Source organism: Alloalcanivorax sp., assembly GCF_964221125.1.
In the GTDB taxonomy this organism is placed as follows: domain Bacteria; phylum Pseudomonadota; class Gammaproteobacteria; order Pseudomonadales; family Alcanivoracaceae; genus Alloalcanivorax; species Alloalcanivorax venustensis.
The window spans coordinates 57,672-112,752 of sequence record NZ_CAXPXK010000100.1; the positions used below are offsets into that span (position 1 = coordinate 57,672).

55 protein-coding genes and 1 tRNA gene (2 of these 56 only partly in view) are annotated in these 55,081 nt (G+C 67.3%); 24 read left to right on the forward strand and 32 right to left on the reverse strand.

Annotated features, from left to right (window positions below):
* The 4 genes in view from tgt to secF are tightly spaced (at most 29 nt apart) and all read left to right on the forward strand, a layout consistent with a single transcriptional unit that may run on beyond the window.
* A protein-coding gene (gene tgt / locus ACEQZD_RS12530; RefSeq protein ID WP_228547867.1) for a tRNA guanosine(34) transglycosylase Tgt crosses the window boundary here: on the forward strand, positions 1-154 show its 3' portion. The gene continues 977 nt to the left of window position 1, outside the view; 154 of the gene's 1,131 nt are visible here — the last part of the coding sequence; the start codon falls outside the window, past its left edge; the stop codon is at positions 152-154.
* 23 nt (positions 155-177) lie between these two features.
* Positions 178-507 (forward strand): preprotein translocase subunit YajC, encoded by a 330-nt coding sequence (gene yajC / locus ACEQZD_RS12535; protein WP_142948983.1) that lies wholly within the window; start codon positions 178-180, stop codon positions 505-507.
* A gap of 29 nt (positions 508-536) precedes the next feature.
* On the forward strand, positions 537-2,417 hold the full coding sequence (secD, locus tag ACEQZD_RS12540; protein ID WP_142948981.1) for a protein translocase subunit SecD: 1,881 nt from the start codon (positions 537-539) through the stop codon (positions 2,415-2,417).
* A gap of 7 nt (positions 2,418-2,424) precedes the next feature.
* Positions 2,425-3,351 carry a protein translocase subunit SecF gene (secF, locus tag ACEQZD_RS12545; RefSeq protein WP_142948980.1) on the forward strand — a complete coding sequence of 309 codons (927 nt, stop codon included), beginning with the start codon at positions 2,425-2,427 and terminating at the stop codon, positions 3,349-3,351.
* 173 nt (positions 3,352-3,524) lie between these two features.
* Here the strand turns inward: secF and ACEQZD_RS12550 are convergent, their stop codons facing one another.
* From ACEQZD_RS12550 to suhB, 7 genes are all read right to left on the reverse strand, one after another.
* Positions 3,525-4,727 (reverse strand): pyridoxal phosphate-dependent aminotransferase, encoded by a 1,203-nt coding sequence (locus tag ACEQZD_RS12550; RefSeq protein WP_370185923.1) that lies wholly within the window; start codon positions 4,725-4,727, stop codon positions 3,525-3,527.
* 26 nt (positions 4,728-4,753) lie between these two features.
* Positions 4,754-6,172: an amidase gene (locus ACEQZD_RS12555; protein ID WP_214012224.1), complete on the reverse strand. Its 1,419-nt coding sequence runs from the start codon at positions 6,170-6,172 to the stop codon at positions 4,754-4,756.
* Positions 6,173-6,196: 24 nt separating this feature from the next.
* Entirely contained in the window at positions 6,197-7,180 is a 984-nt protein-coding gene (locus tag ACEQZD_RS12560) for a D-2-hydroxyacid dehydrogenase (protein WP_370185925.1), read from the reverse strand.
* Between the two features lie 17 nt (positions 7,181-7,197).
* Complete coding sequence (locus tag ACEQZD_RS12565) at positions 7,198-8,448, reverse strand: aspartate aminotransferase family protein (protein ID WP_142948976.1); 1,251 nt, start codon at positions 8,446-8,448, stop codon at positions 7,198-7,200.
* 68 nt (positions 8,449-8,516) lie between these two features.
* Complete coding sequence (locus ACEQZD_RS12570) at positions 8,517-9,674, reverse strand: isocitrate/isopropylmalate dehydrogenase family protein (RefSeq protein WP_142948974.1); 1,158 nt, start codon at positions 9,672-9,674, stop codon at positions 8,517-8,519.
* A 27-nt stretch (positions 9,675-9,701) separates the two neighbouring features.
* Entirely contained in the window at positions 9,702-11,156 is a 1,455-nt protein-coding gene (locus ACEQZD_RS12575) for an NAD-dependent succinate-semialdehyde dehydrogenase (protein WP_370185927.1), read from the reverse strand.
* A gap of 155 nt (positions 11,157-11,311) precedes the next feature.
* Entirely contained in the window at positions 11,312-12,133 is an 822-nt protein-coding gene (suhB, locus tag ACEQZD_RS12580) for an inositol-1-monophosphatase (protein WP_142948971.1), read from the reverse strand.
* A gap of 153 nt (positions 12,134-12,286) precedes the next feature.
* Between suhB and ACEQZD_RS12585 the strand changes: the two genes are divergently transcribed.
* Genes ACEQZD_RS12585 through ACEQZD_RS12600 form a run of 4 tightly spaced genes read left to right on the forward strand, consistent with a single transcriptional unit; the run spans position 12,287 to position 15,555 of the window.
* Positions 12,287-13,096 (forward strand): RNA methyltransferase, encoded by an 810-nt coding sequence (locus ACEQZD_RS12585; protein ID WP_142948970.1) that lies wholly within the window; start codon positions 12,287-12,289, stop codon positions 13,094-13,096.
* 2 nt (positions 13,097-13,098) lie between these two features.
* Positions 13,099-13,869: a serine O-acetyltransferase gene (cysE, locus tag ACEQZD_RS12590; protein WP_142948969.1), complete on the forward strand. Its 771-nt coding sequence runs from the start codon at positions 13,099-13,101 to the stop codon at positions 13,867-13,869.
* A 10-nt stretch (positions 13,870-13,879) separates the two neighbouring features.
* Positions 13,880-14,788 (forward strand): bile acid:sodium symporter family protein, encoded by a 909-nt coding sequence (locus tag ACEQZD_RS12595; protein ID WP_370185930.1) that lies wholly within the window; start codon positions 13,880-13,882, stop codon positions 14,786-14,788.
* Positions 14,789-14,841: 53 nt separating this feature from the next.
* The gene (locus tag ACEQZD_RS12600; protein ID WP_335629017.1) at positions 14,842-15,555 is read left to right on the forward strand and encodes an extensin family protein; all 714 of its coding nucleotides are present in this window, start codon (positions 14,842-14,844) and stop codon (positions 15,553-15,555) included.
* Here the strand turns inward: ACEQZD_RS12600 and ACEQZD_RS12605 are convergent.
* Together ACEQZD_RS12605 and ychF are read right to left on the reverse strand one after the other, a co-directional pair.
* Positions 15,552-16,406 (reverse strand): DMT family transporter, encoded by an 855-nt coding sequence (locus ACEQZD_RS12605; protein ID WP_370185932.1) that lies wholly within the window; start codon positions 16,404-16,406, stop codon positions 15,552-15,554. The genes ACEQZD_RS12600 and ACEQZD_RS12605 overlap by 4 nt on opposite strands.
* A gap of 25 nt (positions 16,407-16,431) precedes the next feature.
* Positions 16,432-17,523: a redox-regulated ATPase YchF gene (ychF, locus tag ACEQZD_RS12610; RefSeq protein ID WP_300526085.1), complete on the reverse strand. Its 1,092-nt coding sequence runs from the start codon at positions 17,521-17,523 to the stop codon at positions 16,432-16,434.
* 165 nt (positions 17,524-17,688) lie between these two features.
* On the opposite strand from ychF, the gene ACEQZD_RS12615 reads away from it, so the two are divergent.
* Positions 17,689-18,429 (forward strand): glutathione S-transferase family protein, encoded by a 741-nt coding sequence (locus ACEQZD_RS12615; RefSeq protein WP_335629019.1) that lies wholly within the window; start codon positions 17,689-17,691, stop codon positions 18,427-18,429.
* A gap of 144 nt (positions 18,430-18,573) precedes the next feature.
* Here the strand turns inward: ACEQZD_RS12615 and pth are convergent, their stop codons facing one another.
* The 7 genes from pth to ACEQZD_RS12650 all read right to left on the reverse strand — a co-directional run bounded on the left by pth (position 18,574) and on the right by ACEQZD_RS12650 (position 24,285).
* Complete coding sequence (pth, locus tag ACEQZD_RS12620) at positions 18,574-19,164, reverse strand: aminoacyl-tRNA hydrolase (RefSeq protein WP_335629164.1); 591 nt, start codon at positions 19,162-19,164, stop codon at positions 18,574-18,576.
* Between the two features lie 8 nt (positions 19,165-19,172).
* Positions 19,173-19,850: a 50S ribosomal protein L25/general stress protein Ctc gene (locus tag ACEQZD_RS12625; RefSeq protein ID WP_335629020.1), complete on the reverse strand. Its 678-nt coding sequence runs from the start codon at positions 19,848-19,850 to the stop codon at positions 19,173-19,175.
* Between the two features lie 121 nt (positions 19,851-19,971).
* Complete coding sequence (locus ACEQZD_RS12630; RefSeq protein WP_067610391.1) at positions 19,972-20,931, reverse strand: ribose-phosphate pyrophosphokinase; 960 nt, start codon at positions 20,929-20,931, stop codon at positions 19,972-19,974.
* A 55-nt stretch (positions 20,932-20,986) separates the two neighbouring features.
* Positions 20,987-21,062 (reverse strand) — tRNA-Gln (locus ACEQZD_RS12635).
* A gap of 24 nt (positions 21,063-21,086) precedes the next feature.
* Positions 21,087-21,980: a 4-(cytidine 5'-diphospho)-2-C-methyl-D-erythritol kinase gene (gene ispE / locus ACEQZD_RS12640; RefSeq protein WP_370185935.1), complete on the reverse strand. Its 894-nt coding sequence runs from the start codon at positions 21,978-21,980 to the stop codon at positions 21,087-21,089.
* Between the two features lie 2 nt (positions 21,981-21,982).
* Positions 21,983-22,564, reverse strand: coding sequence for a lipoprotein insertase outer membrane protein LolB (gene lolB / locus ACEQZD_RS12645; protein WP_335629022.1), 582 nt, complete (start codon positions 22,562-22,564; stop codon positions 21,983-21,985).
* The gene (locus ACEQZD_RS12650) at positions 22,561-24,285 is read right to left on the reverse strand and encodes a tetratricopeptide repeat protein (protein ID WP_370185938.1); all 1,725 of its coding nucleotides are present in this window, start codon (positions 24,283-24,285) and stop codon (positions 22,561-22,563) included. The genes lolB and ACEQZD_RS12650 overlap by 4 nt, the downstream gene beginning before the upstream one ends.
* A 135-nt stretch (positions 24,286-24,420) precedes the next feature.
* Here ACEQZD_RS12650 and hemA point away from each other — a divergent pair, with 135 nt between their 5' ends.
* The 4 genes from hemA to ACEQZD_RS12670 are packed head-to-tail and all read left to right on the forward strand — an operon-like array spanning position 24,421 to position 28,403.
* Positions 24,421-25,713: a glutamyl-tRNA reductase gene (hemA, locus tag ACEQZD_RS12655; RefSeq protein ID WP_142948954.1), complete on the forward strand. Its 1,293-nt coding sequence runs from the start codon at positions 24,421-24,423 to the stop codon at positions 25,711-25,713.
* 10 nt (positions 25,714-25,723) lie between these two features.
* The gene (prfA, locus tag ACEQZD_RS12660) at positions 25,724-26,815 is read left to right on the forward strand and encodes a peptide chain release factor 1 (RefSeq protein WP_194855044.1); all 1,092 of its coding nucleotides are present in this window, start codon (positions 25,724-25,726) and stop codon (positions 26,813-26,815) included.
* A gap of 9 nt (positions 26,816-26,824) precedes the next feature.
* A complete protein-coding gene (gene prmC / locus ACEQZD_RS12665; RefSeq protein WP_370185940.1) occupies positions 26,825-27,646 on the forward strand; it encodes a peptide chain release factor N(5)-glutamine methyltransferase in 822 nt (273 codons plus the stop codon).
* Entirely contained in the window at positions 27,639-28,403 is a 765-nt protein-coding gene (locus tag ACEQZD_RS12670) for a ThiF family adenylyltransferase (protein ID WP_370185942.1), read from the forward strand. Before prmC ends, ACEQZD_RS12670 begins: the two co-directional genes overlap by 8 nt.
* On the opposite strand, the gene ACEQZD_RS12675 is transcribed toward ACEQZD_RS12670, so the two are convergent.
* The 8 genes from ACEQZD_RS12675 to gatC all read right to left on the reverse strand — a co-directional run bounded on the left by ACEQZD_RS12675 (position 28,400) and on the right by gatC (position 36,096).
* On the reverse strand, positions 28,400-29,134 hold the full coding sequence (locus ACEQZD_RS12675; protein WP_370185944.1) for a cysteine hydrolase family protein: 735 nt from the start codon (positions 29,132-29,134) through the stop codon (positions 28,400-28,402). The genes ACEQZD_RS12670 and ACEQZD_RS12675 overlap by 4 nt on opposite strands.
* Positions 29,131-30,207, reverse strand: coding sequence for a putative urea ABC transporter substrate-binding protein (locus tag ACEQZD_RS12680; RefSeq protein ID WP_194855046.1), 1,077 nt, complete (start codon positions 30,205-30,207; stop codon positions 29,131-29,133). Before ACEQZD_RS12680 ends, ACEQZD_RS12675 begins: the two co-directional genes overlap by 4 nt.
* Before the next feature lie 77 nt (positions 30,208-30,284).
* A complete protein-coding gene (locus ACEQZD_RS12685) occupies positions 30,285-31,187 on the reverse strand; it encodes a LysR family transcriptional regulator (protein ID WP_142948946.1) in 903 nt (300 codons plus the stop codon).
* Entirely contained in the window at positions 31,184-31,972 is a 789-nt protein-coding gene (locus ACEQZD_RS12690) for a cyclic nucleotide-binding domain-containing protein (protein ID WP_335629028.1), read from the reverse strand. Before ACEQZD_RS12690 ends, ACEQZD_RS12685 begins: the two co-directional genes overlap by 4 nt.
* Before the next feature lie 97 nt (positions 31,973-32,069).
* A complete protein-coding gene (locus ACEQZD_RS12695) occupies positions 32,070-32,894 on the reverse strand; it encodes a crotonase/enoyl-CoA hydratase family protein (RefSeq protein WP_370185947.1) in 825 nt (274 codons plus the stop codon).
* Between the two features lie 10 nt (positions 32,895-32,904).
* Positions 32,905-34,353 carry an Asp-tRNA(Asn)/Glu-tRNA(Gln) amidotransferase subunit GatB gene (gene gatB, locus ACEQZD_RS12700; protein WP_370185949.1) on the reverse strand — a complete coding sequence of 483 codons (1,449 nt, stop codon included), beginning with the start codon at positions 34,351-34,353 and terminating at the stop codon, positions 32,905-32,907.
* Positions 34,350-35,804 (reverse strand): Asp-tRNA(Asn)/Glu-tRNA(Gln) amidotransferase subunit GatA, encoded by a 1,455-nt coding sequence (gene gatA / locus ACEQZD_RS12705; protein WP_370185951.1) that lies wholly within the window; start codon positions 35,802-35,804, stop codon positions 34,350-34,352. Before gatA ends, gatB begins: the two co-directional genes overlap by 4 nt.
* Positions 35,805-35,808: 4 nt before the next feature.
* Positions 35,809-36,096, reverse strand: coding sequence for an Asp-tRNA(Asn)/Glu-tRNA(Gln) amidotransferase subunit GatC (gene gatC / locus ACEQZD_RS12710; RefSeq protein ID WP_067604856.1), 288 nt, complete (start codon positions 36,094-36,096; stop codon positions 35,809-35,811).
* A gap of 206 nt (positions 36,097-36,302) precedes the next feature.
* Here gatC and ACEQZD_RS12715 point away from each other — a divergent pair, with 206 nt between their 5' ends.
* The 8 genes from ACEQZD_RS12715 to ACEQZD_RS12750 are packed head-to-tail and all read left to right on the forward strand — an operon-like array spanning position 36,303 to position 45,978.
* A complete protein-coding gene (locus ACEQZD_RS12715) occupies positions 36,303-37,340 on the forward strand; it encodes a rod shape-determining protein (RefSeq protein WP_067604874.1) in 1,038 nt (345 codons plus the stop codon).
* A gap of 21 nt (positions 37,341-37,361) precedes the next feature.
* Positions 37,362-38,243: a rod shape-determining protein MreC gene (gene mreC, locus ACEQZD_RS12720; RefSeq protein ID WP_335629032.1), complete on the forward strand. Its 882-nt coding sequence runs from the start codon at positions 37,362-37,364 to the stop codon at positions 38,241-38,243.
* The gene (gene mreD / locus ACEQZD_RS12725; protein WP_228547871.1) at positions 38,233-38,727 is read left to right on the forward strand and encodes a rod shape-determining protein MreD; all 495 of its coding nucleotides are present in this window, start codon (positions 38,233-38,235) and stop codon (positions 38,725-38,727) included. The genes mreC and mreD overlap by 11 nt, the downstream gene beginning before the upstream one ends.
* A gap of 41 nt (positions 38,728-38,768) precedes the next feature.
* A complete protein-coding gene (locus tag ACEQZD_RS12730; RefSeq protein ID WP_142948937.1) occupies positions 38,769-39,347 on the forward strand; it encodes a nucleoside triphosphate pyrophosphatase in 579 nt (192 codons plus the stop codon).
* Between the two features lie 15 nt (positions 39,348-39,362).
* Complete coding sequence (locus tag ACEQZD_RS12735) at positions 39,363-43,193, forward strand: YhdP family protein (RefSeq protein WP_370185954.1); 3,831 nt, start codon at positions 39,363-39,365, stop codon at positions 43,191-43,193.
* A complete protein-coding gene (locus tag ACEQZD_RS12740) occupies positions 43,186-44,061 on the forward strand; it encodes a carbon-nitrogen hydrolase family protein (protein WP_370185956.1) in 876 nt (291 codons plus the stop codon). The genes ACEQZD_RS12735 and ACEQZD_RS12740 overlap by 8 nt, the downstream gene beginning before the upstream one ends.
* Positions 44,051-45,514 carry a metalloprotease TldD gene (gene tldD / locus ACEQZD_RS12745; RefSeq protein WP_214012209.1) on the forward strand — a complete coding sequence of 488 codons (1,464 nt, stop codon included), beginning with the start codon at positions 44,051-44,053 and terminating at the stop codon, positions 45,512-45,514. Before ACEQZD_RS12740 ends, tldD begins: the two co-directional genes overlap by 11 nt.
* A complete protein-coding gene (locus tag ACEQZD_RS12750; protein ID WP_194855053.1) occupies positions 45,514-45,978 on the forward strand; it encodes a cyclic nucleotide-binding domain-containing protein in 465 nt (154 codons plus the stop codon). Before tldD ends, ACEQZD_RS12750 begins: the two co-directional genes overlap by 1 nt.
* 151 nt (positions 45,979-46,129) lie before the next feature.
* Here the strand turns inward: ACEQZD_RS12750 and yjgA are convergent, their stop codons facing one another.
* The gene (gene yjgA, locus ACEQZD_RS12755; protein ID WP_214012208.1) at positions 46,130-46,666 is read right to left on the reverse strand and encodes a ribosome biogenesis factor YjgA; all 537 of its coding nucleotides are present in this window, start codon (positions 46,664-46,666) and stop codon (positions 46,130-46,132) included.
* 52 nt (positions 46,667-46,718) lie between these two features.
* Between yjgA and pmbA the strand changes: the two genes are divergently transcribed.
* The 3 genes from pmbA to ACEQZD_RS12770 all read left to right on the forward strand — a co-directional run bounded on the left by pmbA (position 46,719) and on the right by ACEQZD_RS12770 (position 49,882).
* Complete coding sequence (pmbA, locus tag ACEQZD_RS12760) at positions 46,719-48,074, forward strand: metalloprotease PmbA (protein WP_214012207.1); 1,356 nt, start codon at positions 46,719-46,721, stop codon at positions 48,072-48,074.
* 70 nt (positions 48,075-48,144) lie between these two features.
* The gene (locus ACEQZD_RS12765) at positions 48,145-48,957 is read left to right on the forward strand and encodes a BPSS1780 family membrane protein (protein WP_370185959.1); all 813 of its coding nucleotides are present in this window, start codon (positions 48,145-48,147) and stop codon (positions 48,955-48,957) included.
* A complete protein-coding gene (locus ACEQZD_RS12770; RefSeq protein ID WP_370185961.1) occupies positions 48,944-49,882 on the forward strand; it encodes a BPSS1780 family membrane protein in 939 nt (312 codons plus the stop codon). The genes ACEQZD_RS12765 and ACEQZD_RS12770 overlap by 14 nt, the downstream gene beginning before the upstream one ends.
* Here ACEQZD_RS12770 and mgtE read toward each other — a convergent pair.
* The 7 genes from mgtE to lptB form a co-directional block, all read right to left on the reverse strand.
* A complete protein-coding gene (mgtE, locus tag ACEQZD_RS12775) occupies positions 49,879-51,243 on the reverse strand; it encodes a magnesium transporter (protein WP_194855057.1) in 1,365 nt (454 codons plus the stop codon). The genes ACEQZD_RS12770 and mgtE overlap by 4 nt on opposite strands.
* Positions 51,244-51,314: 71 nt before the next feature.
* On the reverse strand, positions 51,315-51,584 hold the full coding sequence (locus ACEQZD_RS12780) for an HPr family phosphocarrier protein (protein WP_067610995.1): 270 nt from the start codon (positions 51,582-51,584) through the stop codon (positions 51,315-51,317).
* Positions 51,581-52,435 carry an RNase adapter RapZ gene (rapZ, locus tag ACEQZD_RS12785; protein WP_142948924.1) on the reverse strand — a complete coding sequence of 285 codons (855 nt, stop codon included), beginning with the start codon at positions 52,433-52,435 and terminating at the stop codon, positions 51,581-51,583. The genes ACEQZD_RS12780 and rapZ overlap by 4 nt, the downstream gene beginning before the upstream one ends.
* Positions 52,436-52,455: 20 nt before the next feature.
* Positions 52,456-52,929, reverse strand: coding sequence for a PTS IIA-like nitrogen regulatory protein PtsN (gene ptsN / locus ACEQZD_RS12790; protein ID WP_142948922.1), 474 nt, complete (start codon positions 52,927-52,929; stop codon positions 52,456-52,458).
* Positions 52,930-52,933: 4 nt separating this feature from the next.
* Positions 52,934-53,233, reverse strand: a complete 300-nt coding sequence (gene hpf, locus ACEQZD_RS12795; protein ID WP_142948920.1) for a ribosome hibernation-promoting factor, HPF/YfiA family — start codon at positions 53,231-53,233, stop codon at positions 52,934-52,936.
* A 41-nt stretch (positions 53,234-53,274) separates the two neighbouring features.
* Positions 53,275-54,723, reverse strand: a complete 1,449-nt coding sequence (locus ACEQZD_RS12800; protein WP_335629039.1) for an RNA polymerase factor sigma-54 — start codon at positions 54,721-54,723, stop codon at positions 53,275-53,277.
* Between the two features lie 192 nt (positions 54,724-54,915).
* A protein-coding gene (lptB, locus tag ACEQZD_RS12805; RefSeq protein WP_142948916.1) for an LPS export ABC transporter ATP-binding protein crosses the window boundary here: on the reverse strand, positions 54,916-55,081 show its final stretch. 560 nt of this gene lie beyond the right edge of the window; 166 of the gene's 726 nt are visible here — the last part of the coding sequence; its start codon lies off the right edge, out of view; the stop codon is at positions 54,916-54,918.

The following is a 55,081-nucleotide window of genomic DNA, read 5'->3' on the forward strand; positions in this document are numbered from 1 at the left end:
CGAGATGCTCGGCGCGCAACTCAATACCATCCACAATCTGCGCCATTACCAGCGGCTGATGGCCGGATTGCGGGGGGCTATCGAAGCGGGTACATTGAGCGCCTTTATTAGCGACTTCTACGCGGCTTTGGGCCGTCCCGTACCCGCGATTTAACGACGATAACGTGGAGTAACGTCATGAACTGGTTGATTTCACCCGCGCACGCTCAAACCGGTGGGGCCGCTCCTGGCGGCGGCGGTATCGAGCTGATCATGCTGGTGGTAATGGTAGCGGTGTTCTACTTCTTCCTGATCCGTCCGCAGCAAAAGCGCGCCAAGGAACACAAGAATCTGGTCCAGAGCCTGAACAAAGGCGACGAAGTGATCACCAGCGGCGGCATTCTCGGCCGGGTGACCAAGGTCACCGACGATTTCGTGGTACTGGAAATCAGCGGCAACCTCGAGATCAAACTGCAGAAACAGAGTGTCCAGGCCACGTTGCCCAAAGGCACCATTAAATCCATATAAGTCCTCGCCGGCCGAACCGGAAGACCATTATGACCCGCTATCCGCGCTGGAAATTTTTCCTGCTCCTGGCCGTGCTATTGGGGTGCGGCCTCTATGCGCTGCCCAATCTTTATCCGGACGTTCCGGCCATTCAGATCAGTGCCAACGACGCCGGCGGCCAGGTGCCGGTGCCGGTTCGTGACCGGGTGCTGGGCGCCCTCGACGACGCCGGCATCGAACACGGCGAAGGCGAAACCATCAACAATTCCTGGATGGTGCGCCTGGAGAGCACGGACGCGCAGCTGCGGGCCCGCGAGCGTATTTCCAGCCTGCTCGGCGAAGAGTACGTGGTGGCGCTTAATCTGGCCCCCACCACGCCGGACTGGCTGCGCGCGGTGGGCGCCTCGCCCATGAACCTGGGCCTGGACCTGCGCGGCGGGGTGCACTTCCTGCTGCAGGTGGACATGGCCACGGTGATCGAGCAGCGCATGGACGCCTGGTCCGGCCAGGCCAAGCTGACGCTGCGTAACGAGGGCATCCGCTACCGCAGCGTGGACATCGAAGGTCAGAAGCTGGTCATCACCCTGGACGACCAGATCGCCGCCGACGCGGCGCGGGCGCCGCTGCGCACCGCGCTGCCGGAGTTCACCCTGGACCAGTCCGAGGAACGGCCCCGGCTGACCCTGACGCTGAACCAGAGCACGCTGGATGAGCTGCAGGATTACGCCGTCGACCAGAACCGCACCGCGCTGAACAACCGGGTCAACGAGCTGGGCGTGGGCAACGCGGTGGTGCAGCGCCAGGGCGCCGACCGCATCGTGGTGCAGCTGCCCGGTGTGCAGGACGCCTCCCAGGCGCGCCGTATTCTCGGCCGCACCGCGACCCTGGAATTCCGTCTGGTCGCCGACCAGTACTCCTCCAGCCGGGCCAGCACCGGCATCGCGCCGCCGGGCACCGAGATTTTCCCGTTCAAATCCCAGAACGACCGGCCGGTGATTCTGGAGAAATCCAAGATCGCCACCGGTGATCAGGTCACCAACGCGCAGATGGGCTTCGACCAGCAAAGCGGCACGCCCCAGGTGAACGTGGAGCTGGACTCCACCGGCGCGCGCAGCATGCAGCGCGTGACCAGCAAGAACGTGGGCAACCCCATGTCGGTGCTGTTCATCGAGACCAAGACGGTGATGAAAACCGTCGAGGGCGAGGACGGCGAGCGCCGTCAGGTGCCGGAAAGCACCACCGACCAGTACGTGATCAACGTGGCCACCATCCAGGACACCCTGGGCAGCCGCTTCCGGATCACCGGTCTGGACAGCCCGGCGGAAGCCTCGGAGCTGGCCCTGCTGCTGCGCGCCGGTTCCCTGGCGGCGCCGGTGACCATCGTTGAAGAGCGCACCATCGGCCCCAGCCTGGGCCAGGAAAATATCGAGGCCGGCCTCAAGTCGATGGCGCTGGGCATGGCCCTGGTGCTGCTGTTCATGGTGATCTGGTACAAGGTGTTCGGCCTGTTCGCCAATGTGGCGCTGCTCGGCAACCTGGTGATCATCGTCGGCGTGATGTCGTTGATCCCCGGCGCCACGCTCACCCTGCCGGGCATCGCCGGTATCGTGTTGACCGTGGGCATGGCGGTGGACGCCAACGTGCTGATCTACGAGCGTATCCGCGAGGAGCTGCGTAACGGCCGGCGTCCGCGCGAGGCGATCGAAGAGGGCTACGGCCGCGCCTTCACCACCATTCTGGACGCCAACATCACCACCATGATCGTGGCGGTGATCCTGTTCTCCGCGGGCACCGGCTCCGTGCAGGGCTTCGCGGTGACGCTGTTCATCGGCATTCTGTCCTCCATGTTCACGGCCATCATCGGTACCCGCGCGCTGGTGGAAATGACCTACGGCCGGGGCGCCCGCGCGCCGGCCAAACTGAGTATCTGAGGCGGTTATGAGTAAGGCTCCCGCGAAGCACATCAACTTCATGGCGCCGCGCAAGGTGCTCGGCATACTGTCGATCGCCCTGGTGGTGATCTCCATCGCGCTGCTCGCCACCCGCGGCCTGAACCTGGGCCTGGACTTCACCGGCGGCACCTCGGTGGTGGTGAAGAGCGAGCAGGATCTGGACCTCGACCAGGTGCGCGGCGCCGTCGCCGAGCGCGGCTTCAGCGACGCCATTGTTCAGCAGTACGGCTCCGCCCGGGAAGTCAGCATCCGCGTGGCGCCCACCGAAGGCGTGGAAGCCGACCAGGTGGGCGGCATGGTGTTCGAGGCGGTGAACGCCGAGATCGACAACCTGGAGCTGCTCAAGGTGGAGTTCGTCGGCCCCCAGGTGGGCGACGAGCTGCGTGACCAGTCCGGCCTCGCCATGCTGATGGCGCTGGGCCTGATGCTGGTCTATGTGTGGTTCCGGTTCACCAACAAGTTCGGGGTCGCCACCGTGGCCGCGCTGCTGCACGACGTGATCATCGTGCTGGGCCTGTTCTCCCTGCTGCAGTGGCACTTCGATCTGACCGTGCTGGCGGCGATCCTGGCCCTGATCGGCTACTCGCTGAACGACTCCATCGTGGTCGCCGACCGGATACGCGAGAACTTCCGCAACACCCGGGAAACCGACCCGGAAAAAATCGTCAACGACGCCATCAACGAAATGCTCAACCGCACCATCAACACCTCGTTGACCACCGCCCTGGTGCTGCTGGCGCTGTTCTTCTTCGGCGGCGAAGTAATGCGCTCGTTCTCGGAAGCGCTGCTGGTGGGCATCGTTGTGGGTACCTACTCGTCCATCTACGTGGTCGCCAACCTGATCTTCACCCTCAACGTCACCAAGGAAGACTTCCTGGTCGTCGAAAAAGAAGAAATCGATGAAATGCCCTAAAAGCAGTTAATAGTTAACAGTGAACAGTTAATAGTTGGCCGGCATAGCCGGCCCTGGGGAAAACAGAAAGGCCGTGCCAGCGTTCATTCGCGGGCACGGCCTTTTTGTTTATGGCGACGCTCGTCGCGTCTTTTAGCTGTTAACTATTCACTGTTAACTATTAACTGCCCTCCTCACCAATCTTGTTTTTCCATCCAGGGGATGATGCGTTCGAAGGCGGCTTCGATCTGGTCCAGGGAGGTGGAGTAGCTGATGCGCAGGGCGTTGCTGCAGCTGTCGCCGAAGGTTTCCCCGGCGACCGTGCAGACGCCGGTCTCGCGCAGCAGTTTGAGCGCCACGTTGCCGCCGTTGACGCCCTCCGGCAGCGACGGGAACAGGTAGAAGGCGCCGTCCGGTCGGTAACCGGTAAGGTGCGGTGTGGCCTTCACCAGGTCCACCAGCCGGTCGCGGCGGCGCTGGTATTCCACCAGCATGTTGTCGATGAAGGTGCGCTCGCCGCGCAGTGCCGCCACCCCGGCCCATTGGCAGGGGGTGTTGGCCACGGTGGTGGTGAACATGTGGTAGCGGCGCAATTTCTTGATCGCGCCCTGGCTGGCCATCAACCAGCCGATGCGCATGCCCGCCATGCTGAAGGTTTTCGAGAAGCTGGAGATCACCATCACATGGTCCAGGTCCGAGCAGCAGGACAGCACGCTCGGGTACTCCTTGCCGTCGTACACCAGGTGGTCGTAGACCTCATCGCTGATCACGTACACGCCCCGGTAGGCCGCTTCCTGCACGATCGCTTCCACGGTGTCGCGGGGATAGATGGTGCCGGTGGGGTTGCTCGGTGAGTTGAGCACGATGGCGTAGGTGTTCGGGCCGATGGCGTCGATCACTTCCTGCGGGTCCAGCTGGTGCTGGTTCTCCGCGTGCGTGGGGATCGATTTCACCACGCCGCCGTTCATGCGGATCAGCGGCGCGTAGAGCATGAACGAGGGCTCCGGCACGATGAACTCCCGGCCCGGCGCCGAGGTGGCGGTGAGCGCCAGGTACAGCGCCTCGGTGGCGCCGGTGGTGATCATGATGTTTTCCGGCACCAGGGTGCGGTTGTAGCGTTCTCCGTAGTATTCCGCCAGGGCTTCCAGCAGCTCGGGCAGGCCGGCGTCCATGGTGTAGCCGGTCTGGCCCGCGTGCAGGGCGTCCACCGCCGCTTCCACCACATGCTCCGGCGGCTTCAGGTCCGGCTGCCCGATGGACAAATGGATCACGTCCTCCATGGTCGACGCCAGGTTCACCATGCGGCGGATGCCCGGCACCGGGATGGTCAGCAGGGCCGGGTTCCAGATCGGGTCTTCGGTTTCGTAGAAGTCCGTGTCCAGGTTGATGCTGCTCATATCACCGCTCCCTTGTTAAAGACGGTTCATGCGGTCGCGCCGGCCAGGGCCAGCGATGGACGGTCGGTGAAAGGACGGAGCTGTTCGAACAAATGCCCGGCTTTGAGCACCTGTTCGTCCGCGAAGCGGCGGCCGACGATCTGCAGCCCCATGGGCAGGCCGTCGCCGGCCAGTCCCAGCGGCACGGACAGCGCCGGCTGGCCGGTCATGTTGAAAGGGTAGGTGAACGGCGTCCAGGTGGGCCAGCGGGTGTTGGGCCAGTCCGGCGGCACCTCCCGGTTGGTCTCGAAGGCGGTGATCGGCAGGGTCGGGGTGATCAGCAGATCGTACTTCTGATGGAACACCGCCATCCGCTCCGAGAGCGCCATGCGTTCGTTCACCGCCGCCAGGTAGTCGAGCATGGACAGGCGCTCGGCCTTGGCCACCACCTGCATCAGGCCCGGGTCCATCTGTTCGCGCTGGCGCGGCGTCAGGTCGCGGCAGGCGTTGGCGGCGCCGCCGTAGAACAGGTGGCCGAAGGCGGCCAGCGGGTTGCTGAAGCCCGGGTCCACTTCCACCACGGTGGCGCCCAGGTCGCGGAACACCTCCACGGCGGCGGCGCAGGCCCGTTCGATGTCCGGGTCCACGTCCACGTAACCCAGGTTATTGCTGTAGGCGATGCGCAGCCCGGACAGGTCGCCCTCCAGGGCGCCCAGATAATCGGTGCCGCGCCGTGGCGCCGCCTGGGAATCGCGCGGGTCGGTTTCGCTGAGCACCTGCATCATCAGGGCGGCGTCCGCCACCGTGCGGGTCATGGGCCCGGCATGGGCAAGGCTGCCGAACGGGCTGGCCGGCCAGTGCGGCACTTCACCGAAGGTGGGTTTGTGGCCGACGATGCCGCAGAACCCGGCCGGAATACGGATCGAGCCACCGGCGTCGGTGCCCAGGGCCAGGGGCGCCATGCAGGCGGACACCGCCGCGGCGGACCCGCCGCTGGAGCCGCCGGCGGTTTTGGAAGGGTCCCAGGGGTTGTTGGTGGGGCCGCACAACGGGCTGTCGGTGACCCCCTTCCAGCCGAACTCCGGGGTGGTGGTTTTGCCCAGCGGCACATAGCCGTGGCGCTCCAAAGCGGCGGTGGCCGGCGAGCGCTTGTTCAGCGTGCTGGCGCCGTCGATGGTGCGCGAGCCTTTCAGGGTGGGCCACATGGGCGTGAGAAACACATCCTTGACCGCCACCGGGATGCCGTCCAGCAACCCCTGAGCCTCGCCTTTCAGATAGCGTTGCTCGGAGGCCTTGGCGATCTCCAGCGTGGTCTCGCGGTCGATCAGGCACCAGGCGTTCAGGGCATGGTCGTGATGCTGCACATGATCGAGCAGATCCGCCGCCACCTCCACCGGTGACAGCTCCCGGCGTTCGAACGCCTTCTTCAGTTCCAGCGCACTCAGGGTCCGCAGTTCCTCACTCATGGACGTGCCTCCTCTCTCAGCCTCTCAGCGGCGACCGTAGCCGCGTGCCTTATCCACCGGGTTGGCCAGCGGCTGCCCGCGCCGCCAGCGTTGAAAGTTGTCGACGAACTGGTCGCCCAGGGCCCGCCGCCAGCCGACGAAATCGCCGGCCATGTGCGCGGACAGCATCACGTTGGGGTAGCGCCACAGCGGGTGCTCCGGCGGCAGCGGTTCTTCCTCGAACACATCCAGGGCGGCGCCGGCCAGCCGGCCGCTGTCCAGCGCCCCGAGCAGGGCGCCGGTGCGGACCACGGCGCCGCGGCCCACGTTGATGAACACCGCGTCGGGTTTCATCAGGCGGAAATGGCGGTCGTCGAACAGACCACGGGTGTCGTCGGTGAGCGGCGCCGCCACGATCACGTAATCCGCGTCGCCGAGCAGGGCCGGCAGGTCTTCCTGACGGTGTACCCGGGCGAAGGCCGAATCCTGGCGGGCCCGGCGCGCGGTGCCGACCACCTCCATGCCCAGGCCGCCCAGCACGGTGGCGATTTCCCGGCCGATGGAACCGGCCCCCACCACCAGGGCCCGGGCACCACGGATCATGGCGGTTTCCCGGTGCTGCCAGCGCCGTTCCCGTTGCAGCGCCAGATTGGTGAGGGTGTCCTTGGCGAACAGCAGCACCGCGCCGAGCACGTATTCGGCGATGCCCCGGTCGAAAATGCCCGAGGCGTTGGTGACCGGGAAATCGCCGTTTTTGATCGGTGGAATCATCAGGGCGTCCACGCCCGCGCTGGTAGCGTGCACCCAGCGTATCGGGCAGGGGTCGGGCCAGGCGGCTTCCAGGGCCTCGACGCGGAAATCGGTGACCACCAGGATGTCCGTTTCCGCCAACGCCTCGGCGAGACCGTTGTCGCCCCGCACCTCGCGGAGGGTGATGTCCCCGCGCAGCCGGTCCAGGCCGGGCAGGGCGGGTTCGTCCTCCGCCAACAGGACGGTGACCCGGGGTTCATGCAATGCGCCTGCGCTCATGGCGTCTCCTTCTCAAATCAGCGTGTTTCTTCGAGCGCGTCCTGGAACAGGTTCACCGCTTGATCGATCTCCTGCCGGCTGGCGGTGAGCGGCGGCAGCCAGCGCACCACCTGGCCGTGGATGCCGCAGCGCAGCAGCAGCAGGCCGCTTTGTTCGCAGGCCTTGAGCAGGGCGGCGGCGCGCTCGCCATCGGGCTGGCCCGGCGCCTTGACGATTTCCATGCCCAGCATCAGGCCCATGCCGCGCACCTCGTCGATGCAATCGTGACTGTCCCGCAGCGTGCGCAGACGTTCGAACAGGTAGGCACCCTCGGTGGCCGCGTGGCTGACCAGCTCCTCCTGTTCCATCACGTCCAGGGTGGCCAGGGCGGCGGCGCAGGCCACCGCGTTGGCGCCGTAGGTGCCGCCCTGGGAACCCGGCGCGCCGCTGGACATCAGGGCCCGGCTGGCGGCCACGGCGGACAGCGGGTAGCCGCTGGCCAGCCCCTTGGCGGTGATCAGCATGTCCGGCTGAACGTCGAAATGCTCGTGGCTCCAGAACCGCCCGGTGCGCCCGTAGCCGGCCTGGATTTCATCGGCGATCAGCAGGATGCCGTGCTTGTCGCAGCGCTCGCGCAGGCCCTGCATGAAGCGCTTGGTGGCGGGGTAGTAGCCGTATTCCCCCTGCACCGGCTCGATGATCATGGCGGCGGTGTCCGAGGGCGCGGACTGGGTCATCAGCACGTGGTCCAGCTCGCGCAGGCAGAAGTCCACGGTGTCGTCCTCGCTCCAGCCGTAGCGGTAGCTGTGCGGGAAGGGGCTGAAGCTGACGCCGGCCATCAGCGGCTGCCAGCCGGTGCGCACCTTGGTGGTGGAGGTGGTCATCGAGGCCGCCGCCAGGGTGCGGCCGTGAAAGCCGCCGGTGAAGGCGATGATATTGGGCCGGCCGGTCGCCTGGCGGGCCAGACGCAGGGCGGTCTCCACCGCTTCGCTGCCGGAGTTGGAGAACGCCACCGCGTCGAGGTGCCGGGGCAGATGCTCGTAGAGCCGGTCGGTGAGACGCAGCATATTGGGGTGAGTGACGGTGGCGTACTGGGCGTGCACCAGCTTGCCGACCTGATCGCGGGCGGCTTCCACCACCTTGGGGTGGCAGTGGCCGGTGGCGGTAACGCCGATGCCCGATGTGAAATCCAGCCAGCGACGGCCTTCGCCGTCAAACAACCAGCTTCCTTCGCCCCGTTCCGCGCAGATCCCGCTGGACTGCACCAAAAGTGGAGACAGATGATTCATGGCTTGCTCCTCCATACCCGATTCCCGGGGGAGGTACGCGCTGGACCCGCCTTGTGATCAAGACCGGTTCAGCGGCCCCCGCCCAGGGCGCCTTGAATCCGCGCACCGATTTGGTCGGTGCCGCACGCCGGGTGCCCGGCGGCGAGGTCCGACACCAGCGTCTCATGCAAATGCCGGGCCGCGCCATAAAAAATCGGCTCTTTTTCGCCGAGCCAGTCGAGCATCAACGCCAGGCTGAAAAGGGTCGCGCGCGGGTCGGCGATACCCTGGCCGGCGATGTCCGGCGCGGAACCGTGGGTGGGCTCGAACAGGGCCGGCTGGGACGGGTCCGCCGGGTTCAGGTTGGCGGACGGTGCCACCCCGAGCCCGCCGGCCAGTACCGCCGCCAGGTCGGTGAGAATGTCGCCGTGCAGGTTGCTGGCCACCACCACGTCGAAGCGCCACGGCGCCTGCACGAACTTCATCGCCGCCGCGTCCACCAGCTCGTGATGGGTGGCCACGTCCGGGTAGTCGGCGGCCACTTCCTCGAACACCCGGTCGTAGAGGGTGCCCCAGAACGCCTGGGCGTTGCGTTTGGTGATCAGGCATACCTGCGATTCACGGGGCTCGCCGTCGGCGCCGTCGAAGCGGCGCGGGCTGTTTGAGTCGGCCCGTTCAGCCGCCCGTTGCCGGGCGCGTTCGAAGGCGTGGCGTATCAGCCGCTCGGTGGCGGTGTAGGTGAACACCTCCAGCTGCGTGGCGATTTCCTCACGGGTGTCCGCGCGCAGCCGGCCGCCCTGGCCGACGTACTCGCCTTCGCTGTTTTCGCGGATCACCAGCATGTCCAGATCGCGGGCGCGGTCGTCGGCCAGGTACTGAACGGTGCCGGGGTAGAAGCGGGCGGGCCGTTCGCAGGCCCACAGGTCCAGACCCTTGCGCAGGGTCAGTAGCGGCGCCAGGGAGACGCCGTCGGGGAGACAGTAACGTTGCGGGTCGCTGAGCGGCCCCGGGTCGCCCAGGGCGCCCAGCAGCAGGGCCTGGTACTCACGCAGCCGTGGCAGCGCGTCCTCCGGCATCATGGCGCCGTGGCGCCGGTGCCAGTCGGTGGCCGGCCACGGCAGCACGTCGTACGCCAGGGGCAGGTCGTGGCCGTGGATCAGCGTCTTGAGCACCGCCTCGGCCACGGCCATCACCTCCGGGCCGATGCCGTCGCCGGGTAGCAGCGCAACGCGCGCGGAAGTCGCCATAACGGCTCCTGTCGGATGAAGGGGGTATCAGCCCATGCAGAGGTACTTCACCTCCATGTACTCTTCCATGCCCTGGTGGGAGCCTTCGCGGCCCAGGCCGGACTCCTTGACGCCGCCGAACGGTGCCGCCGCGTTGGAAATCAGGCCTTCGTTTATGCCCACCATGCCGGCTTCCAGCGCTTCGGCCACGCGCCACACGCGGTGGATGTTCTCGCTGTAGAAATAGGAGGCCAGACCGAACGGCGTGTCGTTGGCGATGCGGATGCCTTCCTGCTCGTCCTGGAAACGGATCACCGCCGCCAGCGGGCCGAAGGTTTCCTCGTGGCAGAATTCCATGTCGGCGGTGGCACCGGTGATCAGTGTGGGCTGAACGAAGTTGCCGCCGCGCTCATGGGCGCCGCCGCCGAGCACCACCTTGGCGCCCTTGGATTTGGCGTCCTCGATATGCTCAAGCACTTTCTTGGCGGCGCCGGCGTTGATCAGCGGCGCCTGGGTGACGCCCTCTTCAAAGCCGTCGCCGACTTTCAGTTTCTCCATCGCCGCCTTGAGTTTTTCCACGAACGCATCGTGCACGCCGTCCTGCACCAGGAAACGGTTCACGCACACGCAGGTCTGGCCGGTGTTGCGGAACTTGCTGGCGATGGCGCCTTCCACGGCCTTGTCCAGATCGGCGTCGTCGAACACCAGGAAGGGCGCGTTGCCGCCCAGTTCCAGGGATACCTTCTGGATGTGCTCGGCGCAGTTGGCCATCAGCTGGCTGCCCACCTCGGTGGAGCCGGTGAAGCTCACCTTGCGCACCACCGGCGAGCTGGTGATGGTGTCGGCGATGGCCGCCGCGGAGCCGGTAATGATGTTGATCACACCGGCGGGGATGCCGGCGCGTTGGGCCAGCTCGGCCAGCGCGAAGGCGGAATAGGGCGTGGCGCTGGCGGGTTTGACCACCATGGTGCAGCCCGCCGCCAGGGCGGCGCCGGCCTTGCGGGTGATCATCGACGCCGGGAAGTTCCACGGCGTGATCGCGGCGGTCACACCGATGGCCTGCTTGATCACGATGATGTGCTGGCCGGGCTTGGCGCCGGGGATGGTGTCGCCGTAGGCGCGGCGGGCTTCCTCGGCGAACCATTTGATGAACGACGCAGCGTAGGCGATCTCGCCCTTGGATTCCGCCAGCGGCTTGCCCTGTTCCAGGGTCATCAGCGCGCCCAGGTCGTCCTGGTGCTCCATCATCAGGTTGTACCAGGCGTACAGCAGGTCGGCCCGCTCGCCGGCGGTCTTGGCGCGCCAGGCCGGCAGCGCGTTGTCGGCGGCGGCGATCGCTTGCAGGGTGTCCGCTTCCTTCATGCGCGGCACGGTGCCGATGATCTCACCGTTGGAGGGATTGTCCACGTCGATGGTGGCGCCGTCCTCGGCGTCGCACCACTGGCCGTTGATAAAGCACTGCTGGCGGAAAAGGGACGGATCCTTGAGGTTGAACTGGGTCATCGGGAGCTCTCCTGAAAGCGTTCTTAGCGCAAAAGAAATCAATGCTTCAACGCTAGCAGAGCTCGGCGCCCAGGCCTATCCCTTATGGATGGGTTTTACGCATGACGGTGAGAGGAAGAAACAGCCGCGAGCGTTCGCCCGCGGCCGTGGCGCTGTCAGCCGCGCTTAAGACTGTCGGTCAGGTGGGGTTTGATCTTCTGCAGCAGGCCTTTGAACACTTTCGGGGTGCCGGCCACGATGTTGCCGCGCTGCAGGTGGCTGTGGCCGCCGGCCACGTCGCCCACCAGGCCGCCGGCCTCGGTGATCAGCAGCGTGCCCGCCGCCATGTCCCATTCCTGCAGGCCCAGCTCGAAGAAGCCGTCCAGGCGGCCGGCGGCCACCCAGGCCAGGTCCAGCGCCGCGGCGCCGGGCCGGCGCAGGCCGGCGGTGGATTCCGCCACCGCCCGGAACATGCCCATGTAGGCGTCCATGTAGGCCATCTGGTCGTTGCGGAACGGGAAACCGGTGCCGATCAGGGCGCCATCCAGGCCGGCCCGGTTGGTGACGCGCAGGCGGCGGCCGTTGAGGGCCGCGCCACGGCCCCGGCTGGCGGTGAATTCTTCCTCGCGCAGCGGATCGTAGACCACCGCGTGCTCCACCTTGCCTTTGACTTTCAAGGCGATGGATACCGCGTACTGCGGCAGGCCGTGGATAAAGTTGGTGGTGCCGTCCAGCGGATCGATCACCCACAGGTAATCGGCGCCGGCGCCGGTGCCCGGCTGCTCGCCGCTTTCCTCGGCGAGAATGCCGTGCTCGGGGTAGGCTTTGCGGATGGCGTCGATGATGCGTGCTTCCGCGGCCCGGTCCACCTGGGTGACGAAGTCGTTGGCCGCCTTCCGGTCCACGGACAGGGGGTCGTTGTTCTCCGCCGCGCGGCGGATCAGGTTGCCGGCCTGGCGGGCGGCTCGCAGGGCAATGTTCACTTGCGGCGCGTGCATGCAATCATCCTGTCGGGTTCAAAGAGCGCGATCACCCGCTGCGGCGGGGCCGGCGGGCGTTTTGGGAGGCGGATTGTAACAGAGCCGGAGGGAGGAGGGCAGATCAGAATCTGCTAGACTAACGCGCTCTCCATTCCCGGATTCGGATACCTCATGTTAGAGAACGTGCGCGTGGTGATGGTGGAAACCACGCACCCCGGCAATATCGGCGCCGCCGCCCGAGCCATGAAGACCATGGGGCTGGCGGACCTGCGTCTGGTCAGCCCGGCGGTCTATCCCAGCGCCGAGGCCACCGCCCGCGCCTCCGGCGCCGGCGATGTGCTCAGCGCCGCGCGGGTCTGCGCCGACCTGGACGAAGCCCTCGAAGGCGCCACCCTGGTGATCGGCACCAGCGCGCGCCAGCGGCGCATTCCCTGGCCCTGCCTGACGCCGCGCCAACTGAGCGCCCAGCTGCAGCGCGAGCCGGAAAGCACCCGCATCGCGGTGCTGTTCGGGCGCGAGGACCGCGGCCTGACCAACGACGAACTGCGCCGCTGCAACCTGCACGTGACGGTGCCCGCCAACCCGGACTACGGCGTGCTCAACGTGGCGTCGGCGGTGCAGCTGATCGCCTATGAACTGCGGCTGGCGCTGGTCGGCGAGGACGCCGACCTGCCCGAGGCCCGCGCCCGCCGCGAGGCCATGCCGCTGCCGGAAATGTTCTGGGATGAGCCGCCGGCCAGTAACCAGGCGGTGGCCGGCTTTCTGGATCACCTGGAACAGGTGATGACCGAGAGCGGCTTCCTGAACCCGGAGCAGCCCGGTCAGGTGATGACGCGCATGCGGCGATTGTTCCTGCGCGCTCGTCCGGACAAAATGGAAATCAGCATCCTGCGCGGTACGCTGGTGGCGATACAGAAGCACGCCGCTCGCCAGGCGGCGGACACGCCCCGCGACGACGAGCCGGGGACCAGGCAGAGGTAATTATGTTCAAGCAAGTGAAAGAGGACATCGCATCGGTTTTCAGCCGCGACCCGGCGGCGCGCAACACCCTAGAAGTGCTGCTCAACTATCCGGGCCTGCACGCGGTGCTGTTCCACCGTCTGGCGCACTGGCTGTGGCACCACAACCTCAAACAGCTGGCCCGGGTCCTGTCCACCTTCAGCCGCTGGCTCACCGGCATCGAGATTCACCCCGGCGCCAAGATCGGCCGGCGCTTTTTCATCGACCACGGCATGGGCGTGGTGATCGGTGAAACCGCGGAAATCGGCGACGATGTCACCCTCTACCACGGCGTTACCCTGGGCGGCACCAGCTGGGACAAGGGCAAGCGCCACCCGACCCTGGAAGACGGTGTGGTGGTCGGCGCCGGTGCCAAGGTGCTGGGCCCGTTCACCGTGCACAAGAACGCCAAGATCGGCTCCAACTCCGTGGTCACCAAGGAGGTGCCGGAAGGCGCCACCGTGGTCGGCATCCCCGGCCGCGTGATCGGCCGGCCGGTCAGCGAGCAGGAGAAGAACCGCCAGGAAATGGCCGAGAAGATCGGCTTCCAGGCCTACGGCGTCAGCAACGACATGCCCGACCCGGTGGCCGAGGCCATCGGCGCGCTGCTGGACCACATGCACGCGGTGGACGGCAAGCTCGACCGGGTGTGCGACAACCTCAAGCGCCAGGGCATCCAGGGTTGCGACGAGAAACTGCCCGAGCTCAACGCCGAGGACTTCGAGCCGGTGAAGGCGCGCGGCGGCACCGACTGAAGACACCTGGATGATTCAGACTCTGACGCGCTTGTTCCCGCTGTGGGCGGTGCTGTTTTCGGTATTCGCGTTTCTGTTTCCGGGCGGGCTGGCGCAGCTGTCCTGGGCGATCGTGCCGCTGCTGATGCTGATCATGTTCGGCATGGGCATGACGCTCACCTGGGCGGATTTCGCGGATGTGGCGCGGCGTCCCGAGGTGATCGGCGCGGGCATGCTGCTGCAGTTTCTGATCATGCCGCTGGTGGCCTTGCTCGTGGGCTTGTTGCTGGCGCTGCCGCCGGAGCTGCTGCTGGGCCTGGTGATCGTCGGCGCCTGCCCGGGCGGCACCGCGTCCAATGTGATCTGCTATCTGGCGCGGGCGGACGTGGCGCTGTCAATCACCATGACCTCGGTGTCCACCCTGGTGGCGGTGGTGGCCACGCCGCTGCTGGTGTGGGTCTACCAGGGCCAGAGCATCGAAGTGCCGGTGATGTCCATGCTCGGCTCCCTGGTGCAGATCGTGCTGCTACCGGTGATCGCCGGCACCTTGCTGAACTCCCTGTTTCATCGCCCGCTGGAGCCGGTGCGGGCGGTATTCCCGCTGCTGTCGGTGGCCGCCATCGTGCTGGTGATCGGCGTAATCGTGGCGCTCAACCGGGACCGCATCGCGGTGGGCGGCGCGGCGGTGATGCTGGCGGTGGTGCTGCACAACGGCCTGGGGCTGGCGCTGGGTTACGGCGGCGCCCGGCTGATGCGTCTCGATCCGCGCCGTGCCCGCACGCTGGCGATCGAAGTGGGGATGCAGAATTCCGGCCTGGGCGTGGCGCTGGCGGTGAAGCATTTCTCCGCCAGCGCCGCCTTGCCCGGGGCCCTGTTCAGCGTGTGGCACAACCTGTCCGGCTCATTGCTGGCCTGGTATTGGCGGCGCCGGCAACCGTAAAAGACGGTAATGCGGCCTGCCAGAGCGCCGCCGGGCTGGCAGACTGACCCTTAATGAAACGTCTCTCCCAAATCCTCTTGCTGTTGCTGCTGATCGCCGCGCCGCTGTTCGTGCTCGGCCTGCACCAGCAGTGGTGGTCGGTGCCGCGTCACTGGAACCCCTTCATGCCGCTGCACGTCACCGATCCGGTGACGCCGGTGACCGGCTGGAAGCTGTCGCGACTGGAGGGCCGGCCGCAGGCCTGCCTGGACGCGTTAAACACCGCGCCGGAGGACGCCCTCGACCACCTGCCGCTGGAGGACTACACCCCGGTGGAGAGCTGCCCGCTGACCAACGTGGTGCGGGTGCGCCGCACCGGGGTGACGTTCAACAACAGCTTCGTGGCCCGCTGCCCGCTGGCGCTGGCCTGGGTGATGTTCGAGCGCCACGGCCTGCAGCCCGCCGCCCGCGAACAGTTCGATCAGCCGGTCCGGACGGTGTGGCACTACGGCACCTTTTCCTGCCGCAATATTTACAACCGGGAAGAGGACCGGCGCAGCGATCACGCCACCGCCTCGGCGCTGGATCTGGCCGCGCTGACCCTGGCCGACGGCACCCGCATTTCAGTGCAGGACGACTGGGACGGGGAGGGCGACAAGGCTGCGTTCCTGCGCAGCCTGCAAAACCGGGCCTGTGAGTACTTCGGCACCGTGCTGGGGCCGGACTACAACCAGGCCCACGCGGACCACTTCCACCTGGGTCTGAGAGGTTTCCGGATCTGCCGCTAGCCGTGCCGTTCGCGGGGCAGCGTCAGGTACACCCCGACAATCAGCAGCGGCGCGCCCAGCAGATGGTGCCCGCCGAGCGCGGCGCCGAGCACCAGGAACGCGAACAGGGCGGTGAAGAACGGCGTGGACAGGCGCACCACGGTGGCGGCGGTGGGGGTGATGTGCTGGCACGCCAGCGGATAGAGGTAGCCCGGCGCCAGCGTCGACACCGCCGCCAGGCCCAGGAACAGGCCCCACTGGCCGGCGTCGGGCACCGCCGCCGCCGGGCTGGCGAACGGCACGCTCACCAGCAGGCCGAGCACGCAGCCGATCAGCACCACGCTCCAGCCCTGGCCCTGCAGCCGGGTGCCGGCCTGCGAGTAGAGCGCCATCGCCAGGGCCGCCGCCAGCCCGCAGGCGTCGCCGATCAGGCGGCCCTGGTCGGCGTCCGGGGCCGTGACCGGCCCGCCCAGCAACACCACCGCCAGCCCGGCGAACGCCAGCAGACCGCCCAGCACCTCGCGGCCGGCCACCGGCTGGCGGCGCAGCACTCGCAGCAGCATCACGAAGAACGGCGATGTGGAGACCAGCAACGACACGCTCACCACGTCACTGAGATAGAACCCCACCGTGGCCAGCACATAGTAGGCGGCGAGCAGCACACCGCCGTACAGCGTCTGCTGATTGGGACGCTGAAAACCCCGGGTCAGGGTGAGCAGGACGGTGAGCAGCAGCGCGGCGGTGAGAAACCGGAACACCAGGGTGGTGCCGGTGGGCAGGTCGCGCAGCAGCGCCACCCAGATGCCGGTGGCGCCCCATTGGGCGCTGGCGAGCAGGGCGAGGGCAGTGCCTTTTTGTGTGTCGGAAGCCATGCCCCGCCCTCCGGAATGGGGTGTGTCAGACGTTGAACAGGAAGTTCAGCACGTCGCCGTCCTTGACCACATAGTCCTTGCCTTCGGCGCGCATCTTGCCGGCTTCCTTGGCGCCCTGTTCGCCGTTGCCGGCGACGTAATCGTCGTAGGCGATGGTTTGCGCGCGGATGAAGCCCTTCTCGAAGTCGGTGTGGATCACGCCGGCCGCCTGCGGCGCGGTGGCGCCGATCTTGATGGTCCAGGCGCGCACTTCCTTCTTGCCGGCGGTGAAGTAGGTCTGCAGGCCGAGCAGCTCATAGCCGGCGCGGATCACCCGGTTGAGGCCGGGTTCTTCCATGCCCAGGTCGGCCAGGAAGTCGGCTTTCTCTTCATCGTCCAGTTCGGCGATCTCCGATTCGATCTTGGCGCAGATCGGCACCACCGAGGCGTTTTCCTTCGCCGCCTGTTCGCGCACCAGGTCCAGCAACGGATTGTTGTCGAAGCCGTCCTCTTCCACGTTGGCGATGTACATGGTGGGTTTGAGGGTGAGCAGGTTGAGGCTGCGGATTGCCTTGCGCTCGTCATCGCTGAGGTTGGCGGCGCGCGCCGGTTCACCCTCGTTGAGCAGCGGCAGCAGCTTTTCCAGCACCGGGATCAGCGCCTGGGCGTCCTTGTTCTGGCCCTTGGCGGCTTTCTGGGCGCGCTGCAGGGCGCGGTCCACGGAGTCCAGGTCGGCCAGCGCCAGCTCGGTGTTGATCACGGAAATGTCATCCAGCGGCGATACCTTGCCGGCCACGTGGATCACGTTCTCGTCGTCGAAGCAGCGCACCACATGGGCGATGGCGTCGGTGTCGCGGATGTTGGCCAGGAACTGGTTGCCCAGGCCCTCGCCCTTGGAGGCGCCCGCCACCAGGCCGGCGATATCGACGAACTCCATGGTCGCCGGAATCACCTTCTCCGGGCTGACGATGGCGGCCAGCTTGTCCAGCCGCGGGTCCGGCACCGGGACCACGCCGGTGTTCGGCTCAATGGTGCAGAACGGGAAGTTCTCGGCGTCGATGCCGGCCTTGGTCAAGGCGTTGAAAAGGGTGGATTTGCCCACATTGGGCAGGCCCACGATACCGCACTGAATACCCATAACTGCACCTCCGTTTTCGAGGGCGCAATGCTACTCAAGCGCGGGCCAAAATGCGACAGGCGAGAAACGACGGGTTGCCAGGGAGCCGGCTCCGGGGGGCGCTGCCGCCGCTCAGCGCGGCCGGGGGCACCGCTAGACTGGCGCCATAAAGGAGGGAAGGACACCATGACCGAACGCATCCTCTATCAATTTCCGATATCCCATTACTGCGAAAAGTCCCGCTGGCAGCTCGACTATAAAGGCCTGGCATACCGCACCCGCAACCTGCTGCCGGGGCCGCACCGGCTGCGCACCCAGTGGATGGCGCGCATTAACACTCTGCCGGTACTGCGTGACGGCCAGCGGGTGGTGGGGGATTCCACCAAAATCGCCTACTACCTGGAAAAGCACTACCCGGAACGCTCGCTGATCCCCACCGACGCGGAGTCCCGCGCCCGGGTCATCGAGCTGGAACAGCAACTCGACCGGGTGGCGGTGCACGTGCGCCGCTGGCTCTACGGCCAGATTATCGACCGTCCGGAAGTCATGGACGCCATGCTCGATCCCTACCGGTTGCCGGGGCCGCTGAAAAAGGTTTGGACGCCGATCACCCGGGAGAGCGTACGACGCCTCTACCGCATCGAACCCAAAGCGGTGGCGCACTCCGGGCAGAGAGTGGAGGAGGGCCTGGCGCTGGTCGAGCAGACTCTGCAACGCGGTGGTGGTCGTTACTTGGTGGGCGATGCGTTCACGCTGGCGGACATCGCCGCCGCCAGTCTGCTGGCGCCGCTGGTCAGCCCGGCTGGCACGCCCTGGGATATGTTCGAGGAGGGCTCGCTGCCCGCCGCGCTGCGGAAGCAGCTGGATGATTTGCGCGAGCGCCCGGCGGGTCAATGGGTGCTGGCACGCTACGCCGAGGATCGTTAGAACTTGTAGGAGCGGGCCTTGCCCGCGAAAGGGTGGCTTTTAGCCACCCGGCGGGATACCAGAGACTTTTCAAATGGCGGTATAAACGGCGTCTCTGGAATCCTGCCGGCGCGCTAGCGCGCCTTTCGCGGGCAAGGCCCGCTCCTACGAGGCGCGGAAGCCGTTGAGGCCGTTCATGGCGTGGCTGAATTCGCCGCGCAGCATGTCCGGGGTAAACCGCACCGCTTCGTCGATGGCCCGTTCGATCAGTTCACGGTCGGCGGCGGAGGGTTTGTTCAGCACATGGGGGGTGACCAGCTGGGCGCTGCCCGGATGGCCGATACCAATACGCAGACGGTAGAAGTCCTTGCTGTTGCCGTGGCGGGCAACGATATCGCGCAGACCATTGTGGCCGCCGTGTCCGCCGCCCTGCTTGAAGCGGGCCACGCCCGGGGGCAGGTCCAGTTCATCGTGGGCCACGAGCATCTGCGTGACGGGAATCTTGAAGAAGTTCGCCAGGGCCGAGGTGGATTGGCCGCTGCGGTTCATATAGGTGGTGGGCACCAGCAGGCGGATGGTTTCGCCTTCGAAGGTGAAGGTGCCGGTGGCACCGAAGTATTTCTTGTCTTCGTTAAGAAAGATGCCCTGGGCACGGGCCAGGGCATCCACATACCAGACTCCGGCGTTGTGGCGGGTGGCGTCGTATTCGGGGCCCGGATTGCCCAGGCCCACGATCAGTCGTACCGGTTCCGCCATCATCGCGCTCAGTCTTCGGAGGGCTTCTCTTCGCCTTTGCCGCCGTCTTTCTCGGCGGCGTCTTCCTGACCTTCCTCGTCCTCATCGTCGTCGCTGGCACGCACTTTCGGAGTGTGTACGGCAACGATGGGCTGGTCGTGGTCTTCACCGTAGGCCAGCTGGGTCAGGGTCACACCGGCGGGCAGCTTGATGTCGGACAGGTGCAGCACCTGGTCCAGCTCCACGGCGATCAGGTCCACCTCGATGTATTCCGGCAGATCCTTGGGCAGACAGCTGATTTCCACTTCGGAAATGTTGCGGTGGATTTCACCACCCTGCTTCTTAACACCGATGCAGGCTTCTTCGTTGGTGTAGTGCAGCGGCACGGTCATGGTGATTTCATGGCCGGCTTCGACGCGCATGAAGTCGGCGTGGATCGGGAAACCGCGGGCCGGATCGCGCTGCAGATCGCGCAGAACCGCCTGCTGCTTCTTGCCGTCCAGCTTCAGCGTCAGGATGTGGCTGTAGAAGGCCTCGGTTTCCAGGGCTTTCTTCAGCTCACGGGTCTCCAGTGAAATCATCACGGGGTCGGCGTGGCCGCCATAGATAATGGCCGGTACGCGACCGTGCAGACGACGCAGGCGGCGGCTCGCACCTTTCCCCGTGTCGCTGCGGCTTTCAGCGGTCAATTCGAATTCGTTGGACATGGTCCTGTCTCCATTAAGCTTTCCGGCACCCCGCGACCAGGCGCACCGAAAAGGTTGCGATAAGCCCGAAACGGGCGTCCCCGGAACGGGGAGGGGGCGGATTATGCCGGAAATCCCCGGGCTACACCAGTTCCAGGCGGTCGAACATGGCGGACAACGATTCCTCGTTGTTCACCCGGCGGATGGTTTCCGCCAGCATCGGCGCCAGGCGCAGCACGCGGATCTTGTCGCACTGACGGCCCTGCTCGGACAGCGGGATGGTGTCGGTGACCACCAGCTGGTCCATGGCGCTGTTGCTGATGTTGTCGATGGCCGGGCCGGACAGCACCGGGTGGGTGCAGTAGGCGATCACCTTGGCGGCGCCGTGGTCCTTGAGGGCCTGGGCGGCTTTGCACAGAGTGCCTGCGGTGTCGACGATGTCGTCCACCAGCACGCAGGTGCGGCCTTCCACCTCACCGATGATGTGCATCACCTGGGATTCGTTGGCCTTGGGGCGGCGCTTGTCGATGATCGCCAGATCGGCGTCGTTGAGCTGCTTGGCCAGGGCGCGGGCACGGACCACGCCGCCCACGTCCGGGCTCACCACCATCAGGTCGTCGTGCTTTTGACGCTCGATGTCGGCCACGAACAGGGGCGTGCCGTAGACGTTGTCCACGGGGATGTCGAAGAAGCCCTGGATCTGGTCGGCGTGCAGGTCCACGGTCACCACCCGGTCGATGCCCACGGCGGTGATCATGTCGGCGACCACCTTGGCGGTGATCGGCACCCGCGCGGAGCGCACCCGGCGGTCCTGGCGGGCGTAACCGAAGTAGGGGATCACGGCGGTGATGCGGCCGGCGGAAGAGCGCCGCAGGGCGTCCGCCATCACCAGCAGTTCCATCAGGTTGTTATTGGTGGGCTGGCAGGTGGACTGCACGATGAACACGTCCTTGCCGCGCACGTTTTCCTGAATGTCCACGGCCACTTCGCCGTCGCTGAAAACGCCGACGTCGGCATCGCCGAGGGGAATGTTGATCTGCTCGGCCATGGAGCTGGCCAGTTCGGGATTGGCGTTGCCGGCGAAAATAACGAGTTTGGACACTGGCGTCCCCTGGCTTTCAAGTAATGAATTTAGGGTTTGTCCTTACGGAAAGAAATGGCTGGGGTACCAGGACTCGAACCTGGGAATGACGGGATCAAAACCCGCTGCCTTACCAACTTGGCTATACCCCAACACTAACTTGCTCAGGTGGCGTGTCACGCCGGCCCTGAATTCTGTCTGGCTCGAAGCGTCGCCAGTGCCTCATGGAGAGGTGAGATTTCAGTGCTTCGAGCCACAAAACCTGTCCAGTATTCCGGCAAGTGCCGCAGTGCGTTATGCGCGTCTTGCTGGTCGGCGAAGTGTGCGAAACAACAAGCGCCGGTACCGGTCATGCGGGCGTTGCCCGCTTCGCTTTGGAGCCAGTCGAGCGCTTTATCCACGGCGGGAAAAAGGCGCCGGGCCACGGCTTCGCAGTCGTTGTGCCCTTCCTTCAGGAAGGCCTCGAAAGTGGCCGCCCCAAGCGAGGCCGGTAATGTAATGGCGGGGGTGTGCCTTGTCAATTCCCCGTCGCCGAAAATTCGAGCGGTTGAAACGGAGACCCCGGGATCGACCACCAGAAACCAGAGTGGCGGCAATTCAACGGCTTGCAAGCGTTCGCCCACGCCCTCCGCCCAGGCATTGCGGCCGCGCACGAACACCGGCACGTCGGCGCCCAGGCTCAGCCCCAGCCGCGCCAGGGTATCCACGTCCAGGTCCAGGCCCCAGAGCAGATTCAGCCCCCACAGCGCGGTGGCGGCGTCGGAGGAGCCGCCGCCCACGCCGCCGCCGGCGGGCAGCCTCTTGCGCAGATGCAAGCGCGCGCCGGCGGCATGGCCGGTCTCCTGTTGCAGCAGCCGGGCGGCGCGCAGCACCAGATTGTCGTCGTCCACCGGCAGCGCCGGGCTGTCGCAACGCAAGCTGAGGGTGTCGGCGGGGGCGAAATCCAGGGTGTCGCCGTGGTCGAGCAGCACGAACAGGGTCTGCAGCAGGTGGTAGCCATCCTGGCGCCGGCCGTTGATGTGCAAAAACAGGTTCAGTTTGGCCGGCGCCGGCAGGGAAAACGGAGCCATGATCAGGGCTGGCTGGGCAGCGGCTGCCACTCGCGGATCAGCAGGGTAAAGCTGTCGGCGCCCTGGCGCGCCTTGATGCGGTGGGGCAGCGCCACCCGGCCCACGGTCTGGTAGCGGTCGAATTCCAGGTCCCAGCCCAGCTGGCTCAGCTGGCTGAGCCGGCCGTCGTCGTTTTCCTCCGACTGCGCCGGCGCCCCCGGCCAGACCAGCCCGCGGCTCCAGTATTCCAGCGCCGACACCGGCAGCCAGAAACCGGTCAGGTGCCAGGCCAGTTCGCCCGGGGTGCGGGCCTGCCATTCGCCCTGGGAGGTTTCCAGGCGGGCCATGCCCGGCTGCCAGGTGAGTTCCGCGCTGCCGAAACCGAGCGGGCCGGAAAAGCGGATTTCCCCGTAGCGCGGCGCCTGCTGCCAGTCGAAGCTGGCGGAGCCGCCGTCGTCGGCGGTGCGGTAGCCGAGCTTGCCGCTCATTTCCCAACGCTGGATCTGGTCGGCGCGGGTGAAGTCCGTGGGGGCCACCGGGGCCTGTTGGCAGGCGCTCAGCAGCAGCGCCAGGGGCAGCCACCAAAAACGGCTCGCATTGCTCAAAGTGTCACCTCCAGGCGTTGCAGGGTTTCCATGATCGGCTCGGCTTCCGGGCTCTGCTCCAGCGCCGTGGCCCAGACCCGGCGGGCATCATCTTCTTCCCCCAGCACCCACAGCACCTCGCCCAGGTGGGCGCTCACTTCCGGGTCCGGGAACTGGGCGTAGGCGCGGCGCAGGAACGGCAGCGCGTCCTCCGGCCGGCCCAGCCGGTACAGCACCCAGCCCATGGAATCGAGAATCGCCGGGTCGTTGGGCTGCTGTTCCAGGGCGCGGCGGATCATGTCGCGGGCCTGCTCCAGGCGCACGCCCTGGTCCGCCCAGGTGTAGCCCAGGGCGTTCAGCGCCGCCGGGTCGTCGGGCTGTTGTTCCAGCACCCGGCGCAGGTCCGCCTCCATGGCTTCATAGTTTCCCAGGCCGCCGGCGGTCATCGCCCGGGCGTAGAGCAGTTCCGGGTTGTCCGGGGCGGTTTCCAGGGCCCGGTCGAGCAGCGCCAGGGCGGATTCCGGGTCGCCGTTGGCGGCGCGCATGTCCGCCTCGCTGATCCACAGCAGGGTGGCCTGTTCCGGGTACTGATGGGTGAGGCTGGTGATCAGCGCGTGGGCCTGATCGCCACGGCCTTCGCTGTACATAAGCCGCGCCGCCTGCACCTGGGCCTGCAGGCTTTCGCCGCCTTTGACCTTCAAATAATAGTCGATGGCGCCTTTGCTGTCGCCGCGCTGCTCCGCCGCCTGACCCAGGTGCAGGCGCATTTCATTGGGGCGGTACCCCTGGCGCAGCAGCCGCTGCAGGATCGCCTCGGCGGAATCCATGGCGCCGGATTCCAGCGCCAGCAGGGCCAGGGAATACTGCAGGTCCAGGTCGCGGGGGTTCTGTTCCGCCAGGATGGTCAGCTGCTCGCTGGCCCGGTCGTAGCGGCCGGCGGCCAGCAGCAGGCGCACATAGGCGACCCGCGGGCGGCGCGCGTCGGGGGCGTCGTCGACGATATCGCTGAGCTCGCTCAGCGCCTTGTCACGGCGGCCCTGCTCAAACAGGATCTGGGTGCGCAGCAGCGCGGCCTCGCCGTGGTCCGGGTCCTGGTCCAGGGCGGTGTCCACCGCCTCCAGGGCGCCGTCCAGGTCGCTCTGCTGACGCCGGTCCAGGGCCCGGGCGTACCACAGCGGCGCCTGCTCCGGGTAGCGCTCGGCGAGCCCGGACAGGGCGTTGAGCAGCCGTTGGTTGGCGCCTTCGTCCAGGCCGCGCGCCTCCGCCACCAGCGGGATCAGCGCTTCGCTGCCGTGCACCGCGAGCAGCCGGTCGATGGATTCGGTGGCCTGTTCCGGGCGCTCCAGCTGGATGTCGGCCAGCGCCGCCAGGCGCAGGGCGTCGGCGTTATCGGGCTGGCGCTCCAGCCACAGGCCGGCCAGGTGCCGGGCCTGCTCATGCTCTTCCAGATAGGTGGCGAGCTTGGTGGCCTGAGCGATGATTTCCGGGTCGTGGGTGGTTTCCGCCGCCCGCGCGTAATAGGCCATGGTGACCCGCAGGCTTTGCCGTTGGGCGGCGCTTTCCGCCACCAGCAGATCGCCCAGGGTTTCGCCGTCGTATTCGATCGGCGGGAGGTCCCGGGGCGGCGCGGCCGGGGCGGGGTCTTGCGGTGTGGACGGCATCTGCGAGCAGCCGGCCAGGGCGAACAGGGCGGCGGCGAGGAGCGATGGGCGTGATTTCATCGGCTGGCTATCAAAGGACATTGAGCCGCTACTATCGCACAGCCGCGCGCCGGCCCCAAGGGCGGGGGCGACGTTGTTTTGCGGGGCGCTTTCGCGCAAAATGCGACACCCTTGCGCGTATCAGGGCCTAACCCCATCGGGTCGTCATCATTTCTTATGAATCTCATCGCAGTCGGCGTTAATCACACCACCGCGGATGTGGAGCTGCGCGAGCAGCTGGCATTTTCCGCCGCTCAAGCGGATGACGCCCTGGTTGCCCTGCGCGAGCTTCCCGGTATCCGCGAAGCGGCGCTGCTGTCCACCTGCAACCGTACTGAAGTGTACTGCCTGATCGACGGCGAAACGCCGGATTTCGGGGAGTGGCTGGCGCAGGCCCGGCGCATGCCGGTGGAGACCCTGCGGCGGGTCCTTTATACCCACCGGGACGAAAAAGCCCTGGAGCACCTGATGCGGGTGGCCGGCGGCCTGGATTCCATGGTGCTCGGCGAACCGCAGATTCTCGGCCAGCTGCGCGAGGCCTACGCCCGCGCCCACGAGGCGGGGTTGATCAACGGCGAATTGGGCCGGGTATTCCAGGACGTGTTCTCGGTGGCCAAGCGCATCCGCACGGAAACCGGCATCGGCGCCAACCCGGTGTCGGTGGCCTACGCGGCGGTGTCGTTCGCCCGGCATATCTTCGCCGACCTGAAACAGAGCCGTGCCCTGTTGATCGGCGCCGGCGAAATGATCGAGCTGGTGGCCCGGCACCTGGAAGAACAGCAGGTGCACGAAATCGTGATCGCCAACCGCACCCAGGGCCGCGCCGACGACCTGGCCGCCCAGGTGGGCGGACGCGGCATCGGCCTGGAAGAGCTGCCGGTGGCGCTGGAGCACGCGGACATTCTGATCTCCTGCACCGCCTCGCCGCTGCCGGTGCTGGGTAAGGGCACCGTGGAGCGGGCGCTCAAGCGCCGCCGCCACCGGCCGATGTTCATGGTGGATATCGCCGTGCCCCGCGACATCGAGCCGGAAGTCGGCGAACTGGACGACGTCTATCTGTACACCGTGGATCACCTCCAGGAGGCGATCCAGGAAAACGTGCGCGCCCGCCAGGAAGCCGCCGAGCAGGCCGGTGCCCTGATCGACGAGGCGATTCGCCGCCACCACCGCAGCCGCCGCGAACAGCGGGCCGTGGGGGTGCTGCGTGACTACCGGCGCCAGGGCACCGAGCTGGCCGACCAGGAGCTGCAGCGGGCCCTGGCGCAGTTGGAAAAGGGCGGCGACCCGGAACAGGTGCTGCGCCGCTTCAAACACAGCCTGGTCAACAAATGGCTGCACCAGCCGAGCGTGGGCCTGCGCCGGCTGGCCGCCGAAGGCCGCGCCGAGGCGCTCGCCATGGCGCGGGAAATACTGCTCGACCAGGATAACCTGGACGATCAGCCATCCGATCAGGAATCCGATCAAGAATAGCGGGAACCCCATGCAAGCATCGCTGAACGGCAAACTGGAAAAACTGATGGAGCGGTTCGAGGAGGTCAGCGGCCTGCTTTCCGATCCGGATATTATTGCCGATCAGAAGCAATTCCGGAGCCTGTCCAAGGAGTACGCCGAGCTGGAAGCGGTGGTGAAGGCCTACCGCGCCTACCGGGCCAGCGAACAGGAACTGGAAAGCGCCCGCGCCCTGCTCGACGACGGCGACCCGGAAATGCGCGAGATGGGCGCCGAGGAAGCCCGCCACGCCCAGCAGCGCATCGACGAGCTGGACGAAGAATTGCAGCGCCTGATGTTGCCCCGCGACCCCCGCGACGGCGCCGACGTCTATCTGGAAATCCGCGCCGGCACCGGCGGCGACGAGGCAGCGCTGTTCGCCGGCGATCTGTTCAAGATGTACTCCCGCTACGCCGACCAGCGCGGCTGGAAAGTGGAGATCGTCAGCGCCAGCGAGGGCGAGCACGGCGGCTATAAGGAAGTGATCGCCCAGGTGTCCGGCGACGACGTCTATTCGCGCCTCAAGTTCGAGTCCGGCGCCCACCGGGTGCAGCGGGTGCCGGCCACCGAGTCCCAGGGCCGCATCCACACCTCGGCCTGCACGGTGGCGGTGTTGGCGGCGGCGGAGGACGCCGGCGACATTGAGATCCGCAACGAGGATCTGCGCATCGATACCTACCGCTCCTCCGGCGCCGGCGGCCAGCACGTCAACACCACCGATTCGGCGGTGCGCCTGACCCACCTGCCCACCGGCGTGGTGGTGGAGTGCCAGGACGAGCGCAGCCAGCACAAGAACAAGGCCAAGGCCATGTCGCTGCTCAAGGCGCGGCTGCTCGACGCCCGCGAAACCGCGGCCCACGCCGAACAGGCCGCCGAGCGCAAATCCATGGTCGGCTCCGGGGACCGCTCCGAACGCATCCGCACCTATAATTTCCCCCAGGGCCGGCTCACCGACCACCGCATCAATCTGACCCTGTACCGGCTCAACGAGATCATCGCCGGCGACCTGGACGAAGTGATTGGTGCCTTGCTGTCCGAGCACCAGGCCGGCCAGCTCGCCGCCCTCGCCGACGGGCAGGGCTAGGCGGTCGCCGTGCGACTGGACGACGCCCTGCGCCAGGCCCGCGAACAGCTGGCCGCTTCGCCCAGCCCGGGCCTGGACGCGGAACTGCTGCTTTGCCGCGTGATCGGTGAATCGCGCACCTACCTGCGCACCTGGCCGGAGCGCACCCTCAGCGACAGCCAGCAGCGGGTGTTCCAGGCCCTGGTGCGGCGCCGCGCCGAGGGCGAACCGGTGGCCCACCTCACCGGCGAGCGGGAATTCTTCGGCCGGCCGTTTCTGGTCAGCCCGCACACCCTGATCCCGCGCCCGGACACCGAAACCCTGGTGGAAGCGGTGCTGGAAACCCTCCCCGAGAGCGAATTGCGGGCGGTGGACCTGGGCACCGGCAGCGGCGCCATCGGCGTCACCCTGGCGCTGGAACGCCCGGCCTGGAGCCTGACCCTCACCGACGCCAGCCGGCCGGCCCTGGCGGTGGCGCGGGACAACGCCGAGCGCCTGGGCGCCCGCGTCGGCCTGGTGTGCTGCGACTGGCTCGACGGCCTGGGCGGCCCCTTCGATCTGATCGTCAGCAACCCGCCCTACATCGATCCGCAGGACGCGCATCTGGAGCAGGGCGACCTGCGCTTTGAGCCGCGCTCGGCGCTGGCCGCCAACGATCACGGCCTCGCCGACCTGCGCGTGATCGCCGCCCAGGCCCACGACACCCTGGCGCCGGGCGGCTGGCTGGTGCTCGAGCACGGCTTCGACCAGGGCGGCGCGGTGCGCACTTTGCTCGGCGAACGGGGTTTCCAGGACGTGACCACCCGGCAGGACCTGGAAGGCCGCGACAGGGTAACCTTGGGCCATGTCTGACTACCACGGCGACGCCCTCAACGACGATCAACTGCTGCGCTACAGCCGGCAGCTGCTGCTTCAGGAATTCGACCTCGACGGCCAGCAGGCGCTGGCCGGCGCCAGCGTGCTGCTGGTGGGTTGCGGCGGCCTGGCCAATCCCGCCGCGCTCTATCTGGCCGGCGCCGGGGTGGGGCGGTTGCTGTTGGTGGACGATGACCGGGTGGACGCCAGCAACCTGCACCGGCAGATCGCCTTTCGCGGCGACCAGGTGGGCGAGGGCAAGGCCGGGGCGCTGGCGGCGCAGCTGCGCGCGCTCAACCCGGACGTGCTGGTCGAGCCCCACGCCGCCCGCGCCGACCGTGAGTGGCTGGACCGGCACGTGCCCGACGTCGATCTGGTGCTCGACTGCAGCGACAACTTCGCCACCCGCCAGGCCGCCAATGCCGCTTGTGTGGCGCACCGCAAACCGCTGGTGAGCGGCGCCGCCATCCGTCTCGACGGCCAGCTGGCGGTATTTGATCTGCGCCGTCCGGACAGCGCCTGCTACGCCTGCGTGTACGGCACCGGCACCGACGGCGACCTGGCCTGCAGCGAAGCCGGCATCCTCGGCCCGGTGGTCGGCATCGTGGGCACCCTGCAGGCGCTGCTCGCCATTCATCTGCTCACCGGTACCGCGGTGGCGCCGGTGCTGAGAGTTTTCGACGGCCGCACCCTGGGCTGGCGCGAAGTGGCCTTCAAGAAGGACCCGGGCTGCCCGGTGTGCGGCGCCGGCTAGCCGCCGGTGGCCGACCGGTACTGTTCAAAAAAAGCCCGGCTGTCGGCGTAGGCGCCGAAAATACCGCCCTCCCGCTCCAGGCTGTTCAGCACTCCCTGATGCAGGTCCGGGCGCGCGGCGCCGCAGCAATCTTCCAGCAGCAGACAATCGAACCCGCGATCATTGGCTTCACGCATGGTCGAGGACACGCACACGTCGGTGGTGACGCCGAGCAGCAGCAGATGGCGAATCCCCCGGCTGCGCAATATCTGCTCCAGGTCGGTGGCGTAGAAAGCGCCGTTGCCGCACTTGTCCACCACCGGCTCGCCGGCCAGCGGCCGCATCTCGTCAATAAAATCCCAGCCTTCCTCGTCGCGCACCAGCAGCCGGCCGAGCGGCCCGGGGCTGCCGATGGCGGCGCCGGCGCGGGCCGCGCGCAGGCGCTTGCAGTCGTTCAGGTCGGACAGGTCACGGCGGTGGCCCTCGCGGGTATGGACCACCGTCAGGCCCAGTTCCCGGGCCGCCGCGAGGGCGTTGCGGGCCGGCGCCACGCTGCGCCGGGTGTGTTCCAGCGATTCACCGAGGCTGGCGAAGTAGCCGCGCGGATCAAGAAAGTCCTTCTGCATGTCGATGGCCAGCAGCGCGGTGTCGTCGGCGCGCCACCGGCCGGCCACCGGCCAGGGGTAGGGCACGCTGCAGCGGCTGCTGTCGAACGCGTCCAGCGGTATCTTCGGAGCGGAGACGCTGTTCATTGGTCGCTCCCCTCGGCCTCTTCCAGCCAGGTGGTGGGGAAGCGCAGTTTGACGTTATCCGCGTTGCCGATGACGGCGCCGGTGCCGCTTTCGATGCCGACGAAACCGGCGCTGGGCACCCCTTCGCCGAGCAGGCCGTGCTCGAACGCGAAGCCGGTGATCTGCTTCTGCGTGGCGACGAACTCTTCGCCGGTAATCAGAGCTTGCGCTTGCTCCGGGTCCAGGAAGTCGATGGTGCGCAGCTGGCTGCGGGCCCCGGCCAGGTCCGTGTTGAGGGTGTCGGCGGTGAACGCCATCAGGGCGTCGTGGCGCGGGTGTTCCGGGTCCAGCAGGGCGGCGGCTTCGTACCAGGCGCCGGCGATGGCGCGGCCCAGGTCCGGGTTATCCCGCACTGCCTCGGTGCGCAGGATCATGGTGTCCAGCAACTCGCCGTAGATGTCCGAGGAATCGAACACCAGGGTGGTGTCCGGGTACTGGGCGAGAATTTCGCTGAGCTGCGGCTTCCAGGTGGCCACGGCCTGGGTATCCGAGGACTCGAACACGCTGGCGATGTCCGCGTCCGAGGTGTTGACCACGGTCACGTCCCGCTCGCTCAGGCCCTGGGTCTGCAGAGCCCGGGCCAGCATGTAGTGGGAGCCGGACAGCTCCACCAGATTGATCCGTGTGCCCTCCAGGTCGGCCACGCTTTTGTCCTTGCCGCGCAGCACGATGCCGTCGCTGCCGTTGGAGGTGCTCAGCGGCATGATCACGGTGGTGTCCACGCCGGAGGCGGCGGGAATGGTGAGCGCATCCAGCGACATGGCGATCACCGCGTCGAACTGGCCCAGGGAGAACTGGGTGATGGCTTCCACGTAATCGTTCATCTGCACCGCTTCCAGATCGAAGCCGTAGCGGTCGCCCCATTTCTCCAGGATGCCGTTTTCCTCGGCGTAGGCCAGGGGCATGGAGCCGGCGTACAGGGTCCAGGCGACGCTGTAGGATTCGCGGGCCTGGGTCGGGCCGGTGACGGCCACGAGCAACAGGGTAAGCAGCAGGGCGGGGCCCCGGGTCAGGCGCTTGGCGCTAACGTGCATGACGATCTCCCGAAAGTGTAAGCGAGCCTCCACCATAAAAAGCGGGCGGCCCGGCTAACATGACGGAGCGTGCAGGTTCACGTGCGCACCGCCGCCAGCAGTGCCTCGACGAACGCCTGGATAACCGGCCGGCTGGCGCTGTCCGGGTGCATCGCCACCTGCAGATCGCTGGCGTGGCGCAGGCGTTCGGTGTCCAGCGCGACCAGCTCGCCGCGGGCCACCCAGGGCGCGGCGTAATGATCCGGCAAAAAGCCCAGGTGGCCGCCGCTGAGAATCAGCACGGCGATCGCTTCCAGGTTGGCGGTGAAGGTAATGCGCTCGCGCTCGCCGAGATTGAGCAACGCCATTTCCTGGTCGTGCAGAAAACGCCGGGACACCAGGCGGCTTTTCGCCAGGACGTCGCGGCGCCGGCCGGCGGGCACGCCGACGATCGGGTGGTCGGCGGCGGCGTAGAGGTTGTCGGTTTCCTGATAGAGCGGCTGGTAGTGAAGCTGGTCGTGGCGGCTTTCAAACACGCTGATCGCCAGGTCCAGCCGTTTCTCCAGCAACTGCCGCTCCATCTCTTCCGGGGCCAGCACCTCCAGGCCCAGGCGCACCTCATCGCGGGGCGGGCTCTGGAAGGCGCGCAGCGCCGGCACCAGCGGACAGTTCGGGTCGGTGATGATGTTGTCGATAATGCCCAGCCGCAGTTGCCCGCTGGCCACGCCGCGCAGCCCCTCCACGGTCTGTTCGAAGCCGCGCAGCGAGGTGAACAGCCGCAGCGCCTGCTGGTGCACGGTTTCCCCTTCCGGGGTGAGCCGGAAGCCCTGGCGGCCCCGCTCGCACAGGCGCACACCCAGGCGGCTTTCCAGCTGGCTGAGCGCGCGGCTGATGGTGGAGGCGTCCTTGTTGAGCGGCCCCTGGGCATTGGCGATGCCGTTGGCTTCCACCACGGCGAAGAAAATCTGCAGCGAATTCAGGTCGGCGCCGGCCAGTTTCATGGCGTTCTCCCGGAAAGCGTCACCACCTGGGCGTTCAGTTCGGTGATCTGACGCGCCATGTCGGTCATCAGGCCGTGGATCAGCGACGGCTTGGCGCGGATCAGGTGATGGAAACCGTCGCTGGGAATGTGCATCGCCGCGCAGCGGCTGCGGGCGCGCACGGTGGCGCCACGGGGCGCGCCGGTGAGCACCGCGATGGCGCCCAGCAGCTCGCCCTCGGTGACCCGGCCCACCACCACGTCGTCGACCAGCACATCGGCTTCGCCCTCGAACAGGTTGTAGACGCCGTCGGCGCGGTCGCCCTGGCGCAGTATCAGATCGCCGGGGTGGAAATAGGCGAAGCGCGAGCCGGTATGGTTTTCCTCCGGCGTCAGCGCGGCCAGGCAGCGGGTCAGCAGCGCCTGCTGCGTGATCAGCAACTCGCTCCAGCGGCGCGCCCGTTCCGGAACGGCGAGGATCTCCTCGAGCAGGTCGCCGAAATCATAGCCGGCCAGCAGCACCGCGCCGTCCGCCTGAAAGGTGACGCCGTCGTCCGGGTCCGGGACGATCACGTCGCCTTCGTCCCACAGCAGCAGGCGCCGCCCCTGGCAGCAGGCCGCCAGGGTGCCGCCGCGCACCACGTACAGGCGCTGCGCGGCCAGGCCATCGCGGCGGGCGTCGGTGGTGGCGGGCAGCGACAGGCTCCGTGGCGTTTGGCGCAGGCCGCGGATCACGGCGTCGCCCAGTTGTTTGTAGTGTCGGGCCAGAGCGGGCAGGCCTTCCAGCGGTTCGCCCAGGGGTATCATGCGTTGCGTACTTCCACGGCTTGCGGCGGGTTGAAAAGGCTAAGCAGAGATTATGCCATCTTGATGACCCGGGTGCGGCGCGGCGACGGGGTGGGCGTCAGTAGTCCCGCTGGCGGGGCCGGAAGCGGGGCTCGCGCTTTTTCAGGTTGGCGGCCATGGCCTCGCCCTGATTGCGGCCGCGCAGCAGCTTGAACTGCAGGCTGGATTCCTGATCGAAAGCCTGGTCCTCGGCGGCGTGGCGGGTGCTGTGAAACAGCGCCTTGGTGGCACTGACCGCATCCGGGGAACGGGCCAGGATGGCGTCGGCCAGGGCCCGCGCCGCCTGTTCGGGCTGTTCCGCCACCTGCGTGACCAAGTGCAGGGCCTTGGCTTCCACGGCGTCGAAACGGCGGCCGGTCATGGCCAGTTCCTTGGCCACATCCATGGGCACTAATTCGCGCAAAGTGACGGTTCCGGTCATGTCCGGGATCAGCCCCCATTTGCTTTCCATCACCGACAGCTCGCAGTCCGGCGTGGCGATGCGGAAATCCGCCGCCAACGCCAGCTGCAGGCCGCCGCCGTAGCAGTAGCCGTGCAGCACCGCGATCACCGGCACCGGCAGTTCCCGCCAGGCCCAGCAGGCCTGCTGGAACAGGTTGGTTTTCTTGACGCCGAACTTGGTGAACGCCAGCAGCATTTTCAGCGGCGTTTTGGTAACGGTGGCGAAGTCGAGCCCGGCGCAGAACGCCTTGCCTTCACCGCGTAGAATCACCACCCGCACGTCACGGTTTTTCTTTATTGTTTTGGCGCAGGCCACCAGCCCCCGCATCATTTCCAGATCCAGCCCGTTGTACTTGTCGGGCCGGTTCAGTGACACCGTGGCGATGTGGCCTTCAATGGCCAGGGTTACACGATCGTGAAAATTGCGGGTCGGGGCGGTCATGGGCGTCCTTTCAGAGCTTCTCTTGAAGCAGTTGGTTGACCTGCTGCGGGTTCGCCTTGCCCTGGGTGGCCTTCATGACCTGGCCGACGAAGAAGCCGATTTTCTTTTTGCGCTTGGCGTCGTCGGAATTGCGGTAGTCCTCCACCTGGGCGGGGCTGTCGGCGATCACCTGGTCGACGATTTTTTCCAGCTCGCCGCTGTCGCTCATCTGCTTCAGGCCCCGTGCCTCGATGATCTGGTCCGGGCTGCCTTCGCCGCCCCAGCAGGCCTCAAAGACCTGTTTGGCGATCTTGGAACTGATGGTGCCGTCCTTGAGACGCTGGATCAGCTCACCGAGATGCTCGGCGGACACCGGGCTGTCGGCGATGTCCTTGTCTTCCGCGTTGAGCTTGGCGGCCAGCTCGCCCATTACCCAGTTGGCGGCCAGCTTGGCGTCGCCGCCGTGCTCGGCGGCGGTTTCGAAGTAGCGCGCCGTGGCGATGGAGCCGGACAGCAGGTCGGCGTCGTAGGCCGACAGCTGGTATTGCTCGATGTAGCGCGCCTTGCGGGCGTCCGGCAGTTCCGGCAGCTCATCGCGCAGGGTTTGGATGTCCTCTTCGCTGACCATCACCGGCAACAGGTCCGGGCACGGGAAGTAGCGGTAATCGTTGGCGTCTTCCTTGGTGCGCATGGAGCGGGCGGTGTTGGTCTCGCCGTTATAGAGCCGCGTTTCCTGAACGATTTCGCCGCCGTCCTCGAGCACGTCGATCTGCCGCGCCACTTCCAGGGCGATGGCTTTTTCCATGAAGCGGAACGAGTTCAGGTTCTTGGTTTCGGTGCGGGTACCGAGCGGCTCGCCGGGGCGGCGCACGGAAATATTGACGTCGAAACGCATGTTGCCCTGGGACATGTCACCGTCGCAGATGCCCAGAGACGTGACGATGGAGTGCAGCTTGCGGGCGAACGCCACCGCGTCCTCGGCGCCGCTCATGTCCGGCTCCGAGACAATTTCGATCAGCGGCGTGCCGGCGCGGTTAAGGTCGATGCCGGTTTGACCATGAAAGTCCTCGTGCAAAGACTTACCGGCGTCTTCTTCCAGGTGCGCGTGGTGAATACGCACCACCTTTTTGTCCCCGCTCTCGAGCTGAATTTCCACTTCACCGGCGCCGACGATGGGCTCCGCCAGCTGCGTGGTCTGGTAGCCCTTGGGCAGGTCCGGATAAAAATAATTTTTCCGTTCGAACACCGAGCGGCGGGCGATGTCCGCGTTCACCGCCAGGCCGAAACGGACGGCGTTGCGGATCGCTTCCTTGTTCACCACCGGCAGGGTGCCGGGCATGCCCAGATCGATCAGGCTGGCGTGCCGGTTGGGTTCGTCGCCGGTTTGCGTGCTGGTGCCGGAAAAGATTTTTGATTGGGTGGCCAGCTGCACGTGCACTTCCAGGCCGATCACCACTTCCCAGTTTCCTGAATGGCTCATGCGAAACCTCCCGGCGCCTTTTGATGCCAGTCCGTGGCCATTTGATAGCGGTGCGCCACGTTCAGTATGCGGCCTTCCTGGAAATAGTTGCCGATCACCTGGGTGCCCGCGGGCAGACCGTTGATAAAGCCGCTGGGCATGGACAGCGCCGGCAGGCCGGCCAGGTTCACGGCGATGGTGAAGACGTCGGCCATGTACATGTTGACCGGGTCGTCCGCCTTGGCGCCCAGCTTGAAGGCGGTTTCCGGCGAGGTGGGGCCCATGATCACATCCACGTCCTTGAACGCGCGGGAGAAATCATCGCGGATCAGGCGGCGTACTTTCTGTGCGCGCTTGTAGTAGGCGTCGTAGTAGCCGGCGGACAGCGCGTAGGTGCCCACCAGGATGCGGCGCTTCACCTCGGCGCCGAAGCCCTCCGAGCGGGAGCGCTTGTACAGGTCTTCCAGATCCTTGGGATCCTCGCAGCGGTAGCCGAAGCGCACGCCGTCGAAGCGCGACAGGTTGGAGCTGGCTTCCGCCGGCGCGATCACATAGTAGGCCGGCACCGACAGCTTGATGCTGGGCAGCGACAGCTTGACCAGCTTGGCGCCCTGTTTTTCCAGTTCGCGCATGGCTTCGCGGGCGTTATCGGCGATCGCGCCGTCCAGATTGTCGGGGAAAAATTCTTCCGGCACGCCGATTTTCAAGCCGTCCACGCTCTGATCCAGAGCACCGAGGTAATCGTCCACCGGTTCATTCAGGCAGGTGGAGTCTTTCTCGTCGTGGCCGGCCATGGCCTGCAGCATCAGGGCGCAGTCGGCGGCGGACAGGCCCAGCGGGCCGGCCTGATCCAGACTGGAGGCGAAGGCGATCATGCCCCAGCGGGACACCCGCCCGTAGGTGGGCTTGAGGCCGGTGACGCCGTTCAGCGCCGCCGGCTGGCGGATCGAGCCGCCGGTGTCGGTGCCGGTGGCGCCGGGGGCCAGCCGCGCCGCCAGGCCGGCGGCGGCACCGCCGGACGAACCGCCGGGCACCCGCTCGGTGTCCCAGGGGTTCTTCACCGGGCCGTAGAAGCTGGTTTCGTTGGACGAGCCCATGGCGAATTCGTCCATATTGGTCTTGCCCAGCATCACCGCGCCTTCGGCCGCCATTTTTTCCACCGCCGTGGCGGTGTAGGGGGCGATGAAATTATCCAGCATCCGCGAGCCGCAACTGGTGCGCACGCCCTCGGTGCAGAAAATATCCTTGTGCGCGATCGGCAGGCCGGTGAGCAGGTGATGGTCGCCGGCGGCGATCGCCTGGTCGGCGGCGTCCGCCTGCCGCAGGGCCTGCTCCTCGGTGACGGTGATAAAGCTGTTGAGCTCGCCGTCGTGCCGTTTGATGCGCTCCAGGAAGTGCTCGGTGAGCTCCCGGGAGGAAAAGTCCCCGGCTTGCAGGCCGGCTTTGAGTTCGGTCAGTGTTTTATCGTGCATGTGGTTACTCAATCACTCGGGGTACCAGGAAACAGCCGTCCTCGCTGGCCGGCGCGAGAGGCAGGACCTTGTCGCGCACGTCCGGTTCGGTGACCCGGTCGTCGCGCAGGGGCTGGCTGACCTCGAGGGGGTGGGCCAGGGGTTCGACCTGGTCCACGTCCGCCTGCTGGAGCTGGTCGACCATGCCGAGGATGTCGTTAAGGCGGGCGGACAGCTCCGCGGTCTCGCTGTCGTCCACCCGCAGGCGGGCCAGGTGGGCCGCGCGCGCCACCACCTTGGAATCAATGGCCATGGGCGTTCTCCGCAAAGGCTGGGAAGGGCGCAAAATTACCACAGACCGGGGCGCGGACAAACCGTGAAGAGCGTATGGGACCGGGTTCGCTTGCCGAAACCCGGCGCCGTTGCTAGAGTTGCGCCATTCTGTTGCAAGGGCGTGAACAGGCCCGCCGGCAACACCCTCTTTTCTCCACGACCCTCAGGAAACAGGCCAGGATGTCCGTGATTAAGCGCATTCGGGGGATGTTCTCCACCGATCTTTCCATCGACCTTGGCACCGCCAACACCCTTATTTACGTTCGCGGGCGCGGTATCGTACTGGATGAGCCCTCGGTGGTGGCCATTCGTCATCATGGCGCGCAGAAAAGCGTCGCCGCCGTGGGCGCCGACGCCAAGCGGATGCTGGGGCGCACCCCCGGCAATATCACCGCCATCCGCCCGATGAAGGACGGCGTGATCGCGGACTTCGACGTCACCGAGAAGATGCTGCAGTACTTCATCAAGAAGGTGCACGACACCGGCTTCTTCCCGCCGGCGCCCCGGGTGCTGGTGTGCGTGCCCTGCAAATCCACCCAGGTGGAGCGCCGCGCGATCCAGGATTCCGCGTTCGGCGCCGGGGCCCGTGACGTCTATCTGATCGAAGAGCCGGTGGCGGCCGCCATCGGCGCCGGCCTGCCGGTGGAAGAGGCGCGCGGCTCCATGGTCGTGGATATCGGCGGCGGCACCACCGAAATCGCCCTGATCTCCCTCAATGGCGTGGTCTATTCCGAATCCGTGCGCACCGGCGGCGACCGCTTCGACGAGGCCATCGTCGCCTTCGTGCGCAAGGAATACGGCTCGCTGATCGGCGAATCCACCGCCGAGCGCATCAAGCACGAGATCGGCACCGCCTATCCGGGCGGCGAGATCCTCGAGATCGACGTGCGCGGCCGTAACCTGGCCGAGGGCGTGCCGCGCCAGTTCACGCTCAACTCCGAGGAGATCCTGGAAGCCCTCAAGGACCCCCTCTCGGTGATCGTCAACGCGGTCAAGAACGCGCTGGAAGCCTCGCCGCCGGAGCTGGCGTCGGACATCGCCGAGCGCGGCCTGGTGCTGACCGGCGGCGGCGCGCTGCTGCGCGACATCGACCGCCTGCTCACCGAGGAAACCGGCCTGCCGGTGATCATCGCCGACGACCCGCTGACCTGCGTGGCGCGGGGCGGCGGCAAGGCCCTTGAGCTGATGGATACCCAGGGTCTGGACATGCTGGCCATGGGCTAAGGCCCGCCCGGTCCGCCCGAGATGTATTCCGCCAACCCCACCTACCGCCTGCTGATCGCGCTGGTGCTGGCCGTCGTTCTGATGGCCCTGGACCAGCGCAGTAAGTGGGTGGAGCCGCTGCGTTACGGCGTCGGCTATCTGACCGCCCCGGTCCATTACCTGGCCCACCTGCCGGTGGACTCCGCCCGCTGGCTGGGGCGCCTGTCCGAAACCCGTTCCAACCTGATGGAATCCCGCGAGCGCCTGGAGCGCCAGGTGCTGATCCTGGAGCAGAAGGTCCAGCGTCTGGCGGTGCTGCAGGCGGAAAACGTGCGTCTGCGGGAATTGCTCAACTCCTCCGCCAATCTGGACGCGTCGGTGCTGGTGGCGGAGATCATCGGCGTCGACCCGGACCCCAACCGCCAGGAGCTGGTGATCAACAAGGGCGGCCAGGACGACGTGCTGCAGGGGCAGGCGGTGCTGGAATCCCAGGGGCTGATCGGCCAGGTGGTGGAAGCCGGGCCGCTGTCCGCGCGGGTGCTGCTGATCACCGACGCCAGCCACGCCATGAGTGTGCAGGTGAACCGTAACGGGGTGCGCGCGATTCTGGCCGGCACCGGGCAGGGCAGCCGGCTGCGGCTGCTGTACGTGCCCGATACCGCCGACATCAAGGAGGGCGACTTGCTGGTGTCCACCGGCCTCGGCCAGCTCTACCCGCGCGGCTACCCGGTGGCCCGGGTGAGCCGCGTGAGCCACCAGTCCGGCGCCGCCTTCGCCGACATCGAGGCGCGCCCCACCGCCCGCCTGGACCGGGTCAGCCATGTGCTGCTGGTGCAGTCCATGGAACCGGTATCGATCCCGGACGTGGCCCCCGAGTCGCCTTCCGATGAGACGACGCCCGAGGAGCTGCCCGATGATGAATAACGAGCGGCCGGCCGGCACCGGCGTGATTCTGGTGACCTTCGTGGTCGCCGCCCTGCTGGAAGTGATCCCCCTTAACCAGACGCTGGACTGGGTGCGCCCGGAATGGATGCTGCTGGTGCTGCTGTACTGGGTGCTGTCGCTGCCGCACCGCATCGGCGTGCTGTGGGGCTTTCTGGTGGGGCTCTACCTGGACGTGCTGGTGGGCGCCACCCTCGGCCAGTGGGCCCTGTCCTACGCCTTCGGCGCCTACTTCATGCTGGCCGCCTACAAGCGCATGCGGGTGTTTCCGCTGCTGCAGCAAAGCGCCGTGGTGTTCCTGCTGGTGGGCTCCGCCAATCTGATCGCCTACCTGGTGCAGGAGTCCGTCGGTCGGACCCTGTATCCTCCCTATACGATTCTCTATTCCGCCGCCGCCAGCGCGGTGCTCTGGCGGCCGCTGTGCACGGCGCTGCGCTGGACCCAGCACCGCTTTCTGGTGCGCTGACAGCGCGGCCCCGTTGAGCCCCCGGAACCAAGGAGCGCTCCATGCTTTACCTCGCATCCGGCTCGCCCCGGCGGGCGGAACTGTTGGCGCAAATCGGCGTGCCTTTCACGGTGCTGAAAGCACCGGGCATTGACGAAACCGTCCACGCCGGCGAAGCCCCCCGCGACTATGTCGCCCGCATGGCGCGGGAAAAAGCCGCCGCCGGCCGGGCCGCCGCGCCCGGCCCGGAGCCGGTGCTGGGCGCCGACACCGCGGTGGTACTCGGCGAGCGGGTATTGGGCAAACCGGACAACGACGACCAGGCCCTGGCCATGCTCCGCGACCTGCAGGACCGGGAACACCGGGTGCTCTCCGCGGTCTGCGTGATGGCCGGCGACACCCCGCGCCTGGCGCTCTCCGAGACCCGGGTCCGGCTGCGCGCGCTCGACGATGAGCGCCTGCGCGCCTACGTGGCCACCGGCGAAGGGCGCGATAAAGCCGGTGCCTACGGCATCCAGGGCCTGGGCGCGGCCCTGGTGGCGTCGCTGAGCGGCAGCTACAGTGGGGTGGTCGGCTTACCCCTGGAAGAAACGGTGCCGCTCCTGGAATGGGCCGGCGTGCCCTACTGGCAACCCTGTTGATCGACTGAGGCCACGGTGAAAAACGAAAGCCCTCGCTGGAGATCCCCCCTGCGTGGCCGGCTATGGTGGCTGGTGGCGATTCCGGTGCTGTTGCTGGCGGCCTACGTGGTGGTGGCGCGCCAATTGATGCTGCTGGTGCCCGATTACCGCCAGGAGCTGGAAGCGGTGCTCGAGGAGCATCTCGGCTTCGCCATCGTGATCGAGCAGCTGGACGGCAGCATGGACGGCCTCACCCCGCGCTTCGAAGTGCGCGGCCTGACCCTGCCGCACGCGGAAGGGGAGCCGGCGCTGCGCCTGGACCAGGTGTCCGCCAGCGTGTCGATTCTGCCCACCCTGTTCCACCGCGACCTCTACCTGCGGGAATTGCGCATCAAGGGCGTGGACGTGCACCTGGTCCGGGGCGAGGACGGCGGCATCCGCCTGCGCGGCCTGGAAGCGCTGCAGGACCGGGAGCAGGGCGACCCGGCCGACAGCCTGCGCGCGCTCTACCGGCAGCAGCGCATTCTGGTGGAAGACGCGCGCTTCTCGCTGGACTGGCCGGGCCTGCCGCCGCTGGCGGCGTCCTCCCTGACCCTGGCCGTGGACAACAGCGGTGACGGCCATGCGGTGTCGGTGCGGGTGGAAGCCCGCGACCGGCCGTTCTCGGTGGACGCCCGCCTGCGCGTGGACGGCGACCCGCTGAGCCTGGACCAGCTCAATGCGCGCGGCTATCTGGACGTCAACGGCGAGCGCCTGCACGAGTGGCTGCCCGAAGCGCGGGACTGGCCGCTGGATCTGGCCGGGCTGGACGGCCGGGTGCGCGCCTGGACCGCCATCTCCGGCGGCCAGGTGCGCTCCGCCCAGGTGCGCCTGGGCGCGCCGTCCGTCACCCTTACCGACGGCGACCAGCCGTGGCCGCTCACCGATATCAATCTGGACGCCCAGCTGAGCCGGCGGCCCAACGGCGACGGCCAGTTGTCGGTGACCTCGCTGAGCGGCCAGACGCCGGCCGGCGCGGTGGCTCCGGGCCCGGTGGCGCTCCGTTGGCGGATCGCCGAAGGCGGCGCGCACTGGCGTTTCCAGGGCGAGGACCTGGCGATCCACGCGCTCAGCCGGCAACTGTCGGAGTGGCCGTTCGTGCTGCCCGAGGGGCTGGGCACCATCCGCGCCCGGTTGCGCGAGCATCAGCCCCGGGGCGTGCTGCAGCAGCTCTATCTGGCCGGCGTGGAAGGCCGCGTGGACGCCATCCAGGCCCGTTTCGCCGGCCTCGCCGCCGACGCCCTGGACCGGGTGCCCGGCGCCCGCGGCCTGAACGGCTGGGTGGCCGGCGGCCCCCGCCACGGCGTGGCGCGCGTCAACGGCGACCCGCTGCAGCTCACCGTGCCCCGGCTCTACGATCACCCCCTGAGCACCCGGTTCAACGGCGTGCTGCGCTGGTTCAGCGACGCCGGCCGCTGGTCGGTGGAGACCGGCACCCTGATGGCCGCCAACGCCGACGCCCGGGGCGTCGCCATGTTCCGGCTGGAGGGCGGCGACGGCCTGCCGGTGCCGGAGCTGCGCCTGCTCGCCGACCTGCACGACGGCGACGCGGCGCGGGCGGCGCACTACATTCCCATGGAAAGGCTGCCCGACCCGCTCAGTGAATGGCTGGCCCAGGCGTTCCGTGGCGGGCAACTGGACGAAGGCCGATTCCTCTACCGGGGGCCGATTAAAATCGACCCGCAACGGCAGCAGGACCGCACCTTCCAGATGCGCTTCCAGGGCCGGGATATGGCCCTGTCCTTCCTGCCCGACTGGCCGGTGGCCACCGGCATTCAGGCGGACGTGCTGATCGACGGCCGCGAAGTCAGCGGCCAGGTCGCCGGTGGACGCCTGTTCGACAGCGAACTGAGCCGGGTCACCGTGGACCTGCCGGCGGTGGACGACCCCTCGCGCCGGCACCTGGTGATCCAGGGGCAGGTGCAGGGCCCGGCCACCGATCTGGACCGTGTTTTCCACGACACGCCGCTCGCCGGGCAGCTGCCCGACGGGCTGCTTGACTGGCGGTTCCGCGCCGGCCAGGTGGGCGGGCACCTGCTGCTGGATCTGCCGCTCACCAAAAACGGCAGCGAGCCGATGGTGATAGTCGACGGCCGGGGCGACGGCGTCACGCTGGCCAATGAGTCTCTGGATCTCACCGTCACCGATGTCACCGCGCCGGTCTATTTCCACCTGCGCGAAGGCATCAACATGCCCCGCCTGGAGGGCAAGGCGTTGGGCGGCCGCTTCACCGGCTCCTGGCTGACGCGGGGGCCGGACAGCCAGATGCAGCTCACCGGCGCCTTGCCGGTGGCGCGGCTGCGCGACTGGTCGGGGATGGACTGGCCGGTGCCGGTGAGCGGCCGGTTGCCGCTGGAGCTGGACCTGGGCATGCCCTGGCGGGGCATGCCGCTGCGCGTGGAGGCGCGTTCCACCCTGGAAGGGGTCAAGGTGGACGCCCCCACGCCCCTGGGCAAAAGCGCCGGCAGCGTGCGCGGCAGCCGGCTGGTGTGGCGCGCCGGCCGCGAGCAGAGCCTGAGCGTCGACTATGGCGAGGTGGCGCGCGGCCGCTTCCGCACCGGCGACAACTTCGCCGGCGCCCTGGGCCTGGGCGGCGTGGCGCCGCCGGCGCTGCCCGAGCGGGGGCTGGTGATCGAAGGCCGGGCGGAGCGCGCCAGGGCCGCCGACTGGCTGGACTTCGTGCAGGGCCTGAACAAAGGCGGCGGGCAGGGCGACGGTGGCCCCGTGTCGCCGTCGTTGGTCCGCCGCGTGGCGGTCACGGTGGCCGATCTGGACCTGTTCGGCGTGGCCCTGTCCGACGCCCGGTTTATCGCCGCGCCCCACCAGAGCGGCTGGGAATTCAATATGGCGGCGCCGGCTCTGGCCGGCACGCTGCGCCTGCCCGCCAACTACCGGCCCCGGGGCGACCGGCCGATGACGCTGTCCATCAGCCGGCTGCGGCTGCCGGATAATCCGCTCACCGGTGGCGCCGACGGCGAGGCGGGCGACAACGGCCGGCGCCCGTCGCCCACGGACGTACCGGTGATGGACGTGACCCTTACCGACGCCCGCATCGGGCGCGAAGTGCTGGGCGACTGGTCCACCCGCATCCGCCCGGTGGACGGCGGCGCGCGCGCCGAGGCCCTGCGCGGCGAATGGCGTGGCGTCCAGGTGGACGGCAACCTCACCTGGACCGAGACCGGAGCGGGCAGCCAGCGCACCCGCTACCAGGGCAGTGTGGTCTCGGGCGATCTCAAGGACACCCTCACCGCCTGGGGCCTGCCGGTGTTGCTGGAAAGCGACGACGCCCGCGCCACCCTGGATCTGTCCTGGCCGGACTGGCCGCTGAGCCCGGACTATCTGGCCCTGACCGGCGACGCCCGGCTCGACATCGGCGAGTGCCTGATTCCCGATCCGCAAAAGCGCACCTCGGTGCTGCGCGTGCTGGGGGTGCTTAACGTGGCCAACATCCAGCGCCGGCTGCGTCTGGATTTCTCCGACCTCTACCAGGACGGGCTGAGCTGCGATTCGATCAAAGGCGACTTCGTGTTCGACGGCGCCGCGCTCACCGCCCGCGACGTGTCCATCGAATCGCCGTCCGCCGCCTTCGAGATCAACGGCCAGGCCGATCTGGCCGCGCAGACCCTCAATCAGGAAGTGGCCATGACGCTGCCGCTGTCCAGTAACCTCTACGCCGGCTGCATCGCCGGGCCGGCGGTGTGCGCCGGTATCTTTGTGGTGGAACGCCTTTGGGGTGATAAGCTGGATAAAACCACCACCATCACATACCAGGTATCCGGCCCCTGGCAGGATCCCCAGGTGAAGGAGACGGAGGGCTTTCTTGAGTAACAAGCAGGACGCAACGGCGCGTTGTCGCGTGGCCGCCGTGCAGATGACCAGCGGCGCCGACACCGACGCCAACCTGCGCGCCGCCGGCGAGGCCCTGGCCCGCGCCGCCGAGGGCGGCGCCGAGCTGGCGGTGCTGCCGGAGAACTTCGCCGGCTACGGCGTCGACTACCGCGCCCTGGGCGAGCGCTACGGCGAGCTGTGCGGCTGGCTGATCGAGCGCGCCCGGACCCTCGGCCTGTGGGTGATCGGCGGCAGCATCCCGGCGTTGACCCGGCCCGGCGGCGAACCGGTGCCGGCGCCCCGGGTGCGCACTCGCAGCGTGCTGGCCGGCCCTGACGGCGAGATCACCGCTCTCTATGACAAACTGCATCTGTTCGACGCGGACGTGAGCGACCGCCAGGGCCGTTACCGGGAATCGGACGTGTTCGAGCCTGGCGAGCAGGCGGTGGTGGCCACCGCCGCCGGCCTGCAGGTGGGCCTGGCGATCTGCTACGACTTGCGTTTTCCGCTGCACGCGCGGGTGCTGGCGGACCGGGGCGCCGGTCTTATCGTTTATCCCAGCGCCTTCACCGCCACCACCGGCGCCGCGCACTGGGCATTGTTATTGCGCGCCTGCGCGGTGCAGAACGGCTGCTACGTGCTGGGCGCCAACCAGTGCGGCCGGCACAGCGAGACCCGCGCCAGCTTCGGCCATTCCATGCTGGTGGACCCCTGGGGCCGGGTGGTGGCCGGCGCCGAAGGCGACCAGGCGGACCGCCCCGGCGTGGTGTTCGGCACCGTCGACCCCGCCGTGCTCGATCAAGTACGCTCCGGCCTGCCGGTGCACACCCATCAACGATTCAAGGTGAACGGTCCTTATGATCTCTAACCAACGGACCTCCGACAGCGAACGGCTTTCCCTGGCCTCGGACATTCTGCTGGCCCCGGCCCAACTGGGCACCGACCAGCTGCAGAGCCTGCTGGGCGGCAAGCTGGCCGGGCGCGCCGACTACGCCGACGTCTACTTCCAGCACAGCCGCCACGAGGCCTGGATTCTCGAGGACGGCCTGGTGCGCGACGCCAGCTTCAATCTGGAGCGCGGCGCCGGGGTGCGTCTGGTCAGCGGCGACAAGACCGGTTTCGCCTACAGCGACGACATCTCCCTGGACGCGCTCACCCAGGCGGGCAGCGCCGCCGCCGCCATCGGCCGGCAGGGCAAGGATCAATCGGTGCGCATCGGCGCCGCCAAGACCATGCCCGCCCGTTATCCGGCGCTGGATCCGCTGCCCGGCTGGAGCAGCGAGATGAAAGTGGCGCTGCTGCAGGAGATGGACCGCCTGGCCCGCTCCCTGGACCCGGCGGTGAAGGAAGTCACCGTCAGTTTGAGCGGCGAGCAGGACGTGGTGTTGGTGGCTGCCACCGACGGCACCCTGGCGGCGGACGTGCGGCCGCTGATCCGCTTCAATATTTCCGTGATCGCGGAACGGGGCGGCCGCCGCGAGCGCGGCAGCGCCGGCGGCGGTGGCCGGGTGGCCTACGACTGGCTGCGCCAGGACGGCCGGCTGGAAACCTGGACCCGCGACGCGGTGCGCCAGGCGCTGCTCAACCTGGACGCGGAACCGGCGCCGGCGGGCACCATGCCGGTGGTGCTGGGTCCGGGCTGGCCCGGCGTACTGCTGCACGAAGCGGTGGGCCACGGCCTGGAGGGCGACTTCAACCGCAAGGGCACCTCCATGTTCGCCAAGATGATGGGCCAGCAGGTGGCGTCCAGCCTGTGCACCGTGGTCGACGACGGCACCCTGCCGGACCGGCGCGGCTCGCTCACCGTCGACGACGAAGGCACCCCGGGCGGCTACAACACCCTGATCGAGAACGGCGAGCTGGTCGGCCACATGCAGGACAAGACCAACGCCCGCCTGATGGGCGTGGCGCCCACCGGCAACGGCCGCCGCGAATCCTACGCCCACCTGCCCATGCCGCGCATGACCAACACCTACATGCTGCCCGGCGAATCCGACCCGGAAGAGATTCTCGCCAGCCTGGACCGGGGCATCTACGCGGTGAACTTCGGCGGTGGCCAGGTGGACATCACCTCCGGGCGCTTCGTGTTCTCCACCAGCGAGGCCTACCTGGTGGAGAAGGGCAAGATCGTCTGCCCGGTGAAGGGCGCCACCCTGATCGGCAGCGGCGCGGAAGTGATGAACCGCATCTCCATGGTCGGCAACGACCTGGCGCTGGATTCCGGCATCGGCGTGTGCGGCAAGGACGGCCAGTCGGTGCCGGTGGGCGTCGGCCAGCCCACCCTGCGGGTGGACGCGTTGACGGTGGGCGGCACGGCCTGATGCCGGTGTCGGTGCCGGAAGTCCTGGCGCGCATGCGCCTGTTCGACGGTCTTAACGCCGACGAGCTGGCGGTGGCGGAGAAGCTGGTGTTCGTCAACCGCGCCGCCGCCGGCGACACCGTTTGCCGCGAGGGCGACCGCAGTGACTTCCTCTGTTTCGTGGTGCGCGGCCGCCTGGACATCCTCAAGGCGCAAAACGCCAGTGGGGCGGCCGTGATCGCCCATCTCAACCCCGGCGATTCCCTCGGCGAAATGGCGCTGGTGGATCACCAGCCCCGTTCCGCCACGGTGCGCGCCGCCGAGGACACTACCCTGGTGGTGCTCACCCGCAAGGGCTTCGAGCAGCTGCGCCGCCGGGAACCGCGCGCCGCCGCCGTGCTGATGGAGAACATCGCCCGGCTCCTGTGCGAGAACCTGCGCCAGACTTCTTCCCGCCTCGCCCAGTTCATGCCACCGCTGGGCTAGCCAGCCTTGTGGGAGCTTGCCTTGCAAGCGAAAGGGTGGCTCTAGGCACCCGGCGGGATTCCAGAGACGCTGATGGTGCTGCCCTTAGAGGAGTCTCTGGCATCCTGCCGGGAGCTTCGCTCCCTTTCGCGGGCTGGGCCCGCTCCCACAATTAGTACAGCGGCGCGTTCTTTTCGAGGTCGTTGAGCAGGCTCTGGAAGCGTTTGCGCTCGCGCTTGAAGCGGGCGCGCTGGTCGGCGTCGGCGGCGTCCGGGTCGGCGGGCCGGGCCTTGATCAGGTTGCGGGCCTGGTTGCGCAGCGCCTGGCGATCCCCCTCCGGGTATTCGGTGAGCACCTGCTGCAGCACCGGCTCCGCCTCCTTGGGGCCGTCGCAGGCGGCGATCTGTTCGGTCCAGTGTTGCAGGCGCTGCTGGCGCAGCGGGTTCTGCAGGGCCTCCACGGCGCTGACGATGGCGTCGCTGTCGGCGTCGTAGATCAGGCGGCCGATGAACAGCGCATGGCGCCGGCGGGCGTCCAGGTTGGTGATGCGGCGCGCTTCGTCGAGGGCTTTCTCGAGGCCGTCGGTGAGCGGCAGGCGGGCGCGCTGCTCCGGTTTCAGGCCCATCAGGGTCAAGCCCACTTCCTGGAGTGCCTGCATATCCTGCTTGCGGCGTGTTTTGCTGGCGGGGGTATCGTTATACTCGGTCATGATTCCAGGGAAGCAGCGCTTCCAATAATGCATTGAATGGAAAACGTATTTTATGTCCGAAAACGCCAGCGTGACAGCGAATCTCGGCCCGCAGCATCTGGGGGCCGCCCGCGACACCGTGGCACAGGTGCTGGAAGAGGCGAAACGCCAGGGCGCCAGCGCCGCCGAAGCCCAGCTGAGCCTGGCCCAGGGGTTGTCCGTGGACGTCCGTCTGGGCGAAGTGGAAACGGTGGAATTTCACCGCGACCGGGGCCTGGCGGTGACGGTGTTCTTCGGCCAGCGCAAGGGTCAGGCGTCCACCTCCGACGACAGCCCGCAGAGCCTGCGCGACGCGGTGGCCGCCGCCTGCGCCATCGCCCGTCACACCGAAGAGGACAAGTACGCCGGCATCGCCAGCCCCGAGCAGCTGGCCGACCGGATACCGGACCTGGACCTGTACCATCCCTGGGCGCTGAGCACCGAGCAGGCCATCGACGACGCCCTGCGCTGCGAAGCGGTGGCCCGCGACGACGAGCGCATCGTCAATTCCGAGGGCGCCTCGGTGTCCACCGGCAGCAGCCTGCGGGTGCTGGGCACCAGTGCCGGCTTCCTTCAGGGCTACGCCGGCACCATGCACTCGCGCAGTTGCGCGGTGGTGGCCGAGGACGACCAGGGCATGCAGCGCAATTTCTGGTACGACGCCGGCCGCCGCGCGGATTCGCTGGCCTCCGCCGAGCAGGTCGGTGAGCGGGCCCGCGAGCGCACGCTGGCGCGGCTGGGCGCGGAAATCCCCGACACCGCCGAATTGCCGGTGCTGCTGGCGCCGGAGATCGCCGCCGGCCTGCTTGGCCATTTTATCTCCGCGATCAGCGGCGGCAGCCTCTACCGGCGCGCCTCGTTTCTGCGCGACCGGCTCGGCGAGCGGCTGTTCCCGCAAGGCATCGATGTGCGCGAGCAACCGCTGCTGCCGGGCGCCAACGGCTCGGCGCCGTTCGACGGCGACGGTCTGGCGACGCGGGACCAGGCGTTCGTGGAAGACGGGGTGCTGCGCCGCTACGCGCTGGGCCTGTACGCCGCCCGCCGGCTCGACATGGCGCCCACCGGCAACGGCAGCGGCGTGCACAACCTGTCGATCTCGGATACCGGCGAGGATTTCGACGCCCTGGTGCGGCGCATCGACCGGGGCATTCTGGTCACCGAGGTGATGGGCCAGGGCGTTAATCTGGTCACCGGTGATTACTCCCGGGGCGCCTCGGGTTTCTGGATTGAGAACGGTGTCATACGCAAACCGCTTCAGGAGTTTACCATTGCCGGGAATCTGGGGGAGATGTTCGCCGGCATCCAGGGCAGTGGCACGGACGTGGACCGCCGCGGCAATATCGCGTGCGGCTCGCTGTTGCTGAGCCCGATGAAAATCGCCGGCGCCTGAGGTCGCCGGCGGCGTCACCCGCCATTTTTTCTATTGGTTGTTAATTCGTTTGAAACTCAGGGGAATATTCATGACGGAAGTGAATCCTTACCAAGGACCGGAAACCAACGTGACCAGCCCGCAAGGCGAGGGGACCTTTACGCTGGGCGGTCCGCACAAAGTCACCGTGGGCCAGGCGCTGGGCTGGCTCGGTGAGGGGATGAGAATGCTCAGTGGCCACTGGGGCGTGGTGATCGGCGCCCTGGTGCTGGTGATGGTGATCACCATGGGGCTGCAGTTGATCCCGTTCCTGGGGCCTCTGGCGCAGCCCTTTATCACCACCCTGCTGTACGCCGGGCTGGTGAAGCTGTTCCACCGTATCGCCACCGACGGGCGCTCCGATTTCGGCGATCTGTTCGCCGGCTTTTCCGAGCGCACCGGGCCGTTGCTGCTGCTGGCGCTGGTGCAGATCGGCGTCTACCTGGGCGCCTTGCTGGTGGTCGGCGGTCTGATGGCGATTTTCATGGGCGGCTCCATGTCGCTGCAGTCCATGGACCCGCAGGCGATGAGCAGCGGCATGGGTGTGATGATGGCGATCATGCTGCCGCTGTTCCTGATCGTGTTCACCCTGGTGATGTTCCTGTTCTACTTCGCCGTGCCGCTGATCATGCTGGGCGGCATGGGGCTGGGCGGCGCCATGGGGGTCAGCTTCCGCGCCTGCATGAAGAACCTGCTGCCGATGATCGTGTACGGCATCGTGGTGATGCTGATCATCATGGTGGCGGCCCTGCCGCTGCTGCTGGGCCTGCTGTTCGTGATGCCGATTCTGGCCGGCGCTTACTATGTGTCGTTCCGGCAGGTGCTTACCAGCCCCGCCGACGGTGCCGAACATGGAGCCGAATAACCCCTACCAGGGGCCACAAGCGGCGTTGCTGGAGACGCCGCGCCCCGGCGAGGCGACGGTGGGCCGCGCCCGCCGCCGTCCGGTGGGGCACGGCTGGCTGTGGTGGAAGCGGGCCTGGTCGCTGGTGGCCACCAACTGGGTGCTCTGGTGCCTGGCCGTGCTGGTGTTCTTCGCGGTGATTTTGGGCATCAGCCTGTTGAGCCTGTTCGTGCCGGTGTTGGGCAGCTTCGTGCCGACCCTGTTTTCGCCGGTGCTGGCGGCGGGGCTGTTCCATCTTGCCTGGCGGCGCTGGGGCGACGACGACTTCGAGTTCGGCGATCTGTTCGCCGGCTTTTCCAACCGCACCGGGGCGTTGTTTCTCGCCGGGCTGATGCAGCTGCTGCTGCAGATCGGCTTCACCGCGCTGATGGCGGCCCTGGTGTGGGTGGCGTTCGGCCCGGATATCGCCGCCTTCTTCAGCTCCGCCTTCGGCAACGCCCTGGAGCCGGTGCCGGAGATCAGCGCCGGTCTGGACGGCGCAAAGATGGCGCTCACCGGCTTGCTGGTGACGGCACTGTCGCTGCCCTATATGGCGCTGATCTGGTTCCAGGCGCCGCTGGTGTACTTCGGCGGGCGCAACGGCTTCCAGGCGCTGGGGGAAAGCCTGATCGCGGTGCTCAAGAACTGGGCGCCGATGCTCTGGTACAGCCTGGTGGTATTGCTGGTGATGCTGGCGGTGGGCGGCGCGCTCGCGCTGCTGTTCGTGCTGACCAGCACCCTGCTGGGCCCGGGTGTCTCCGGGGCGCTGGCCATGGTGCTGCTGAGCCTGCTGGCGCTGGTGCTGGGCCTGTTCCTGATGGCGGTGCTGACGGTGTCGGTGTACGCCTCGTTCCGGGATATCTTCGGCGCGGATGATGAGCCGGAAGCGACGCCCGAACTCGCTTAGACCACCAGGTTGGCGTAGAGCAGGGTGGCGAGACCGAGGAAGGCCATGAAGCCGACGATGTCGGTGACGGTGGTCAGCACCACCGACCCGGCCAGGGCCGGGTCGATGCCCATCCGTTTCATCACCATCGGGATCAGGGCGCCGGCGCCGGCGGCCACCACCAGGTTGAGGATCATGGCGCAGCCGATGATCACGCCCAGGCTCGGGTCGTCGAACCAGAGCGCGGCGGTGGCGCCGATCACCAGCGCCCAGAGCAGGCCGTTGAGCGCGCCCACCGCCAGTTCCTTGGTGAGCAGATAGCGGGTGTTGCCCGCCTGCACCTGTCCCAGCGCCATGGCGCGGATCACCAGGGTCAGGGTCTGGCTGCCGGCGATGCCGCCCATGCTGGCGACGATCGGCATCAGCACCGCCAGGGCCACCACTTTCTCCAGGGTATCCTCGAACAGGCTGATCACCGCCGAGGCGGCCAGGGCGGTGAGCAGGTTGATGCCCAGCCACAGCGCCCGGCGGCGCACCGTGTGCCAGACCGAGCCGAAGGTGTCTTCGTCCTCGTCCAGGCCGGCCATGCCCATCAGCGAGTGCTCGGCTTCTTCCATGATCACGTCGACCACGTCGTCAATGGTGATCCGGCCCACCAGCATGCCGTTGTCGTCCACCACCGGGGCGGTCACCAGGTCCAGCCGTTCGAACAGCTTGGCCACTTCGTGGGCGTCCTGGGTGGCGGGGATCGCTTCTACATCGGTGATCATCGCTTCGCGCACCGAGGTGCCGGGGTCGGATATCAGCACGCGGGTCAGCGGCAGCACGCCGACGAACTGGTTCTTGCGGTTGACCACCAGCAGGTTGTCGGTGGTCTTGGGGATATCGCCCAGGCGTCGCAGATAGCGCTGCACCACGCTGAAGGTGATCTCCGGGCGCACCGTGATCACGTCCGTGTTCATCAGGCCGCCGGCGGTGTCCTCCGGGTAGTTCATCACCTGTTCCAGGCGTTCCCGGTTCTGCGCGTCCAGGCCGGCCAGCACGCGGCTGGTGACCTGTTCCGGCAGTTCTTGAAGGAGGTCGGCCAGATCGTCGGTGTCGAGGTCCTCGATCAGCTCCACCAGCTCTTCGGTGGGCAGGTCGCGCAGCAGCTCCACGCGCACTTCCTCGCCGAGATACTGCAGCACCTCGGTTTCCTGCTCCTGGTTGAGCAGCTGCCAGAGGATTTCGCGTTCGCGGGGCGGGGAGGACTCGATCAGGTGCGCGGCTTCGGCGCCGGGCAGGTTGTTGAGCACCTGCCGCACTTCCGAAAAGGTGCCGCTGGCCAGGGCACGGTTGACCGTTTTCAGATTTCGGCGGTGGCGGGTTTGTTCTGCGGTCATGGTTCCCTCCTTAGGCGCGCCAGTTTACACCACCGCGCATTACCGGAGGATCAAAGCTTTAAAAAAGCGGCCTACTCGCCTTCGTCGAACTTGCGCTGGAACAGATCGGTGAGTTCGTCCATGGCCGGTTGTTCGTCCTCGCCGTCCACGCACACCCGCAGGGTGGTGCCTTTGGCGGCGCCCAGCGTGAGCAGCCCCATGATGCTCTTGGCGTCGATGCGGCGTTCTCCGTGAATCACCTGAATACTGCAGCTGTAGCGCGAAGCCACGCTGACCACCTTGGCGGCGGCGCGTGCGTGCAGGCCCAGCTTGTTGGTGATGGCCAGGTCCTGTTCAATCATCCATCCAGCTCCCGGTGGCGAACGTGCAAGGGCACGCCCTGGTTACGCAGCCGGTGGGCCAGCTGCTCGGTGATATAGACCGAACGGTGACGGCCGCCGGTGCAGCCCACGGCCACCGTCACATAGCTGCGGTCGTTGGCCGCGTAGGTGGGCAGCCAGCGGTTCAGAAAGTGGAAAATGTCTTCCAGCATCAGCTCGCTCTCCGGGTGCCCGCGCAGGAATTCGGCGATGCGCTCGTCGCGACCGGTCAGCGGCCGCAGCTCGTTGTGCCAGTGCGGGTTGGGCAGGGCGCGCACGTCGAACACCAGGTCGGCGTCGCGGGGCAGGCCGTTTTTATAGCCGAAGGATTCGATCAGCAGCGACAGATTGACGTCGCGGCGGGCCACCCTTTGCCGGATCAGGTTGCGCAGCGTGTGCACGTCCAGGCTGCTGGTGTCGATCACCAGATCGGCGAGCATGCGGATGTCGGCCAGCAGGTGCGCTTCGTACTCAATCGCGTCGGCCAGGGTGCGGTCGTCGTCGCTGAGCGGGTGGCGGCGGCGGGTGGCGCTGAAGCGCTCCAGCAGGGTGCCCGGGTCGGCGTCGAGGAAGATCACCTCGGTCTCCACCTGCTGGTTTTTCAGTGCCTTGATGATGCTTTTGAACGCCAGCAGCTGGCGGGGCAGGTTGCGCGCGTCCACGCCCACCGCCACCCGCTCGGGGGCGTGTTCCTCGGTGTCGAGCTGTTCCGTGAGGGTGGGCAACAGCCCCAGGGGCAGATTGTCCACGCAATAGTAACCGTGGTCCTCCAGGGCCTGCAGGGCGGTGGTTTTACCCGACCCGGAGCGGCCGCTGAGAATGGTGAGCTTCATAAGGGGGCAACCGGTAAGGGCTAGGACGCGAGGCGTAGTTCCGCTTCCGATTCCACCGCCACCTGGAACAACTGCTGGTTGCTGTGGGCCCGTCGCAGGTCGCTGCGGTAGTCATCGTCGTTGAACAGGCTGGCCAGGTGGCTGAGTGTCTTGAGGTGCTGTTCCGGGTTCTGCTCCGGCACCAGCAGCACGAACACCAGATCCACCGGGCGCCCGTCGACGGCGTCGAAGTCCACCGCGTCTTCCAGCTTCAACAGCAGGCCCACCGCGCCCTCGCAGTGGCCCAGCCGGCAGTGGGGAATGGCGATGCCCTCGCCGATGCCGGTGGACCCGAGTTTTTCCCGGGCCACCAGGGCGTCGAACACTTCCTGCTCGTTGAGGCCGCCGCAGCTGGCCGCGGCCAGCTGGGCGATCTGATCGAGCAACCGTTTTTTACTGGTGACCGACACGTCGTTATAGGTGCGGTCTTCGCTGAGCAATTCACGTACTCGCATAGGGTTAATGACCGTGTTTACGGTCCACCGTCTTCTCTTTGTGTTTGAGGATTTGCCGGTCCAGCTTGTTGGTCAGCGCATCAATGGCCGCGTACATGTCGTCCGCGTGGGCGGTGGCGAACACGTCGGCGCCGGAGATGTGGATGGTGGATTCGGCCTTGTGGGATTTGGGCTCCGGAGACAGGATCACCTGAATGCTGGTGATCTGATCGAAATGGCGCTCCAGTTTGGCGAACTTTTCGTCCACATAGTCACGCAGGGCGTCGGTGATATCCAGGTGGTGACCACTGATGTTTATTTGCATGGCTGGCTCCTATACCTCGTTAAGACCCATCCTCCGCGCGCCTACACCAAACGCTTGCGGGCGCTCGAGGACGGGATGCGCATCGCCTCGCGATATTTGGCGACCGTGCGGCGCGCCACCTTGATCCCCTGATCATTCAGCAAGCTCGCCAGCTTGTTGTCGCTGAGCGGCTTGCGAGGACTCTCGGCGGCGACCAGCTTCTTAATGATGGCACGAATGGCGGTGGAGGAACACTCACCGCCGCCGTCCGTGTCGACGTGACTTGAGAAGAAATATTTCAGCTCGAACACGCCCTTGGGCGTGAGCATGAATTTCTGGTTGGTGACCCGACTGATGGTGGACTCGTGCATGCCCACGGCCTCGGCGATGTCCGCCAGGACCAGCGGTTTCATCGCCTCTTCACCGTAGTTGAAGAAGTCCTGCTGCACCTCGACGATGCGGCTGGCCACTTTCAGCAGGGTGTCGTGGCGGCTTTGCAGGCTTTTCAGGAACCATTTGGCCTCCTGCATGCAGTTACGCAGGTACTGGCCGTCCTCGCCGCCGACCTGGCGGGCCATCTGGGCGTACTGGGCGTGGAGGTTGACGCGCGGCAGCACCGCCTCGTTGAGCGCCACCCGCCAGCCGCCCTTGTGGGCGCTGACCACCACGTCGGGGACTGCGTAATCGGCGCTCTCGCCGCCGATCTGCTGGCCCGGGGCCGGGTCCAGGCCGCGCAGCAGGGCCATGGCCGCGAGCAGGGCCTCCTCGGTGGCGCCCAGGGCGCGCCGCAGGCCGGCGTAATCGTGTTTTTCCAGCAGCGTCTGGTGCGCCAGCACCGCGCGGGCGTGGTCCAGATGCGGAGTGTCCTCGGGCAGCTGGGCCAGCTGCACGCCCAGGCACTCGGCCAGGTCGTGGCTGGCCACGCCGACCGGGTCAAACTGTTGCAGCCGGTGCAGCACCGCCACCACTTCATCGTCTTCCACCGGGTCGTCCGGGTCGGCGATTTCGTTATGGGCGGTGGTGACCAGGTCTTCCAGGGGCACGGTGACGAAGCCGCGCTCGTCCAGGGCTTCAATGATGATCTGCGCGATCACCCGGTCCCGGTCGCTCATCGGCGTCAGGTTGAGCTGCCACTCCATGTGGCTGATCAGGGTGTCCGGGTTGGCGTGGCGCTGCTGCCAGGCGTCGGCGTCCTCGCTTTCGCCGCCGGGGCTGCTCTGGCCCACGTAGAGGTCGTCCCAGTCGCTGTCGGTCTCCACCGGGCCGTCCACCAGGTCTTCCAGGGCGTCGCTGCGCTCCACGTCCAGGTCCGCGTCGGCGTCGTACTCGCCGTCATCGGCGCTGAAATCCTCGGCGCCTTCCTCAATTTCCAGCAGTGGGTTGGTCTCCACCGCCTGCTGGATCTCCAGGCGCAGGTCCAGCGTCGACAGCTGCAGCAGGCGGATTGCCTGCTGCAGCTGGGGCGTCATGGTCAGCTGCTGGCCGATTTGAAGCTGTAAGGAGGGTTTCATGCTGCGTGTCTGGTTGCTCGATCCCGAGGGTTGGAGCATAGCAGCATCAATCGAAATTAAGCAATAATCATGCCAGCTATTGTGTTGTCCGGCGGAAGGGTGTAGGGCGATGCGGCGGGAAGGCGTCCACTATATGCAAGGGTTTGGGCGGTGCGCAAGGCGCGGCGGCGCCCGCCGCCGCTTTTGTCGCCACTAGAGCCGGAAATCGGCGCCCAGGTAGACGTCGCGCACCTGCTGGTTGCCGAGAATGGTGTCGGCGTCGCCGTCGGCGATGATATGGCCGGTGCTGACGATATAGGCGGTGTCGCAGATATCCAGGGTCTCGCGGACGTTGTGGTCGGTGATCAGCACGCCGATG

Coding starts and splice junctions, on each gene's coding strand:
- ACEQZD_RS12680 (WP_194855046.1), bottom strand. CDS start 30,207: ATGCACGTTAGCGCCAAGCGCCTGACCCGGGGCCCCGCCCTGCTGCTT.
- prfA (WP_194855044.1), top strand. CDS start 25,724: ATGCAAGCATCGCTGAACGGCAAACTGGAAAAACTGATGGAGCGGTTC.
- mgtE (WP_194855057.1), bottom strand. CDS start 51,243: ATGACCGCAGAACAAACCCGCCACCGCCGAAATCTGAAAACGGTCAAC.
- hemA (WP_142948954.1), top strand. CDS start 24,421: ATGAATCTCATCGCAGTCGGCGTTAATCACACCACCGCGGATGTGGAG.
- mreD (WP_228547871.1), top strand. CDS start 38,233: ATGATGAATAACGAGCGGCCGGCCGGCACCGGCGTGATTCTGGTGACC.
- ACEQZD_RS12690 (WP_335629028.1), bottom strand. CDS start 31,972: ATGATACCCCTGGGCGAACCGCTGGAAGGCCTGCCCGCTCTGGCCCGA.
- yajC (WP_142948983.1), top strand. CDS start 178: ATGAACTGGTTGATTTCACCCGCGCACGCTCAAACCGGTGGGGCCGCT.
- ACEQZD_RS12800 (WP_335629039.1), bottom strand. CDS start 54,723: ATGAAACCCTCCTTACAGCTTCAAATCGGCCAGCAGCTGACCATGACG.
- ACEQZD_RS12625 (WP_335629020.1), bottom strand. CDS start 19,850: ATGTCCAACGAATTCGAATTGACCGCTGAAAGCCGCAGCGACACGGGG.
- ACEQZD_RS12595 (WP_370185930.1), top strand. CDS start 13,880: ATGATTCAGACTCTGACGCGCTTGTTCCCGCTGTGGGCGGTGCTGTTT.
- rapZ (WP_142948924.1), bottom strand. CDS start 52,435: ATGAAGCTCACCATTCTCAGCGGCCGCTCCGGGTCGGGTAAAACCACC.
- ACEQZD_RS12695 (WP_370185947.1), bottom strand. CDS start 32,894: ATGACCGCCCCGACCCGCAATTTTCACGATCGTGTAACCCTGGCCATT.
- ACEQZD_RS12780 (WP_067610995.1), bottom strand. CDS start 51,584: ATGATTGAACAGGACCTGGCCATCACCAACAAGCTGGGCCTGCACGCA.
- ACEQZD_RS12605 (WP_370185932.1), bottom strand. CDS start 16,406: ATGGCTTCCGACACACAAAAAGGCACTGCCCTCGCCCTGCTCGCCAGC.
- ACEQZD_RS12560 (WP_370185925.1), bottom strand. CDS start 7,180: ATGAGCGCAGGCGCATTGCATGAACCCCGGGTCACCGTCCTGTTGGCG.
- ACEQZD_RS12730 (WP_142948937.1), top strand. CDS start 38,769: ATGCTTTACCTCGCATCCGGCTCGCCCCGGCGGGCGGAACTGTTGGCG.
- ychF (WP_300526085.1), bottom strand. CDS start 17,523: ATGGGTATTCAGTGCGGTATCGTGGGCCTGCCCAATGTGGGCAAATCC.
- ACEQZD_RS12600 (WP_335629017.1), top strand. CDS start 14,842: ATGAAACGTCTCTCCCAAATCCTCTTGCTGTTGCTGCTGATCGCCGCG.
- suhB (WP_142948971.1), bottom strand. CDS start 12,133: ATGCACGCGCCGCAAGTGAACATTGCCCTGCGAGCCGCCCGCCAGGCC.
- cysE (WP_142948969.1), top strand. CDS start 13,099: ATGTTCAAGCAAGTGAAAGAGGACATCGCATCGGTTTTCAGCCGCGAC.
- gatA (WP_370185951.1), bottom strand. CDS start 35,804: ATGCACGATAAAACACTGACCGAACTCAAAGCCGGCCTGCAAGCCGGG.
- ispE (WP_370185935.1), bottom strand. CDS start 21,980: ATGGCTCCGTTTTCCCTGCCGGCGCCGGCCAAACTGAACCTGTTTTTG.
- ACEQZD_RS12675 (WP_370185944.1), bottom strand. CDS start 29,134: ATGAACAGCGTCTCCGCTCCGAAGATACCGCTGGACGCGTTCGACAGC.
- yjgA (WP_214012208.1), bottom strand. CDS start 46,666: ATGACCGAGTATAACGATACCCCCGCCAGCAAAACACGCCGCAAGCAG.
- ACEQZD_RS12585 (WP_142948970.1), top strand. CDS start 12,287: ATGTTAGAGAACGTGCGCGTGGTGATGGTGGAAACCACGCACCCCGGC.
- ACEQZD_RS12685 (WP_142948946.1), bottom strand. CDS start 31,187: ATGAAACTGGCCGGCGCCGACCTGAATTCGCTGCAGATTTTCTTCGCC.
- ACEQZD_RS12650 (WP_370185938.1), bottom strand. CDS start 24,285: ATGTCCTTTGATAGCCAGCCGATGAAATCACGCCCATCGCTCCTCGCC.
- pth (WP_335629164.1), bottom strand. CDS start 19,164: ATGGCGGAACCGGTACGACTGATCGTGGGCCTGGGCAATCCGGGCCCC.
- mreC (WP_335629032.1), top strand. CDS start 37,362: ATGTATTCCGCCAACCCCACCTACCGCCTGCTGATCGCGCTGGTGCTG.
- ACEQZD_RS12570 (WP_142948974.1), bottom strand. CDS start 9,674: ATGGCGACTTCCGCGCGCGTTGCGCTGCTACCCGGCGACGGCATCGGC.
- gatC (WP_067604856.1), bottom strand. CDS start 36,096: ATGGCCATTGATTCCAAGGTGGTGGCGCGCGCGGCCCACCTGGCCCGC.
- tldD (WP_214012209.1), top strand. CDS start 44,051: ATGATCTCTAACCAACGGACCTCCGACAGCGAACGGCTTTCCCTGGCC.
- ACEQZD_RS12770 (WP_370185961.1), top strand. CDS start 48,944: ATGGAGCCGAATAACCCCTACCAGGGGCCACAAGCGGCGTTGCTGGAG.
- ACEQZD_RS12575 (WP_370185927.1), bottom strand. CDS start 11,156: ATGACCCAGTTCAACCTCAAGGATCCGTCCCTTTTCCGCCAGCAGTGC.
- secD (WP_142948981.1), top strand. CDS start 537: ATGACCCGCTATCCGCGCTGGAAATTTTTCCTGCTCCTGGCCGTGCTA.
- ACEQZD_RS12765 (WP_370185959.1), top strand. CDS start 48,145: ATGACGGAAGTGAATCCTTACCAAGGACCGGAAACCAACGTGACCAGC.
- hpf (WP_142948920.1), bottom strand. CDS start 53,233: ATGCAAATAAACATCAGTGGTCACCACCTGGATATCACCGACGCCCTG.
- gatB (WP_370185949.1), bottom strand. CDS start 34,353: ATGAGCCATTCAGGAAACTGGGAAGTGGTGATCGGCCTGGAAGTGCAC.
- ACEQZD_RS12550 (WP_370185923.1), bottom strand. CDS start 4,727: ATGAGCAGCATCAACCTGGACACGGACTTCTACGAAACCGAAGACCCG.
- ACEQZD_RS12565 (WP_142948976.1), bottom strand. CDS start 8,448: ATGAATCATCTGTCTCCACTTTTGGTGCAGTCCAGCGGGATCTGCGCG.
- ACEQZD_RS12555 (WP_214012224.1), bottom strand. CDS start 6,172: ATGAGTGAGGAACTGCGGACCCTGAGTGCGCTGGAACTGAAGAAGGCG.
- secF (WP_142948980.1), top strand. CDS start 2,425: ATGAGTAAGGCTCCCGCGAAGCACATCAACTTCATGGCGCCGCGCAAG.
- pmbA (WP_214012207.1), top strand. CDS start 46,719: ATGTCCGAAAACGCCAGCGTGACAGCGAATCTCGGCCCGCAGCATCTG.
- ACEQZD_RS12670 (WP_370185942.1), top strand. CDS start 27,639: ATGTCTGACTACCACGGCGACGCCCTCAACGACGATCAACTGCTGCGC.
- ACEQZD_RS12750 (WP_194855053.1), top strand. CDS start 45,514: ATGCCGGTGTCGGTGCCGGAAGTCCTGGCGCGCATGCGCCTGTTCGAC.
- ACEQZD_RS12615 (WP_335629019.1), top strand. CDS start 17,689: ATGACCGAACGCATCCTCTATCAATTTCCGATATCCCATTACTGCGAA.
- ptsN (WP_142948922.1), bottom strand. CDS start 52,929: ATGCGAGTACGTGAATTGCTCAGCGAAGACCGCACCTATAACGACGTG.